This window comes from Microbacterium sp. GW821-FHT01D02 (assembly GCF_059422585.1).
Genome location: NZ_JBWKXB010000005.1, coordinates 1 through 57,300 on the forward strand (window position 1 = coordinate 1; position 57,300 = coordinate 57,300).

Annotated in this window: 50 protein-coding genes and 1 riboswitch (1 of these 51 only partly in view); of the genes, 33 read left to right on the forward strand and 17 right to left on the reverse strand. The window is 70.3% G+C overall.

What is annotated here, in order from left to right:
• Positions 1–226 precede the first annotated feature (226 nt).
• Positions 227–321, forward strand: a riboswitch (glycine riboswitch).
• A gap of 232 nt (positions 322–553) precedes the next feature.
• The 8 genes from gcvT to AC07VM_RS18205 all read left to right on the forward strand — a co-directional run bounded on the left by gcvT (position 554) and on the right by AC07VM_RS18205 (position 11,040).
• The gene (gcvT, locus tag AC07VM_RS18170; protein WP_494912622.1) at positions 554–1,678 is read left to right on the forward strand and encodes a glycine cleavage system aminomethyltransferase GcvT; all 1,125 of its coding nucleotides are present in this window, start codon (positions 554–556) and stop codon (positions 1,676–1,678) included.
• Entirely contained in the window at positions 1,675–2,052 is a 378-nt protein-coding gene (gene gcvH / locus AC07VM_RS18175; RefSeq protein ID WP_267417830.1) for a glycine cleavage system protein GcvH, read from the forward strand. The genes gcvT and gcvH overlap by 4 nt, the downstream gene beginning before the upstream one ends.
• A gap of 61 nt (positions 2,053–2,113) precedes the next feature.
• The gene (gene gcvP / locus AC07VM_RS18180) at positions 2,114–4,960 is read left to right on the forward strand and encodes an aminomethyl-transferring glycine dehydrogenase (protein ID WP_494912768.1); all 2,847 of its coding nucleotides are present in this window, start codon (positions 2,114–2,116) and stop codon (positions 4,958–4,960) included.
• Between the two features lie 220 nt (positions 4,961–5,180).
• Entirely contained in the window at positions 5,181–6,827 is a 1,647-nt protein-coding gene (locus tag AC07VM_RS18185; RefSeq protein ID WP_494912624.1) for a peptide ABC transporter substrate-binding protein, read from the forward strand.
• A gap of 95 nt (positions 6,828–6,922) precedes the next feature.
• On the forward strand, positions 6,923–7,852 hold the full coding sequence (locus tag AC07VM_RS18190; protein WP_267417833.1) for an ABC transporter permease: 930 nt from the start codon (positions 6,923–6,925) through the stop codon (positions 7,850–7,852).
• Complete coding sequence (locus AC07VM_RS18195) at positions 7,842–8,795, forward strand: ABC transporter permease (RefSeq protein WP_267417834.1); 954 nt, start codon at positions 7,842–7,844, stop codon at positions 8,793–8,795. The genes AC07VM_RS18190 and AC07VM_RS18195 overlap by 11 nt, the downstream gene beginning before the upstream one ends.
• Positions 8,792–10,474 (forward strand): dipeptide ABC transporter ATP-binding protein, encoded by a 1,683-nt coding sequence (locus AC07VM_RS18200; RefSeq protein ID WP_267417835.1) that lies wholly within the window; start codon positions 8,792–8,794, stop codon positions 10,472–10,474. The genes AC07VM_RS18195 and AC07VM_RS18200 overlap by 4 nt, the downstream gene beginning before the upstream one ends.
• A complete protein-coding gene (locus tag AC07VM_RS18205) occupies positions 10,471–11,040 on the forward strand; it encodes a PH domain-containing protein (RefSeq protein WP_494912625.1) in 570 nt (189 codons plus the stop codon). Before AC07VM_RS18200 ends, AC07VM_RS18205 begins: the two co-directional genes overlap by 4 nt.
• A 10-nt stretch (positions 11,041–11,050) precedes the next feature.
• On the opposite strand, the gene AC07VM_RS18210 is transcribed toward AC07VM_RS18205, so the two are convergent.
• Positions 11,051–11,857, reverse strand: a complete 807-nt coding sequence (locus AC07VM_RS18210) for a CPBP family intramembrane glutamic endopeptidase (RefSeq protein ID WP_494912626.1) — start codon at positions 11,855–11,857, stop codon at positions 11,051–11,053.
• Between the two features lie 101 nt (positions 11,858–11,958).
• Here AC07VM_RS18210 and typA point away from each other — a divergent pair, with 101 nt between their 5' ends.
• From typA to AC07VM_RS18230, 4 genes are all read left to right on the forward strand, one after another.
• Positions 11,959–13,872 (forward strand): translational GTPase TypA, encoded by a 1,914-nt coding sequence (typA, locus tag AC07VM_RS18215; RefSeq protein WP_267417839.1) that lies wholly within the window; start codon positions 11,959–11,961, stop codon positions 13,870–13,872.
• A 195-nt stretch (positions 13,873–14,067) separates the two neighbouring features.
• Positions 14,068–14,967 carry an aggregation-promoting factor C-terminal-like domain-containing protein gene (locus tag AC07VM_RS18220; protein ID WP_494912628.1) on the forward strand — a complete coding sequence of 300 codons (900 nt, stop codon included), beginning with the start codon at positions 14,068–14,070 and terminating at the stop codon, positions 14,965–14,967.
• 96 nt (positions 14,968–15,063) lie between these two features.
• Entirely contained in the window at positions 15,064–16,098 is a 1,035-nt protein-coding gene (gene glsA, locus AC07VM_RS18225) for a glutaminase A (protein ID WP_267417842.1), read from the forward strand.
• Positions 16,099–16,108: 10 nt separating this feature from the next.
• Positions 16,109–17,734 (forward strand): MFS transporter, encoded by a 1,626-nt coding sequence (locus AC07VM_RS18230; protein WP_267417844.1) that lies wholly within the window; start codon positions 16,109–16,111, stop codon positions 17,732–17,734.
• 3 nt (positions 17,735–17,737) lie between these two features.
• On the opposite strand, the gene AC07VM_RS18235 is transcribed toward AC07VM_RS18230, so the two are convergent.
• On the reverse strand, positions 17,738–18,286 hold the full coding sequence (locus tag AC07VM_RS18235; RefSeq protein ID WP_494912630.1) for a helix-turn-helix domain-containing protein: 549 nt from the start codon (positions 18,284–18,286) through the stop codon (positions 17,738–17,740).
• Positions 18,287–18,387: 101 nt separating this feature from the next.
• Between AC07VM_RS18235 and AC07VM_RS18240 the strand changes: the two genes are divergently transcribed.
• The 6 genes from AC07VM_RS18240 to AC07VM_RS18265 all read left to right on the forward strand — a co-directional run bounded on the left by AC07VM_RS18240 (position 18,388) and on the right by AC07VM_RS18265 (position 22,848).
• Positions 18,388–19,110, forward strand: a complete 723-nt coding sequence (locus AC07VM_RS18240; protein ID WP_494912632.1) for an AzlC family ABC transporter permease — start codon at positions 18,388–18,390, stop codon at positions 19,108–19,110.
• A complete protein-coding gene (locus tag AC07VM_RS18245) occupies positions 19,107–19,421 on the forward strand; it encodes an AzlD domain-containing protein (protein WP_267417848.1) in 315 nt (104 codons plus the stop codon). The genes AC07VM_RS18240 and AC07VM_RS18245 overlap by 4 nt, the downstream gene beginning before the upstream one ends.
• Positions 19,422–19,506: 85 nt before the next feature.
• Positions 19,507–19,917: a histidinol dehydrogenase gene (locus AC07VM_RS18250; RefSeq protein ID WP_494912634.1), complete on the forward strand. Its 411-nt coding sequence runs from the start codon at positions 19,507–19,509 to the stop codon at positions 19,915–19,917.
• A gap of 9 nt (positions 19,918–19,926) precedes the next feature.
• A complete protein-coding gene (fdxA, locus tag AC07VM_RS18255; protein ID WP_021199610.1) occupies positions 19,927–20,247 on the forward strand; it encodes a ferredoxin in 321 nt (106 codons plus the stop codon).
• A 9-nt stretch (positions 20,248–20,256) separates the two neighbouring features.
• Entirely contained in the window at positions 20,257–21,369 is a 1,113-nt protein-coding gene (dapC, locus tag AC07VM_RS18260) for a succinyldiaminopimelate transaminase (RefSeq protein WP_494912636.1), read from the forward strand.
• Positions 21,370–21,558: 189 nt separating this feature from the next.
• Positions 21,559–22,848, forward strand: coding sequence for a citrate synthase (locus AC07VM_RS18265; RefSeq protein ID WP_267417853.1), 1,290 nt, complete (start codon positions 21,559–21,561; stop codon positions 22,846–22,848).
• 22 nt (positions 22,849–22,870) lie between these two features.
• Here AC07VM_RS18265 and AC07VM_RS18270 read toward each other — a convergent pair whose 3' ends face one another.
• Complete coding sequence (locus AC07VM_RS18270) at positions 22,871–23,503, reverse strand: TetR/AcrR family transcriptional regulator (protein WP_494912638.1); 633 nt, start codon at positions 23,501–23,503, stop codon at positions 22,871–22,873.
• 72 nt (positions 23,504–23,575) lie between these two features.
• On the opposite strand from AC07VM_RS18270, the gene AC07VM_RS18275 reads away from it, so the two are divergent.
• On the forward strand, positions 23,576–25,027 hold the full coding sequence (locus AC07VM_RS18275) for an MFS transporter (protein WP_494912640.1): 1,452 nt from the start codon (positions 23,576–23,578) through the stop codon (positions 25,025–25,027).
• 102 nt (positions 25,028–25,129) lie between these two features.
• Here the strand turns inward: AC07VM_RS18275 and AC07VM_RS18280 are convergent, their stop codons facing one another.
• Positions 25,130–26,515: a DEAD/DEAH box helicase gene (locus AC07VM_RS18280; RefSeq protein WP_267417857.1), complete on the reverse strand. Its 1,386-nt coding sequence runs from the start codon at positions 26,513–26,515 to the stop codon at positions 25,130–25,132.
• A gap of 291 nt (positions 26,516–26,806) precedes the next feature.
• Complete coding sequence (dapD, locus tag AC07VM_RS18285) at positions 26,807–27,754, reverse strand: 2,3,4,5-tetrahydropyridine-2,6-dicarboxylate N-succinyltransferase (RefSeq protein WP_494912641.1); 948 nt, start codon at positions 27,752–27,754, stop codon at positions 26,807–26,809.
• Positions 27,755–27,819: 65 nt separating this feature from the next.
• Here dapD and dapE point away from each other — a divergent pair, with 65 nt between their 5' ends.
• From dapE to AC07VM_RS18300, 3 genes are all read left to right on the forward strand, one after another.
• On the forward strand, positions 27,820–28,893 hold the full coding sequence (gene dapE / locus AC07VM_RS18290) for a succinyl-diaminopimelate desuccinylase (RefSeq protein WP_494912642.1): 1,074 nt from the start codon (positions 27,820–27,822) through the stop codon (positions 28,891–28,893).
• Positions 28,875–30,092 (forward strand): hypothetical protein, encoded by a 1,218-nt coding sequence (locus AC07VM_RS18295; protein WP_494912643.1) that lies wholly within the window; start codon positions 28,875–28,877, stop codon positions 30,090–30,092. Before dapE ends, AC07VM_RS18295 begins: the two co-directional genes overlap by 19 nt.
• A gap of 94 nt (positions 30,093–30,186) precedes the next feature.
• The gene (locus AC07VM_RS18300) at positions 30,187–30,360 is read left to right on the forward strand and encodes a DUF3117 domain-containing protein (protein WP_017203323.1); all 174 of its coding nucleotides are present in this window, start codon (positions 30,187–30,189) and stop codon (positions 30,358–30,360) included.
• A gap of 74 nt (positions 30,361–30,434) precedes the next feature.
• Here the strand turns inward: AC07VM_RS18300 and AC07VM_RS18305 are convergent, their stop codons facing one another.
• Positions 30,435–31,073: an O-methyltransferase gene (locus AC07VM_RS18305; protein WP_267417864.1), complete on the reverse strand. Its 639-nt coding sequence runs from the start codon at positions 31,071–31,073 to the stop codon at positions 30,435–30,437.
• An 89-nt stretch (positions 31,074–31,162) separates the two neighbouring features.
• On the opposite strand from AC07VM_RS18305, the gene AC07VM_RS18310 reads away from it, so the two are divergent.
• Entirely contained in the window at positions 31,163–31,537 is a 375-nt protein-coding gene (locus tag AC07VM_RS18310; RefSeq protein WP_267417865.1) for a twin-arginine translocase TatA/TatE family subunit, read from the forward strand.
• A gap of 64 nt (positions 31,538–31,601) precedes the next feature.
• Here AC07VM_RS18310 and AC07VM_RS18315 read toward each other — a convergent pair whose 3' ends face one another.
• Genes AC07VM_RS18315 through AC07VM_RS18325 form a run of 3 tightly spaced genes read right to left on the reverse strand, consistent with a single transcriptional unit; the run spans position 31,602 to position 34,500 of the window.
• On the reverse strand, positions 31,602–32,723 hold the full coding sequence (locus tag AC07VM_RS18315; protein WP_494912644.1) for an Mrp/NBP35 family ATP-binding protein: 1,122 nt from the start codon (positions 32,721–32,723) through the stop codon (positions 31,602–31,604).
• Complete coding sequence (locus tag AC07VM_RS18320; protein WP_267417867.1) at positions 32,720–33,232, reverse strand: DUF1003 domain-containing protein; 513 nt, start codon at positions 33,230–33,232, stop codon at positions 32,720–32,722. The genes AC07VM_RS18315 and AC07VM_RS18320 overlap by 4 nt, the downstream gene beginning before the upstream one ends.
• Entirely contained in the window at positions 33,232–34,500 is a 1,269-nt protein-coding gene (locus tag AC07VM_RS18325) for a magnesium transporter MgtE N-terminal domain-containing protein (protein WP_267417868.1), read from the reverse strand. The genes AC07VM_RS18320 and AC07VM_RS18325 overlap by 1 nt, the downstream gene beginning before the upstream one ends.
• Positions 34,501–34,586: 86 nt before the next feature.
• Between AC07VM_RS18325 and AC07VM_RS18330 the strand changes: the two genes are divergently transcribed.
• From AC07VM_RS18330 to AC07VM_RS18340, 3 genes are read left to right on the forward strand one after another with little or no spacing between them, the layout of a single operon-like run.
• Positions 34,587–35,330: a YflT domain-containing protein gene (locus AC07VM_RS18330; RefSeq protein ID WP_494912646.1), complete on the forward strand. Its 744-nt coding sequence runs from the start codon at positions 34,587–34,589 to the stop codon at positions 35,328–35,330.
• On the forward strand, positions 35,327–36,103 hold the full coding sequence (locus AC07VM_RS18335; protein ID WP_494912647.1) for a DUF4870 domain-containing protein: 777 nt from the start codon (positions 35,327–35,329) through the stop codon (positions 36,101–36,103). Before AC07VM_RS18330 ends, AC07VM_RS18335 begins: the two co-directional genes overlap by 4 nt.
• Positions 36,100–36,750, forward strand: coding sequence for an alpha/beta hydrolase family protein (locus AC07VM_RS18340; RefSeq protein ID WP_494912648.1), 651 nt, complete (start codon positions 36,100–36,102; stop codon positions 36,748–36,750). The genes AC07VM_RS18335 and AC07VM_RS18340 overlap by 4 nt, the downstream gene beginning before the upstream one ends.
• 46 nt (positions 36,751–36,796) lie before the next feature.
• On the opposite strand, the gene AC07VM_RS18345 is transcribed toward AC07VM_RS18340, so the two are convergent.
• From AC07VM_RS18345 to AC07VM_RS18355, 3 genes are read right to left on the reverse strand one after another with little or no spacing between them, the layout of a single operon-like run.
• Positions 36,797–37,705 carry a phosphotransferase gene (locus tag AC07VM_RS18345; RefSeq protein WP_494912649.1) on the reverse strand — a complete coding sequence of 303 codons (909 nt, stop codon included), beginning with the start codon at positions 37,703–37,705 and terminating at the stop codon, positions 36,797–36,799.
• A 16-nt stretch (positions 37,706–37,721) separates the two neighbouring features.
• On the reverse strand, positions 37,722–39,143 hold the full coding sequence (locus AC07VM_RS18350) for an aminopeptidase P family protein (protein WP_494912650.1): 1,422 nt from the start codon (positions 39,141–39,143) through the stop codon (positions 37,722–37,724).
• 37 nt (positions 39,144–39,180) lie between these two features.
• Complete coding sequence (locus AC07VM_RS18355; protein WP_494912651.1) at positions 39,181–40,203, reverse strand: endonuclease/exonuclease/phosphatase family protein; 1,023 nt, start codon at positions 40,201–40,203, stop codon at positions 39,181–39,183.
• 98 nt (positions 40,204–40,301) lie between these two features.
• On the opposite strand from AC07VM_RS18355, the gene AC07VM_RS18360 reads away from it, so the two are divergent.
• Both AC07VM_RS18360 and AC07VM_RS18365 read left to right on the forward strand, forming a co-directional pair.
• Positions 40,302–41,174, forward strand: a complete 873-nt coding sequence (locus AC07VM_RS18360) for a PHP domain-containing protein (protein WP_494912652.1) — start codon at positions 40,302–40,304, stop codon at positions 41,172–41,174.
• A 63-nt stretch (positions 41,175–41,237) separates the two neighbouring features.
• A complete protein-coding gene (locus AC07VM_RS18365; RefSeq protein ID WP_494912653.1) occupies positions 41,238–42,155 on the forward strand; it encodes a DUF817 domain-containing protein in 918 nt (305 codons plus the stop codon).
• Between the two features lie 87 nt (positions 42,156–42,242).
• Here the strand turns inward: AC07VM_RS18365 and AC07VM_RS18370 are convergent, their stop codons facing one another.
• Entirely contained in the window at positions 42,243–43,763 is a 1,521-nt protein-coding gene (locus AC07VM_RS18370) for a DEAD/DEAH box helicase (protein ID WP_494912655.1), read from the reverse strand.
• A gap of 196 nt (positions 43,764–43,959) precedes the next feature.
• Here AC07VM_RS18370 and AC07VM_RS18375 point away from each other — a divergent pair, with 196 nt between their 5' ends.
• Positions 43,960–44,673, forward strand: a complete 714-nt coding sequence (locus tag AC07VM_RS18375; RefSeq protein WP_267417879.1) for a ferritin-like fold-containing protein — start codon at positions 43,960–43,962, stop codon at positions 44,671–44,673.
• A gap of 21 nt (positions 44,674–44,694) precedes the next feature.
• Here the strand turns inward: AC07VM_RS18375 and AC07VM_RS18380 are convergent, their stop codons facing one another.
• A complete protein-coding gene (locus tag AC07VM_RS18380; RefSeq protein ID WP_267417880.1) occupies positions 44,695–44,982 on the reverse strand; it encodes a hypothetical protein in 288 nt (95 codons plus the stop codon).
• 7 nt (positions 44,983–44,989) lie between these two features.
• Positions 44,990–45,214, reverse strand: a complete 225-nt coding sequence (locus AC07VM_RS18385; RefSeq protein WP_267417881.1) for a DUF3107 domain-containing protein — start codon at positions 45,212–45,214, stop codon at positions 44,990–44,992.
• A 160-nt stretch (positions 45,215–45,374) separates the two neighbouring features.
• Between AC07VM_RS18385 and AC07VM_RS18390 the strand changes: the two genes are divergently transcribed.
• Together AC07VM_RS18390 and AC07VM_RS18395 are read left to right on the forward strand one after the other, a co-directional pair.
• Positions 45,375–48,596, forward strand: coding sequence for an ATP-dependent helicase (locus AC07VM_RS18390; protein WP_494912657.1), 3,222 nt, complete (start codon positions 45,375–45,377; stop codon positions 48,594–48,596).
• The gene (locus AC07VM_RS18395; protein WP_494912659.1) at positions 48,593–52,105 is read left to right on the forward strand and encodes an ATP-dependent helicase; all 3,513 of its coding nucleotides are present in this window, start codon (positions 48,593–48,595) and stop codon (positions 52,103–52,105) included. Before AC07VM_RS18390 ends, AC07VM_RS18395 begins: the two co-directional genes overlap by 4 nt.
• Here the strand turns inward: AC07VM_RS18395 and AC07VM_RS18400 are convergent.
• Entirely contained in the window at positions 52,051–53,412 is a 1,362-nt protein-coding gene (locus AC07VM_RS18400) for a protein kinase family protein (protein WP_494912661.1), read from the reverse strand. The genes AC07VM_RS18395 and AC07VM_RS18400 overlap by 55 nt on opposite strands.
• Positions 53,413–53,476: 64 nt before the next feature.
• Here AC07VM_RS18400 and nudC point away from each other — a divergent pair, with 64 nt between their 5' ends.
• Both nudC and AC07VM_RS18410 read left to right on the forward strand, forming a co-directional pair.
• Positions 53,477–54,358, forward strand: coding sequence for an NAD(+) diphosphatase (gene nudC, locus AC07VM_RS18405; protein ID WP_494912662.1), 882 nt, complete (start codon positions 53,477–53,479; stop codon positions 54,356–54,358).
• A complete protein-coding gene (locus AC07VM_RS18410; RefSeq protein WP_494912663.1) occupies positions 54,355–56,076 on the forward strand; it encodes an ATP-dependent helicase in 1,722 nt (573 codons plus the stop codon). The genes nudC and AC07VM_RS18410 overlap by 4 nt, the downstream gene beginning before the upstream one ends.
• Positions 56,077–56,896: 820 nt before the next feature.
• Here the strand turns inward: AC07VM_RS18410 and AC07VM_RS18415 are convergent.
• Positions 56,897–57,300: the 3' portion of a zinc-dependent metalloprotease gene (locus AC07VM_RS18415; protein ID WP_494912664.1), read on the reverse strand. It continues 1,021 nt past the right edge of the window; the window shows 404 of its 1,425 coding nt (coding positions 1,022–1,425); its start codon lies off the right edge, out of view; it ends in the stop codon at positions 56,897–56,899.

Consider the following 57,300-nt stretch of genomic DNA (forward strand, 5'->3'; position numbering starts at 1 on the left):
TCGGCGCCGCCCCGGAGCCCGACAACCTCGGCCGCCTCCGCGACGAAGTCCGCAACGAACTCGGCCTCACCCACTGAGGGTCCGTCTCTTCGCTCCCGTCGTCCTTCCGGCCGTCCGCGCATCACCGCCGCGGCAGGAAGGACGACGGGAGCTTCGTCGTGCGGGGCAGGACTCGGGAGCAGGGAGGGCACCCGCTAGACTGAAGCCACAACTGAAGACAGGCCGAATGACCCACGCGGGAGAGCCCCGGCGAACGCAGCCGGGCACCGAAGGAGCAAGCCTCCCCGCCAATCTCTCAGGTACGCGTACCGCGCGGTTCCGGCCACTCTGAAAAGCGATTTCGAGCGAAGCAAGAAGTCGGGTTGGGCACGGTCGCTCCGGCGAACGGGTCGAAACCCGGTGAGACGAGTTCTGCGAGTCTCCACGTTCGTGATCCGCCGACGGTGAAAGCCCCGCCTCCGTGCACGGGCGAAGCTCTCAGGCCCATGACAGAGGGGGAGTTCCGAGGAGCGGCGATGCCGCCGTTCCACCCGCCACAGCCCGGGAGAACTCCATGTCCGACCCTCGCTACACCCCGCTGCGCGAACGCCATGAGGCGCTCGGCGCGTCGTTCACCGATTTCGGCGGCTGGCAGATGCCGGTGCGCTACACGTCCGACCTCGCCGAGCACCATGCCGTGCGTCAGAGCGCCGGTATCTTCGACATCTCGCACATGGCCGAGTTCACGGTCCGCGGTGAGGGCGCCGGTGCCTTCCTCGACTTCGCGCTGGCCGGTCGTCTCTCGGCCCTGGTGGTCGGCAAGGCGAAGTACTCGCTCCTGCTCGCCGAGTCCGGCGGAATCATCGACGACGTGATCGTCTACCGCCTGCAGGACGACGACTTCCTCATCATCTCCAACGCGGGCAACCGCGAGGCGGTCTCGGCCGCGCTGTCCGCACGCACCGACGGGTTCGACGTCGCCGTGCAGGACGTCTCCGACGACTACGCGCTCATCGCCGTGCAGGGGCCGCAGGCCGAGGCCATCCTCGCGGCGACCGACGCGATCACCGACGTGAGCGTCCCCTGGGTCGAGCAGAAGTACTACGCCTGGGCATCCGCGAACTACGAGGGCAGGCCGCTGCTCCTCGCTCGCACGGGCTACACCGGTGAAGACGGCTTCGAGCTGCTCGTCGCGGCCGACGACGCCGCCCGGCTCTGGGATGCACTGCTCGCCGCCGGCGACGCCCATGGCCTCGTGCCGGCCGGTCTCGCGGCCCGCGACACGCTTCGCCTCGAGGCGGGCATGCCGCTGTACGGCCATGAGCTGAGCCTCGACACCCGTCCGGCGCAGGCCGGGCTCGGGCGCGTCGTCGTGACGGCCAAGGAGCGCTTCGTCGGCAAGGAGGCTCTCGCCGCCGCGGAGGAGTCTGCCGCCGCCGCCGAAGCCCCGGTTCTGATCGGGCTGGTCGCCGAGGGCAAGCGCGCCGGACGCGCGGGATACGCCGTCGTCGATGAGGACGGCGAGCCCCTCGGTGAGATCACCAGCGGCGCCCTCAGCCCGACTCTCGGCCATCCGATCGCGATGGCCTACGTGCACCCTTCTTCCGCTGAGGAGGGAACCGCAGTATTCCTTGATGTGCGGGGGACCAGGATCCCCGCGACCGTGACCGCCCTGCCTTTCTACCGGAGGACCAAATGACCGATCTCGCCGCCCTCAGCTACACCGAAGAGCACGAGTGGATCGCCGCTGACGGCGACACCGTGACCATCGGCATCACCGACTACGCCGCAGAGAAGCTGGGCGACGTCGTGTTCGTCGAGCTCCCCGCCGTCGGCACCGAGGTCACCGCCGGCTCCGTCGTCGGCGAGATCGAGTCGACCAAGTCGGTCGGCGAGCTGTACGCCCCGGTCTCCGGCACCGTCGTCGCGATCAACGACGCCGCGGTCGACGACCCGTCGCTCGTGAACGCGGCGCCGTTCGAGGGCGGCTGGCTGCTCAAGGTCTCGGTCGCGGCAGGTGCGCTGGACGGACTTCTCGATCGCGACGCCTACGTCGCACTCACGGAGGGCTGATCCACCCGTGGTCACTTTCGCCGATCGTCACATCGGACCCACGGATGCCGCGCAGCACGCGATGCTCGGCGCCCTCGGTCTCGACACCACCGGAGCCGACGACGCGCTCAGCCCGATCGAGGCACTCATGCGTCAGGCGGTGCCGGCATCGATCTACACCGGCCCGTCGTCCGACGCGGCATCGTCGCGCATCCCCGCCGCGGCGAGCGAGACCGAGGCTCTCGCCGAGCTGCGGACCCTCGCCTCGCGCAACACGGTGAACCGCCCGATGATCGGCCTGGGGTACTACGGCACCATCACCCCGCAGGTGATCCAGCGCAACGTGCTGGAGAACCCCTCGTGGTACACGGCGTACACCCCGTACCAGCCGGAGATCTCCCAGGGGCGCCTGGAGGCGCTCATCAACTTCCAGACGATGGTCGCCGAGCTCACCGGGCTCACCACGGCCAACGCCTCCATGCTCGACGAGTCCACGGCCGTCGTCGAGGCGATGCTGCTGACCCGGCGCGCGTCGAAGTCGTCCTCGAACGTGTTCGCGATGGATGCGGATGCGCTTCCGCAGACCAAGGCGATGCTCGCGACCCGCGCGGAGGCCCTCGGCATCCAGGTCGTCTCCGTCGACTTCGCCGCGGGGGAGGAGCTTCCCGCCGACCTGTTCGGCGTCTTCGTCCAGTACCCCGGCGCATCCGGCCGTGTGTGGGATCCGTCCGCGGTCTTCGACGCCGTGCACCTCGCGGGCGGTCTCGCCGTGGCCGCGGCCGACCTCCTCGCCCTCACGCTGATCTCATCGCCCGGCTCCCTCGGCGCGGACGTGGCGGTGGGCACGACCCAGCGCTTCGGTGTGCCGATGGGCTTCGGCGGCCCGCACGCCGGTTACATGGCCGTCCGCTCGGGACTGGAGCGCCAGCTTCCCGGGCGCCTCGTCGGAGTCTCGGTGGACGCCGACGGCAAGCCCGCGTACCGGCTGTCGCTGCAGACGCGCGAGCAGCACATCCGTCGCGAGAAGGCCACCTCGAACATCTGCACCGCTCAGGTGCTGCTCGCGGTCATGGCGTCGATGTACGCGGTGTACCACGGCCCCGACGGGCTGCGCGAGATCGCGACCCAGACCACCGCGAAGGCCGCCCTGCTGCGCGACTGGCTGGTCGAGTCCGGCGCCGAGGTCGTGCACGCGGAGTTCTTCGACACCCTGCAGGTGCGCGTTCCCGGACGTGCGGCCGAGTACGCCGCACAGGCCCACGACGGCTACGGCATCCTGCTGCACGTCGCGGACGCCGACACGGTCGGCATCGCGGTCGACGAGACCACGACGCTCGGCGAGCTGCACCAGGTCGCGATGGTCTTCGGCGGCAAGAACGAGCGGGCGTTCGGACTCTTCGGCAACGAGAAGCTGCGGGCGCTCCCCGACGAGCTGCGGCGTCAGGATGAGTACCTCACGCACCCCGTGTTCCACGCCCACCGCAGCGAGACCGCCATGATGCGGTACCTGAAGAGCCTCTCCGACCGCGACTACGCGCTCGACCGCGGCATGATCCCGCTGGGCTCGTGCACGATGAAGCTCAACGCCGCCACCGAGATGGCAGCGATCACGTGGCCCGAGTTCGCGGGCATCCACCCGTTCGCTCCCGCGTCCGACGTGCAGGGCTACCTCGAGCTCATCGACCAGCTCGAGGGCTGGCTCGCCGAGGTCACGGGCTACGACGCCGTCTCGCTGCAGCCGAACGCCGGTTCGCAGGGCGAGCTGGCAGGTCTGCTCGCGATCCGGGGCTATCACCACGCGAACGGCGATCAGCACCGCACGGTGTGCCTCATCCCGTCGTCGGCGCACGGCACGAACGCGGCGTCGGCCGTGCTCGCCGGCATGAAGGTCGTCGTCGTGGCGACCGACGAGCTCGGCAACGTCGACCTCGACGACCTGCGTGCGAAGATCGCCCAGCACGCGGACGAGCTCTCGGCCCTGATGATCACCTACCCGTCGACGCACGGTGTGTACGAGGAGCAGGTCGTCGAGATCACCGCCGCCGTGCACGACGCGGGCGGGCAGGTCTACGTCGACGGTGCGAACCTCAACGCCCTGCTCGGCTATGCGCGCTTCGGGGACCTCGGCGGCGACGTCTCGCACCTGAACCTCCACAAGACGTTCGCGATCCCGCACGGTGGCGGTGGCCCCGGTATCGGTCCGGTGGCGGCCAAGTCCCACCTCGCACCGTTCCTGCCGTCGCACCCGCTCGCGCAGCGCGCCGAGCACTTCGGCGGCTTCACGTTCGAGGGCGGTGTCATCTCGGCGGCGCCGTACGGCTCCGCGGGCATCCTGCCGATCTCCTGGGCGTACGTGCGCATGATGGGTGCCGACGGTCTGCGCCGCGCCACCGCCGCGGCCGTGCTCTCCGCGAACTACATCGCCGAGCGCCTCGGCGGCCACTTCCCGGTGCTGTACACCGGCGAGAACGGCCGCGTGGCGCACGAGTGCATCCTCGACCTCCGCCCGCTCAAGGAGGCCACCGGCATCACGGTCGACGACGTCGCCAAGCGGCTCATCGACTACGGCTTCCACGCGCCGACCATGTCGTTCCCCGTCGCGGGAACCCTGATGGTCGAGCCGACCGAGTCCGAGGACCTCGACGAGATCGAGCGCTTCATCGAGGCGATGGTCATGATCAAGGCCGAGGCGGAGGCCGTGGCCGCCGGGCGCTGGCCCGCGGACGACAACCCCCTGGTGCACGCACCGCACACCGCGGTGTCGCTCATCGCGGGGGAGTGGAACCACGCCTACTCCCGCGAGGAGGCCGCGTACCCCGTGCGCGCGCTCGTGGCGGGCAAGTACTGGCCTCCGGTGCGCCGCATCGACCAGGCCTACGGCGACCGCAACCTCGTGTGCGCCTGCCCGCCGGTGGAGGCGTTCGCCTGACCTGCGTGCGCATCTGAGCGGACGGTGCTGCGCTTCTGTTGAGAGGCGTCGCACCGTCCCGCTTTCGGCGGTGTTTCGCGGGTGTTACGGATGGTCACCACTCAGTAACGGTTCGTTAGCTGAGGACGGCGGGGGGAGGCCCGGCGGGTTACTCTCAGGTATCCCTGCCTGCGCGATGGTGCGCGGGTGGAACCATGTTCAAGTCCACAGGAGGACAAAAGTGAAGCGCAACAAGATCGCCCTCGCGGGCGTCGCGCTGTTCGCGATCGGCGCCATGGCGCTCGCGGGCTGCGCAAGTGGTTCTGGTGACAACGATGCTGACAAGCCCACCGGAGACGCTTCGGCAATCATCACCGCGAACGGGTCGGAGCCGGAGAACCCGCTGATCCCGACCAACACCAACGAGGTCGGTGGCGGCAAGATCCTCGACTCGATCTTCGCCGGACTCGCGTACTACGACGGCAAGGGCGCACTCGTCAACGACATGGCCGACGAGATCACGGTCGACAGCCCCACGAAGCTGACGGTCAAGCTCAAGAAGGACCAGAAGTTCACCGACGGCACCGACGTGCTGGCCGACAACTTCATCAAGGCCTGGAACTACGGCGCGCTCCTCTCGAACAAGCAGCTCAACCAGTCCTGGTTCAGCGACATCGTCGGCTTCAGCGACACCGAAGACGCCGAGCTCACCGGTCTGAAGAAGGTCGACGACCTCACCTTCACGATCGAGCTCACGACTCCCGTGGCCACGGACTTCGCGACCCGCCTCGGTTACTCCGCTTACTACCCGCTGCCCGACGTCGCCTTCGACGACATGGCCGCGTTCGGTGAGAACCCGATCGGAAACGGGCCGTACAAGCTCGACGGCGACGGTGCATGGCAGCACGACATCAGCATCGCGCTGGTCAAGAACGACGACTACCAGGGCAGCCGTGAGGTCGTCAACGGTGGTCTGACCGTCACCTTCTACACGTCGCTCGACGCCGCGTACGCCGACCTCCTCTCGGGTGAGCTCGACGTCCTCGACGCGATCCCCGACACCTCGATCGCCACGTTCGAGGACGAGCTGGGCGACCGTGCCGTCAACCAGCCGGCCGCGATCTTCCAGTCGTTCACGATCGGCGAGCAGGTCGCGCACTTCTCCGGCGACGAGGGCAAGCTCCGTCGTGCGGCGCTGTCCATGGCGATCAACCGCGACGAGATCACCGACAAGATCTTCAACGGCACCCGTACGCCGGCCAGCGACTTCACCTCCCCGGTGATCGACGGCTGGAGCGACGACCTCGCCGGAGCCGACGTGCTCACCTACAACCCTGACGAGGCGAAGAAGCTGTGGGCCGAGGCCGACGCGATCTCGCCGTGGTCCGGAACCTTCCAGATCGCGTACAACTCGGACAGCGCGCACCAGGCATGGGTCGACGCCGTGTCGAACTCCATCAAGAACACCCTCGGCATCGAGGCATCCGGAGCTCCCTTCGTGGACTTCGCGACGCTGCGCGCCGCGGTGAACGAGCGTGGTGCCGACGGCAAGCGCACGATCCAGACGGCGAACCGTTCGGGATGGCAGGCCGACTACCCGGGTCTGTACAACTTCCTGTTCCCGCTGTACTCGACCGGTGCGTCCTCGAACGACGGCGACTACTCCAACGCCGACGTCGACAAGCTGCTGGCTGACGGTGCATCGGCGAGCGACCAGGCCGACGCGATCAAGGACTACCAGAAGGCTCAGGAGATCCTCCTCGAGGACCTCCCGGCCGTTCCGCTCTGGTACCAGAACGTGTCCGGTGGATTCGGCGAGTCGGTGGACAACGTCACCTTCGGCTGGAACTCCGTGCCGCTCTACTACGAGATCACCAAGACGAAGTAGTCCCCATGGGAGACTGAGCTGCGAGGCGGCGACGGATCACGTCGTCGCCTCGCAGCTGTGTCCCGTGGGAACGTCACCTCCATGAAAGGAGAGGGATGTTCTCGTACATCATCCGACGACTGCTGCAGCTGATCCCCGTGTTCTTCGGGGCCACTCTGCTGATCTACGCACTCGTCTTCCTCATGCCGGGCGACCCCATCGCGGCGTTGTTCGGCGACAAGCCACCTTCCCCGGCGCTGCTCGAAGCGATCCGCGCCCAGTACCACCTCGACCAGCCGTTCCTGGTGCAGTACTACTACTACATCCTCGGTGTGTTCCAGGGTGACATGGGTACGACGTTCTCGGGTCAGTCCGTGAACGAGGTGCTCGCCCGCACCCTTCCGGTCACCGGCCGCCTGGCGATCATGGCGATCGGCATCGAGTTCCTCCTCGCGATCGTCGTGGGCACGTTCTCGGCGCTGCGCAAGGGCAAGCTGTTCGACAACGGGTCGCTCGTCGTCTCGCTGGTTTTCCTGTCGATGCCCATCTTCGTGGTCGCGTTCCTGGCGCAGTACTTCCTCGCGATCAAACTCGGGTGGTTCCGTGCCACCGTCGGCGGTCAGAACGACTGGAACGATCTGTGGCTGCCGGCGATCGTGCTCGGCCTGAGCCTGTTCGCGACGAGTATGCGTCTGATGCGAGGGTCCGTGCTCGACACGCTGAACCAGGACTGGGTGCGCACGGCGTACAGCAAGGGGCTCTCGCGTGGTCGCGTGATCCCCGTGCACGTCCTGCGCAACTCCCTCATCCCCGTGATCACCAACTCCGCGACGAACTTCGGCGTGCTGCTGGTGGGGGCGACGGTGACGGAGTTCATCTTCAACATCCCCGGCGTGGGAAACACCCTGTTCCACGCGACGCTGAAGCACGAGGGGCCGACCATCGTGTCGTTCGTGACGGTGTTCGTGATCATCTACGTTCTCGTCAACCTGCTCGTGGACCTGCTCTACGGACTGCTCGACCCGAGGATTCGCTATGTCAGTTGAAAAACCAGATCACTTCGTCGCCCCGGTGACGCAGACGCCTCTCAAGACCGATGCGGTCGTCGTGTCGGGAAAGCCCGCCAGCCTCTGGCGTGACGGCTGGCACGACCTGCGCCGTCGGCCCATGTTCTGGATCTCCCTGGTGATCATCGCGATCGTCGTGCTCATGTCGGTCTGGCCCACGCTGTTCACCCAGACGCCGCCGAACAACGGATGCGAGCTCGCGAACTCGAACGGCGGCCCCGCACCGGGTCACCCGCTCGGCTTCACGTTCCAGGGCTGCGACATCTACTCCCGCATCGTCTGGGGTGCCCGCAGCTCGCTGAGCGTCGGACTCATCTCGACGATCATCGGATCGGGCATCGGCCTGGTCATGGGCGCCCTCGCCGGCTACTACGGCGGATGGGTCGACGCTGTGCTCTCGCGCATCGGCGACATCTTCTTCTCCATCCCCTACGTGCTCGCCGCCGTGGTCGTCATGACCGTGTACTCGGACTTCCGCAACGTCTTCACCCTCTCGCTCGCCATCGGCGGGTTCGCGTGGGCATCGACGGCACGCGTCGTCCGCGCCGAGATCCTGCGGGTGCGTCAGGCGGAGTTCGTGACCGCATCGAGCTCGCTCGGTCTCTCGCGTTTCCGCACGCTGCTCTCGCACGTGATCCCCAACGCGATCGCCCCGCTGCTCGTCCTCGCGACGCTCGCACTGGCCGGCGCGATCGTGGCCGAAGCGACTCTGACCTTCCTCGGAGTCGGGCTCGGCGGCGGCGCGAGCGGTGACGTGATGTCCTGGGGCAAGGACATCAGTGATGCGCAGACCTCTCTGCGCATCGCGCCCATGTCGCTCATCTATCCCTCGATCGCGCTCACCGTCACGGTGCTCGCGTTCATCATGCTGGGCGAGCTCATCCGAGACGCTCTCGACCCGAAGGCGAGGGCGCAGCGATGAGCGATCGCGCACAACGACCCACCGAGCCGATCCTGAGCGTGCGCGACCTGCGGGTCGCGTTCCGTGGCCAGGGCGGCGAGCGCGAGGTCCTGCACGGGGTGAGCTTCGACGTCCACGCCGGAGAGACCGTCGCGATCGTGGGGGAGTCGGGTTCCGGCAAGTCGACGACCGCTGCGGCGATCATCAACCTGCTGCCCGGCACCGGAAAGGTCACCGGCGGCAGCATCACCCTCGAGGGGCGTGAGCTCACGACGCTCGCCCGCCACGAGATCGAGGACGTCCGCGGAAAGGACATCGGCTTCGTCCCGCAGGACCCCATGGCCAGCCTCAACCCGGTCTGGTCGATCGGGTTCCAGGTGAAGGAGGCGGTCCGTGCGAACGGCCTCGCCTCGGGCCGTGGACACGTGCGGGACAGGGCCGTCGAGGTCCTGAAGCAGGCCGGCCTCGCCGACGCCGACCGGCGCCTGCACCAGTACCCGCACCAGTTCTCGGGCGGCATGCGTCAGCGAGCGCTCATCGGCATCGGCCTCGCGGCCGATCCGAAGCTGCTCATCGCCGACGAGCCGACCAGCGCGCTGGACGTGACGGTGCAGCGGGTCATCCTCGATCACATGGCCTCGCTCACGCGGGACCGTGGCACCGCGGTGCTCCTCATCACGCACGACCTGGGCCTCGCCGCCGAGCGTGCGGAGAAGATCATCGTGATGAACGGTGGCGACATCGTCGAGGCGGGGCCCAGCAGAGCGATCCTCGAGAATCCCCAGCATCCGTACACGAAGCGACTGGTCGGCGCCGCGCCGAGCATCGCCTCGCAGCGGATCCAGGCGATCGTCGAGGACCGGGGAGTCAAGACCGCCGAGGAACTGGCCGACACCGCACCGACCGTGCGCGTGGCGGGACTCACGAAGGACTATCGGATCCGCCAGGGGAACTTCCGCAGTGAGGCTTTCCGAGCGGTCGACGACGTGTCGTTCGAGATCCCGCGGGGCAAGACGCTCGCGCTGGTCGGCGAGTCGGGTTCCGGCAAGTCGACCGTCGCCAAGATGCTGCTCAAGCTCGAGGAGCCCACATCCGGGCTCATCGAGATCGACGGCAAGGACGTCTCGCACCTCTCGGCTGCTCAGGCGTTCGGACTGCGGCGGCGCATGCAGCCCGTGTTCCAGGACCCCTACGGGTCGATGGATCCGATGCGCAACATCGGCAACACGATCGCGGAGCCCCTGAACATCCACCGCATCGGCGACCAGACGTCGCGGCGCGAGCGGGTGCTCGAGCTCCTCGACCAGGTGTCGCTGCCCCGTGATCTCTCGACGCGGTATCCCAACGAACTGTCCGGTGGACAGCGGCAGCGTGTCGCCATCGCGCGCGCACTGGCGCTCAAGCCCGACATCGTGGTGCTCGACGAGGCGGTCTCGGCTCTGGACGTGCTGGTGCAGGATCAGATCCTCAAGCTGCTCGCCGAGCTGCAGTCGGAGCTCGATCTCACGTACCTGTTCATCACTCACGACCTCGCGGTCGTGCGCGTGTCCAGCGACTTCGTCTGCGTCATGGAGCACGGCAAGCTCGTCGAGCAGGGGACCGTCGACGAGATCTTCGCGAACCCGCAGCAGGAGTACACGGATCGCCTGCTCAAGGCGATCCCGGGTGTCACCATCCCCCTGGGCGGCGCCGGATCGTGACGGCAGCACCCACACCCGAGGGCGCACGGACTCTCCGTGCGCCCTCGGGCGTCATCACCATCGTCCTGACCGGCCTGCTGGCGCTGTTCCTCCTCGGAGACGCCGTTGTCCGCGGCGGCTGGGGGCAGATGCTGCTCCTCGCGCCGTGGGTGCTGCTCGGCCTCTGGTGCATCTACGAACTGAGCTTCGTCTCGTATGTACGCGTCGACGGCGAGGGAGCGGTGGTCCAGAACCTGCTGCGCCGCACGTCGTTCGGCTGGAGCCGGGTACGCGATATCGACATGCGGTGGCAGCTCGTCTTCTCCCTCGAGGACGGCACCGACATCAGCTGCTTCGGCGGCCCCGCCCATGCGCGTCAGCGTCGGAGCCGCATGCGTCAGGACGATGAGCAGAAGGCGCCGGCCGGTCTCGCGGATCTCACGGACATCCGCGATCGCTGGCAGAGCGCGGGCGCCGCGGCGACCGGGGAGATCCGTCGCTCGTGGGACGCGCGCGCGCTGATCGCTCTCGCCGTGATCATCGTCTGGGCGGCGATCTCCGTGCTGCTCGTCGCGAACGCGAGCTGAGCCGCTCGGCTCAGCCGGGCAGGCCGAACAGGTCGGGCCACATCGATGCCGCCCACGGGTAGCCGACGAACGCCGTGGCGTCGATCAGGAAGTGCGCCACGAGGAACGGCATCAGACGGCCGGAGCGCTGGTACAGCCAGCCGAACAGCAGCCCCATGGCGAGGTTCCCGAAGAACGCCGGATAGCCCTGGTAGAGGTGGTAGCTCGCCCGCAGGATCGATGTCGCGATGATGATCGACCACGGCCCCCAGCCCAGCTGCCGGAGTCGGGTGAAGAGGTAGCCGAGCAGGACGAACTCCTCCTGCAGCGCCGCGCGGGCCGCCGCCAGCAGCAGGACCGGCACCGTCCACCAGTACGCGTCGATCCCCGCGGGGTCGATGGCGACCGTCATCCCCAGCGCCCGTCCGCCGAGGTAGAGCGCGATGCCGGGTATGCCGATCGCCAGCACGAGGAGGACACCACGACCTGCGTCCCTCCCGACCCGCGTGCCGTCCAGGCCCAGACGTTCCAGGTGCGGGCGGCGCGACTGCCAGAGCAGGAAGCAGACCAGCAGCACCGGGACGATCGAGAATCCGATCGCGAGCACCTGATAGATCAGGTCGAAGATCTCCCGGTCGCTGCGCGAGGGGTTGAGCTTCGCCACCTGGTCGGCGATCGGGACCGAGTCGGTGAGGCGGTAGACGAGCTGCACGATCGCGTACACCGCGGACTGTCCGAGTCCGAGTGCCAGGACGATCGCGATCTCCCACCACAGTCGCGCGCGGGAGGGGGTGGGGGAGAGGTCGGGAGGGTCTCCCTGAGCCTGCGATCGGGTCACGATCTCGATGCTACGACCTGTATTCAGGAACGCGCCCTGAGCTTGCGTTATCCTGGAACGTCGGCTTCCCGACGAAACCCCACACTCTTTAGGACACCTGTATGGCGCACGCCCTCCGTTCTGACCTCCGCAACGTCGCAATCGTCGCCCACGTCGACCACGGCAAGACGACTCTCGTCGACGCCATGCTGCGTCAGACGGGCTCCTTCGGCGAACACGCCCACGTCGATGAGCGCGCCATGGACTCGAACGACCTGGAACGTGAGAAGGGCATCACGATCCTCGCCAAGAACACGGCGATCACCTACAAGGGCAAGCACGCCCAGGGCAAGGAGATCACGATCAACGTGATCGACACCCCGGGTCACGCCGACTTCGGTGGCGAGGTCGAGCGCGGCCTGTCCATGGTCGACGGTGTCGTGCTGCTCGTCGACGCGAGCGAGGGCCCGCTGCCGCAGACCCGCTTCGTGCTGCGCAAGGCGCTCGAGGCCAAGCTCCCCGTCATCCTCCTGGTCAACAAGACCGACCGTCCCGACGCCCGCATCGCGGAGGTCGAGGAAGAGGCGCACGACCTGCTGCTGGGTCTCGCCTCCGACCTGGTCGACGATGTGCCCGACCTCGACGTCGACGCGCTCCTCGATGTGCCGGTGGTCTATGCCTCCGGCCGTGCCGGTGCGGCATCGCAGAACCGTCCCGCCGACGGCTCGCTGCCGGACAACGACGACCTCGAGCCGCTGTTCGAGGCGATCCTCGAGCACGTTCCCGCTCCGGAGTACGACGACGAGCACCCGCTGCAGGCCTGGGTCACGAACCTCGACTCCAGCCCGTTCCTCGGCCGTCTCGCACTCCTGCGCGTCTTCAACGGCACGCTGAAGAAGGGCCAGACCGTGGCCTGGGTCCGTGCTGACGGCACGCACCAGAACGCGCGCATCACCGAGCTGCTGAAGACGCGTGCGCTCGAGCGCTACCCCGCCGACTCCGCCGGCCCCGGCGACATCGTCGCCATCGCCGGCTTCGAGAACATCACGATCGGCGAGACCATCGCCGACCCCGAGGATGTGCGTCCGCTGCCGGCCATCACGGTCGACGACCCCGCCATCTCGATGACGATCGGTACCAACACCTCGCCGCTCATGGGCAAGGTCAAGGGTCACAAGCTCACCGCTCGCATGGTCAAGGACCGTCTCGACAAGGAGCTGATCGGAAACGTCTCGCTCAAGGTCGTCGACATCGGACGTCCGGACGCCTGGGAGGTCCAGGGCCGTGGAGAGCTGGCCCTCGCGATCCTCGTCGAGAACATGCGCCGTGAGGGCTTCGAGCTCACCGTCGGCAAGCCGCAGGTGGTCACGAAGAAGATCGACGGCAAGACCTACGAGCCGTTCGAGCACCTCACGATCGACACGCCGGAAGAGCACCTCGGCGCGATCACCCAGCTGCTCGCGAACCGCAAGGGTCGCATGGAGAACATGACGAACCACGGCACCGGCTGGGTGCGCATGGAGTTCATCGTCCCGTCGCGCGGCCTCATCGGCTTCCGCAGCGAGTTCCTCACCACCACGCGTGGCACCGGCATCGCGAACGCGATCTCGCACGGCTACGAGCCGTGGGCCGGTTCCATCACCACGCGCCAGAACGGCTCGATCGTCGCCGACCGTCAGGGTGTCGTCACCCCGTTCGCGATGATCGCCCTGCAGGAGCGCATGTCCTTCTTCGTGCAGCCCACGCAGGAGGTCTACGAGGGCATGGTCATCGGCGAGAACTCTCGCGCCGACGACATGGACGTGAACATCACCAAGGAGAAGAAGCTCACCAACATGCGTGCGGCGAGCTCCGACACCTTCGAGTCGATGACGCCTCCGCGCCAGCTGACGCTGGAGGAGAGCCTCGAGTTCGCCCGTGACGACGAATGCGTCGAGGTGACCCCCGAGGTCGTCCGCATCCGCAAGGTGAACCTCGACGCGAACACCCGCGCGCGGGAGACCGCTCGCCTGAAGCGTCAGGACGCGAACGTCTGAGACCACTCTCGGAGACGCTCCGAGTGAGAGGGCCTCGTGCCGCCGAAAGGCGTGCACGAGGCCCTCTTCTCATGTAAATCCCAGGTGAGGGATGGTTTTTGCTCAGGTTCACCATGCAGAGTGGTTCACTTGCGCCTGGGACGAGCTCCCGATGAGTCTCCTGCAAGGGCGTACGACCACCCGAAAGTCGAACCCATGCTTCAGAAAACCCGTGCGCTTCGGCGCGCCTCCGCGGCGGCATCCGCCCGCACCGCGACCCACCGCCCGATGACCGTCCTCGGCATCACCGCGGCCACCCTCGTCGGCATCACGCTGAGCGTGGGCCTCGCCTCCAGCCCCGCCATCGGCGACATGACCCCCGATGCCTCTGCAGTGGCGCGGCCCCTCGTCGGCGCCGAACCGTTCTCGAAGATCAGCGACGACGCCGCGGCGACCCTGGTGGAAGCCCGGAGCGCCGTCTCGGCGGCCGAGACGGTGACGGCAGATGTCGTCGCCTCCGGGCTCGAGGTGGGGGTCGACACCTCCATCGACACGTCCGACCTCGAGGACGACATCGACCGGCTCGGCGAGAGCGACGTGATGCCGGTGCTGCTGGTCGGGATCCTCGCGAAGGAGGCCGATTCGGAGATCACCCGGGTCGTCGCCGACACCCAGGAGGTGCAGACGGCGCTCACCGCGGCCCAGGAGAAGAAGGCCGCGGAGGACGCGGCCCGCCTCGCCGCCGAGAAGGCTGCGGCGAAGGCAGCCGCGGAGAAGAAGGCGGCGGCGGCTCTGGCGGCTGCCAACACCGTCGACGGAGCGAAGGCCTCCGCGCGGCAGCTGATGTCGAGCCGGTACGGCTGGGGCGGGGACCAGTTCTCGTGCCTGGAATCGCTGTGGACCAAGGAGTCGGGCTGGAACTACCAGGCCTACAACGCGGACGGCGGCGCGACGGGGATCCCGCAGGCGCTCCCGGGCAGCAAGATGGCCGCGGCCGGGTCCGACTGGCAGACGAACGCCGCGACGCAGGTCGCGTGGGGGCTGGGCTACATCTCCTCGACGTACGGCACGCCGTGCAGCGCCTGGTCGCACTCGCAGGCCATGAACTGGTACTGATCGGACGCGTGCCTCCGAGGAATTCCTCGCCCTGGGCGGCGCCGAGCGCTACGGTGACTCTGACGGCTGGGGGCGTCCCGGATCCGAGGAGGAAATGTGCTCGACCCCGTGGCGTGGCGCGATGTGCCGCAGGAGGTGTCCACCGGCACGCTGCCGGGGTGGGACCGTGTCGAGGAGATCGTCCGCGAGGCGCACGCCCGCTATTCGGAGGAGCGCGGCGGCCGGGTGGCCGACTACATCCCGGTGCTCGCCGAGGCCGACCCTGAGCTCTTCGGACTGGCCGTCATCGAGGTCGGTGGCGGGCTGCACGACGCGGGGGACGCGCTGCATCCCTTCTCGATCCAGTCGATCTCGAAGATGTTCGTCTACGCGCTGGCGATCCAGGAGCACGGCCATGAGCGCGTGCGGGACGTCGTCGGGGTGAACAACACCGGACTTCCGTTCAACTCCGTGATGGCCCTGGAACTCAACGACGGCCATCCGATGAACCCGATGGTGAACGCGGGCGCCATCGCCACGACCGCGCTGATGCCGGGTGCCACCTCGGTCGAGCAGTGGGAACGCGTCCGCGAGGGCCTGTCAGCGTTCGCGGGCCGCCCGCTGAGCCTCGACGGCGTGGTGTACGCGTCCGAGGCGGAGACCAACGACCGCAACCGCGCGCTCGGACGCCTGCTCCGCAGCTACGGCCGGCTGGAAGGCGACCCGGACGAGATCGTCGACGTCTACACGCGTCAGTGCGCGCTCAGCGTCACGGCGCATGATCTCGCCGTGATGGGGGCGACGCTCGCCGACGGGGGAGTGAACCCCGTCACCGGCGTCCGCGTGGTCTCGGAAGAGGTGTGCCGGGACACGCTCGCGGTCGTCGCCTCGACCGGTCTGTATGAACGCTCCGGTGACTGGCTGTTCGAGATCGGGCTGCCGGCGAAGTCCGGCGTCGCCGGGGGCATCGTCGCGATCGCCCCGGGCAAGGGCGCGGCCGCCGGTTTCTCCCCGCGTCTGGATGAGGCGGGGAACTCCGTCCGCTCCCAGATGGCGATCGGCTATCTGTCGCGGGTGCTGGGGCTGAACCTGTTCGCCTCGGCCCCGGCGTCGCGTCGTCACTCCGAGACCGTCCCCCCGTCCGCCGTGTAGGAGCGCAACCATGACCCAGACGTCGCAGACCCCGACCAAGACCTCCTGGCTGCCGATGGTCAGCCTGTTCCTCGCACAGGTCCTGATGTCGTTCAACGTCGCCGCGCTGCCGATCTCCCTCGGGGGCATGGTGAGCGACTTCGGTGTACCGCCGACGGTCGCCAGCACGACCATCGTCATGTACGGCCTCGCTGTGGCCGCGCTCGTGATGACGGGCGCCAAACTCGGTCAGCGGATCGGCTGGGTCGTCATCTTCCGGATCGTGATCGCGCTGTTCGCGGGGTCGTCCGTGATGATGCTCTTCGCGCCCACCGTCGGCTGGGCCATCGCGGGGCAGGCGGTCGCGGGGGCGGCGGCGGCGATCATCGTCCCGTCGATCGTCGCGCTCATCGCCGAGAACTATCGTGGCCCGCAGCAGGCGACCGCGATCGGCGCCATCGGCTCGGCGCGAGCGATCTCCGGCGTCAGCGCGTTCCTCATCGGCGGTACCCTCGGCACCCTGGTCGGCTGGCGGCCGATGTTCATCATCGTCCTGGGGATCGCCGTCATCGTCTTCGCCCTGAGCTTCACCCTGCGGGGCGACCGCGGGGACGCCTCGATCCGCATCGACCTCGTCGCGTCGCTGCTCATCGGCGCCGCGATCGTGCTGCTGACACTGGGGTTCAACAACCTGAACGCCTGGGGTGCTGTGGCCGCGGCCCCGGACGCCCCGTTCACCGTGCTGGGGCTGTCGCCGGCGCCGGTCTTCATCGTCGTCGGCCTGGTGCTCGGACAGGGGTTCTTCCTCTGGACCAGGAAGCGGATGGCGGAGGGGAAGGTGCCGCTGATCGATCTGAGCGTGCTCGGCTCCTCGCGCGAGCGTGCGGCGGTGTACGCGATGTTCATCGTCGTCGCCCTGGAAGCGTGCGTGAACTTCACGATCCCGCTCTACATCCAGATCGTGCAGGGGCGAACGCCCTTCGACACGTCCATCGCGATGATGCCGTTCAACCTCACGGTCTTCGTCACGGCCACCCTCGTGGTGCGACTGTACAAGCGCTTCCCGCCGCGCACGATCGGGGTCGTCGGATTCATCCTCACCACGGTGGCGTTGGTGTGGCTGTCGGTCGTCGTGACCAACAACTGGGAGACGATCCCGACCATCGCCGGACTCATCGTGTTCGGCATCGGGCAGGGCGCCCTGGTGACGCTGGTGTTCAACGTGCTGGTGACCGCGGCCCCGGCCGAGCTCGCCGGTGACGTCGGTTCGCTCCGGGGGACGACCCAGAACCTCGCCTCCGCCGTCGGCACCGCCCTCGCGGGTGCGCTGCTGGTCTCCCTGCTCGGTCTGAGCGTCGGACGGGCGGTCGTGGAGCACCCGGAGCTGCCGCCGTCCCTCGTCGCCCAGGTCGACATGGACAGCCTCAACTTCATCAGCAACGACGATCTGCGCGCCGCCCTCGAGAACACGGATGCGACGCCCGAGCAGGTGGACGCGGCGGTGGTCGTGAACGAGGAGGCACGGCTGGGCACGCTCAAGCTCGGTCTGCTCCTGCTCGCCGGCATCAGCGCACTGGCGATCCTCCCGGCCTCGCGGCTGCCGCAGTACCGTCCGCACGAGATCCCCGACCCGTCGCCCGCGGCGGGACCGGAGTGACGCTCAGCGCAGCTCGGAGATGAGCACGGCGCTCGTGCCGGGCGCCGTCGCCTCGAAGATGTGCGGGGCGTCGCCGGCGTACGTGAGATAGTCGCCCGGATTCAGCAGCACCGGGTCGCCGGCAGGTCCGATCCGTGCCTCCCCGGCGATCAGGATCACGTGCTCGATGGTGCCGGGGTGATGCGGGTCGGAGCGACGGGCGTCGCCGGGCTCGGCCTGGATCAGGTAGACGTCCCGGCGCGCGCCGGGCGGGCTGGCCGACAGCAGCGTGGCGCTGTACGCCGCGGCGGAGGAGGGCACGCCGGCGAGGTCGTCGGCCCGGATGAGCGTGGGGGCGTTCGCCTGCTGGTCCACGAGCACGGCGAAGGGCACGCCGAGCGCGACCCCCAGCGCCCACAGCGTCTCGACGCTGGGGTTCCCGGAGCCGCTCTCGAGTTGCGACACGGTCGCCTTCGAGATGCCGGCTCGTCGCGCGAGCTCGGAGACCGACAGGCTCGCGGCCTCCCGCTCCCGGCGCAGGGTGCGGGCGATACGTGTGCGGAGTTCCTCCATGTGTTCATCATGTCAAACGTTCGTTCGCTTGACTATCCGCCACGAGCTGTTCAGAATGATGGACATGCGTTCATTGAGTCGAACAGTGTGCCGGCGGCGTGATGACCGCGGAGCGTGAGGTCTGGCGCGAGGCGCTCGGCGTCGTGCTCGCGACCAGCGCCTACGGCGTCTCTTTCGGTGCGCTGGCCGTGGCTGCCGACCTCGACGTCTGGCAGACCTGCGTCCTCAGCCTCCTGATGTTCACCGGGGGATCGCAGTTCGCCTTCGTGGGCGTGTTCACGGCCGGTGGCCTCGCCGCCCTGCCTTCGGCGATCGCCTCGGCCGTGCTGCTCGGCGTGCGCAACGTGGCCTACGGCATGCGCATGTCGCCGATCGTGGGCGGCGGACCGGCGCGCAAGGCCGCGGCGGCGCACTTCACGATCGACGAGTCCACGGCGGTGGCGATCTCGCAGAGCGATCCCCGGTTGCGGCAGGTCGGATTCTGGGTGACCGGCATCGGCATCTTCGTCGGCTGGAACATCACCACGCTCGTCGGGGCCCTCGTCGGCGATGTGCTCGGCGACCCCAAGACCTGGGGGCTGGACGCGGCTGCGGCCGCGGCCTTCCTCGCCCTGCTCTGGCCGCGTCTGAAGCAGCGGCAGGCGGTCGCGGTGGGCGTGGCTGCTGCGGTGGTGGCCGCTGCCTTCACCCCGTTCCTCATGCCGGGGCTCCCGGTGCTCGTCGCGGCCGTCGTCGCGATCGCGGTCGGATGGTTCGACTGGCTGGGGCGTCGCCCCTCGTCGCCCGATGACGGGACGCCTCCCGGTTCGGAGGTGCCCGCATGAGCCTGTGGAGCGCGATCCTCCTCGCCGCGCTGATCTGTCTGGCGCTGAAGGCTGCCGGTTATCTGGTGCCTCCCAAGGTGCTCGAGGCGCCGCGCACCGCCCGCATCTCCGACCTGCTGACCGTGGCCCTCCTGGCGGCGCTCGTCGCCGTGCAGACGCTCGGCGACGGTCAGGCGATCACGGTGGATGCCCGCGTGCCCGCCTTGCTGGTCGCGGGAGGGCTGCTGTGGCTGCGGCAGTCGTTCCTGGTGGTCGTGGTCGCCGCGGCGCTCGTGGCGGCCCTGCTGCGCCTCTTCGGTCTCGCATCCTGACCGCTCTCGTCAGGCTGCTCTCGTCAGGCTGCTCTCGTCGGGCTGCTCTCGTCGGGCTGCCAGGACGCGCGGGTAAGATCGACGGGTGCGCGTGAACCGGGTGTCCAGGGTGCTGTCGTGGGTCGCTGCCGCCCTGGTGGGCGGCGTCTACGGCGTCGCGGGCACGATCGCGCACAGTGTGATGTGGGGCCCGATCCCGATCGGCATCATCGTCGCGGCGATCGCCTGCGCCGCGATCCTCATCGCTGTGCGCGCACTCACGCACGACAGGGGAGCGGCGGTGGCGGCGGGTCTCGGCATGATCGGGATGCTCGTGCTGATCTCCGGCGTCGGTCCCGGCGGATCCATCGTCGTGCCGGACTCGCTCAGCGGCCAGATCTGGACCTACCTGGTGGCCGGAATCGTGCTGCTCGTCATCGCATGGCCGTCGTTCGCGCGGACACCGGTGCGCACCGAGGCGCCTGCCGCGCAGGAACCCGAGCCCCGCGAGTCGTAGACTGGAGGGGTGACGTATGTGATCGCCCTCCCGTGCGTCGATGTCAAGGATCGCGCCTGCATCGACGAGTGCCCCGTTGACTGCATCTACGAGGGTGAACGGTCGTTGTACATCCACCCGGACGAGTGCGTCGACTGCGGCGCCTGCGAGCCGGTGTGCCCGGTCGAGGCCATCTACTACGAGGACGACCTGCCCGACGAGTGGCAGGACTACTACAAGGCCAACGTCGAGTTCTTCGACGAGATCGGCTCCCCCGGAGGCGCGGCCAAGGTCGGCGTCTACGCGTTCGACCACCCGATCATCGCCGCGCTCCCGCCGCAGGGCGAGTAGGCGCGTTCCGTGAGCGTCCACGACCTCGCCGACTACCCGTGGGATGCCGTCGTCCCGTTCCGTGAGCGCGCCGCGCAGCACCCCGAGGGTCTGGTGGACCTCTCGGTCGGCTCGCCCGTCGATCCGACGCCCGAGATCATCCGTCGTGCCCTCGCCGAGGCCACCGACGCGCACGCCTACCCGCAGACGGTCGGCACGCCGACGCTGCGCGAGGCGATCGTCGACTGGTACGCACGGCGCCGGGGGGGGACCGACCTCCGGGTCGACAACGTGCTCCCCACGATCGGCTCGAAGGAGCTCGTCGCCCTGCTGCCGACACTGCTCGGGCTGGGGGAGGGCGACATCGTCGTGCACCCGCGCGTGGCGTATCCGACCTACGAGGTGGGTGCCCGTGTCGTCGGAGCGACGCCCGTGCCCGCAGACGACCCGGCCGAGTGGCCGGAGGGCGCGAAGCTCATCTGGATCAACACCCCGGGCAACCCGGACGGACGCACCTGGACCGTCGACGAGCTGGCCGCGGCCGTGCGCCGCGCGCGCGAGCTCGGCGCCGTGCTCGCGAGCGATGAGTGCTACGCCGAGCTGGGCTGGGACGGCGTCTGGGCGGAGGAGCCGATCCCGTCGATCCTCGACCCGCGGGTGACCGACGGCAGCCGCGCGAACCTGCTCAGCGTCTACTCGCTGAGCAAGCAGTCGAATCTCGCCGGGTATCGGGCGGCCTTCGTGGCCGGCTGTGCGCGCATCGTGGGGGAACTGCTCACCGCACGCAAGCACCTCGGTCTGATGCCGCCCGCGCCGGTGCAGCACGCGATGGCGGTCGCGCTCGGAGACGATGAGCACGTCGCCGCGCAGAAGGCCCTGTATCGCACCCGTCGCGACGCGCTGCGACCCGCCCTGGAGGCCGCCGGCTTCCGCATCGACGGCTCCGAGGCCGGGCTGTACCTGTGGGCGACCGAGGGGCGCGACGCCTGGGAGTCGATGGGACGGCTCGCCGACCTCGGCATCCTCGCGGGGCCCGGGCCCTTCTACGGAGCCGACTCCGGGCAGCACGTCCGCCTGGCGCTCACCGCCCCGACCGAGCGTGTTCTCGAGGCCGCTCGCCGACTCTCTGGTGGGATCCTGTAGGTTCCCTCCTTGCAGACGGCATCCGTTTGGCGGATGTCACAGTAGGCCTGTGTGCCTACTAGGCTGTAAAGGCGATTCGGTCGTGACCCGACCTGGTGCCTCAGCGCCGAGAGATCGCCAGTTCCGACTTGATCAAGATCTTGTCCGACACACCGCGACGCGCGGGGCGGACACCAGGAGGAGGTCCGCGTGAGCGCAGCGGCAGACCAGACGGCGAAGCTGACGATCGGCGAGACGACCGCCGAATTCCCGGTGCTGCGCGGCACGGCAGGGCATGACAGCATCGACTTCTCGACGCTGACCCGGCAGACCGGGTACACGGGGCTCGACTACGGCTTCGTCAACACCGCCTCCACGAAGTCCGAGATCACCTTCATCGACGGTGACAAGGGCATCCTGCGCTATCGCGGATATCCGATCGAGCAGCTGGCGGGATCGACCAGCTACCTCGAGGTGGCCTGGCTCCTCATCTACGGCGAGCTGCCCTCCGCCTCCGAGCTCGCGGAGTTCGACGAGAAGATCCGTCGTCACACGCTGCTCCACGAAGACCTCAAGCGCTTCTTCTCGGCGCTGCCGCACACGGCGCACCCGATGTCGGTGCTGTCCTCGGCCGTCGCCGCGCTCTCCACCTACTACGAGGGCCAGACCGACCCGCACAACCCCGAGCACGTCGAGCTGAACATGGTGCGCATGCTCGCCAAGCTCCCGGTGATCGCGGCCTACGCGCACAAGAAGAGCGTCGGCCAGGCGTTCCTCTACCCGGACAACTCGCTGAGCTTCGTCGACAACTTCCTCAAGCTGAACTTCGGTGTGCACAGCGAGGAGTACGAGGTCAACCCGGTGATGTCGAAGGCTCTCGAGCTGCTCCTCATCCTGCACGAAGACCACGAGCAGAACGCCTCCACCTCGACCGTCCGCCTCGTGGGCTCCACGGGAGCGAACCAGTTCGCCTCGGTGTCCGCCGGCATCCAGGCGCTCTCCGGCCCGCTGCACGGTGGGGCGAACGAGGCCGTGCTGACGATGCTGGGTCAGATCCGCGACTCGGGCCAGAGCGTCTCGCGCTTCGTCGAGCGGGTGAAGAACAAAGAAGAGGGCGTGAAGCTGATGGGCTTCGGGCACCGGGTCTACAAGAACTACGACCCGCGCGCCAAGCTCGTCAAGGATGCGGCCGACGAGGTGCTCTCCTCGCTGGGCGTCACCGACCCGCTGCTCGACCTCGCCAAGGAGCTCGAGGAGCTGGCGCTGGCCGACGACTACTTCCGTGAGCGTCGCCTGTACCCGAACGTCGACTTCTACACCGGCGTGATCTACAAGGCGATGGGCTTCCCGACCCGCATGTTCACCGTGCTGTTCGCGATCGGTCGTCTTCCGGGCTGGCTCGCGCAGTGGCGTGAGCTGCAGCTCGACCCGCAGACCAAGATCGGCCGCCCGCAGCAGCTGTACACCGGATCGCCCGAGCGCTCGTTCCCGACCCGCTAGGGGAGGGGCGGCGACGCGTGCCTCACGCGGTCGCCGCGTCTGCCGTCTGCTCGCCGACCACGTCGAGCACCAGCTGCAGCTTGGTCTGGAAGGTGCATTCCAGCAGTTCCGTCGTCGCTTCGTCGGCGCCGTAGTGCTCCGGCAGGCGCAGTCCGAGCAGCGTGTTGAGGAGCATCCCCTCGGCGAGGAACGTGCGCACCTCCTCCGGTGCGAAGCCGGCGTCGTCCCGCAGCATGCGGTAGATCTTGAGGAAGTCCGCGCGGGCCCGTTCGCCGATGACGGCATCGTGCCCCATGCTGAACGCCTGCATGAGCGAGAGCAGGATCCCGCGGTCCTCGACCAGGTTCACGTACGCGGAGCCGAGCCTTCTGCCCAGCTCGCGGTCGGGTGAGCCGGACGTGCTCTTCCACTCCGCGATCACCGCGGAGAAGGTGTCGAGCAGCTTGCCGCTCGCACGGGCCAGGACCTCGACGAACAGCGTCTCCTTGGTCCCGAACATCCGCACCACGTAGGGCTGGCTGATGCCCGCCGCCTTGGCGATCTGATCGGTGGTGGCGCCGAAGTAGCCGCGCTCGCCGAACACCAGGCTCGCCGCGGCGAGGATCTGCTCCCGACGCTCGGCTGCCGGGATGCGTTCGCTCTGCTTCTCGTTCACGCTTGACAGGTTATCAGTTGATTACTACTCTTCGAGAGGTCAGTAATCATTCAATAACAACAAGGGGCTCTCATGACCCGAACCACCCGACGTCTTCCCGTCTGGTTGACGATCGTCGCGGCGTCGCTGCCGATGTTCATGGCGACGCTCGACAACCTCGTCGTCACCGGCGCGCTCCCGGTCATCTCCCGCGAACTCGATGCGTCCATCGAGGAGCTGCAGTGGGTCATCAACGCGTACACCCTCAGCTTCGCCACCTTCATGCTGCTCGCGGTGGGGCTGGGGGACCGTTTCGGTCGTCGCACCGTCTTCCTGGCCGGCATCGCCGTGTTCACTCTCGCGTCCGCGGGTGCTGCGCTCGCGACCGAGCCCTCGATCCTCATCCTCGCCCGGGCGATCCAGGGCCTCGGCGCGGCGGCGCTCATGCCCCTGTCGCTGACCCTCCTCGTCGGCAGCGTCTCGGAGCGTCTGCGACCGGCCGCGATCGGCATCTGGGGAGGCGTGGCCGGACTCGGCGTCGCCACCGGGCCGCTCATCGGAGGCGCGGTGATCGAGGGCTGGAACTGGCAGACGATCTTCTGGCTCAATGTCCCGGTCGGCATCCTCGCCGTGCCGCTCGTCCTGCTCGCGCTGCCCAACAGCTTCGGCGCCCGTGTTCGCGCGGACCTGGTCGGCCTCCTGCTGGCCGGCCCCGGCGTGCTGGGCGTCGTCTACGGGATCGTCCGCGGCAACGACGCGGGGTGGGACAGCCTCGAGGTGGTCGGGGCATTGGCGGCGGGTGCTCTGCTGCTGGTGGGCTTCGTCATCTGGGAGGGCCGCACCGCGCATCCGCTGCTGCCGCTGCGCCTGTTCCGCGATCGCAGCTTCACGGTGGCGAACCTCGTGGGTGTGACCTTCAGCTTCGGGATCTTCGGTGCGGTCTTCATCCTGATCCAGTTCCTCCAGGTGGTGCAGGGGCACACGCCGCTCGAGGCCGGGATCATGACCATGCCGTGGACCTTGGCGCCCATGGTCGTCGCGCCGCTCACGGGGCTGCTGTCGCCGCGCACGGGCACGCGCCTCCCGATCCTCCTGGGCCTGACGATGCTCGCCATCGCGCTCGGGTGGATCGCGCTCACGCTCTCGGCGACGCTCGAGTACTCGGGCATGTGGCCGCCCTTCCTGCTGGCCGGGATCGGCATGGGGCTCGTGTTCGCACCGAGTTCCACGGCCGTGCTCGTCAACATGCGGCCGGACGATCATGCCAAGGCGTCCGGCACCAACTCGACGCTGCGCGAGATCGGGGTCGCGCTCGGCATCGCGGTGCTGACGGCGGTGTTCGTCGGTGCAGGCGGCACCCTCACCCCGAGCGGCTACGTCGACGCGGCCGTCCCCGCGATCTGGGTCGGCGCGGGTGTGCTCGCCCTGGCCGCCGTGATCTCCGTCGCGCTCCCCTCGGGCATCCGCCGTCTGCGCCCTGCTGCGGGCGAGGACACCGGTGCGGATGACTCGTCGGAGCGGGTGGAGAAGCCCGTGTCCGTCTGACGCGACTCCCGCTCCGGACACACGAAAGCGCCCCTGGTCATGCGAGCTGCATGACCAGGGGCGCTGTGTCGAGAGGAGCCGGGTATGCCCGGGGCTGCGAGGTCAGCGACCCTGTGAGCTGCGGCCGCCACCCTGGCGCTGGCCGCTCTGCGTGGAGTAGCCACCGCCCTGGCCGGCTCCGGAGCCACCGGAGCGGGGACGGCGACGACGACGCGACGGCGGGTTGGCCGCCCCGTTCTTCTCGCCACCGGCGGGGCGCTGCTTCGAGGACTGACGCTGCTGCTGCTGCGGAGCCTGCACGGGAGCGGGGCGCACGTGCGGTGCGCGCTCCGGAACCAGAGCGGTCACGGCAGCCGTGGTCACATCTTCCAGCGGGGCCGTGATGGCGGCCTTGCGGAGGAGATCCTTGACGTCGCGACGCTGCTCGGGGAGCACGACGGTCACGACGGTTCCGGCGGCACCGGCACGCGCCGTGCGGCCCGAGCGGTGCAGGTACGCCTTGTGCTCGACCGGCGGGTCGACGTGGACGACGAGGTCGACGTTGTCGACGTGCACGCCGCGGGCGGCGACGTCGGTCGCGACCAGCACGCGGACTCCACCGTCTTCGGGAGCGGCGGAGAAGGCGCCGAGGTTGCGCTCGCGAGCGTTCTGCGAGAGGTTGCCGTGCAGATCGACGGCCGGGATGCCCGCGGCGGTGAGCTGCTTCGCGAGCTTCTTCGCCTGGTGCTTGGTGCGGGTGAAGAGGATGCGACGGCCGGTGCCCGAGGCGAGCTCGCGCACGAGGGCGGTCTTGTTGTCGGTGGAGTCGACGACGAGCACGCGGTGCGTCATCTCGCCGACCGGCACGCTCTCCTCGTCGACCTCGTGGCTGACCGCGTTCGAGAGGAAGCGGCGCGCGAGGGTGTCGATGCCGCGGTCCAGCGTGGCGCTGAACAGCAGGCGCTGGCCACCCGCGGGGGTCGCCGTGAGGATGCGCGTGACACCAGGGAGGAAGCCAAGGTCGGCCATGTGGTCGGCCTCGTCCAGCACGGTGACCTCGATCGCGCTGAGGCGGACGACCTGCTGCTTCATCAGGTCTTCGAGTCGACCGGGGCAGGCGACGACGATGTCGACGCCGCCGCGCAGCGCCTGCTCCTGCGGACGCTGGCTGACGCCGCCGAAGACGGTGGTGACGCGGAGGCCGGCGGCCTCGGCGAGTGGTGCGATGGTCGCGGCGATCTGCGTCGCGAGCTCACGGGTGGGAGCGAGGACGAGTCCGCGCGGAAGGCCGGCGCGACGCTGGCCGCCGGACGCGGCGAGGCGCGCGACGAGCGGCAGGGCGAAGGCGATGGTCTTGCCGCTTCCGGTGCGTCCGCGACCGAGGAGGTCGCGACCCGCGAGGGAATCGGGAAGGGTGTCGCGCTGGATGGCGAACGCCTCGGTCTTGCCGGAATCGGCGAGAACGGCGGCGAGCTCAGCGGGAACGCCGAGTTCGAGGAAAGTAGACATGCAGAAACTCCGTCAGCGCACGAGTGAACGGCGCGAGATAGGGGGTGAGGTGGGCGACGGCGCAGGAATTGCGCATCGGTTCGCCGTTCGAAAGGCCAGCTATAGCTGGTGATGGGAGCAGTTCGCTCGCTTCGGTCCTCGGAGACCCCGTGACGACGACGATGTTGCGGGACCGGCGGTGCAGCAACGGTGTCAGTCTACCAGTGCACGCATGCCGTCGGCTGCATGCCCCCTGCGTGCGCGGGTCGCGGGCACCGCGGAACGCCGTGCCGAGCGCCGCTCACACCGTGGTCAGGCGTGCAGCGCCTCGTTCAGCGTCACGCCCACGCCGGCTCGGCGCACGGCTTCGACGGCACCGCTCAGCGAGTTCCGGCGGAAGAGCAGTCCGTCCTGGCCGGACAGCTCCGCGCCCTTCACGGTCCGGCGTCCGCCGTCGGCCGTCACCGGGCCGTCGGCGAGCACGATCTTGGTGCCGGCCGTCACGTAGAGACCCGCCTCGACGATGCAGTCGTCGCCGAGGGAGATGCCGATGCCGGCGTTCGCTCCGAGCAGGGTGCGCGCGCCGATCGACACGCGGTGCGTGCCGCCACCGGAGAGCGTGCCCATGATGGAGGAGCCGCCGCCGATGTCGCTGCCGTCGCCGACGACGACGCCCTGCGAGATGCGTCCCTCGACCATCGAGGCGCCGAGCGTGCCGGCGTTGAAGTTCACGAAGCCCTCGTGCATGACGGTCGTGCCGGGGGAGAGGTGGGCCCCCAGACGGACGCGCGAGGCATCCGCGATCCGCACGCCGGCGGGCTGCACGTAGTCGGTCAGCCGCGGGAACTTGTCGAGGCCCTGCACCTGGATGCCGGCGCGCTGGAGCTGGGGGCGCAGCCGCGCCGCGTCGTCGGGGAGGACAGGCCCGGCGTTCGTCCAGGCGACGTTCGGGAGGTGTCCGAAGATGCCGTCGAGGTTGAGCTCGTTGGGGCGCACGACGAGGTGCGAGAGCGCGTGCAGCCGGAGGTACGCGTCGGCGGTGGAGGCCGGGGCGTCGTCCAGGTCGATCTGCAGCTGCACGACCTCGGTGCGCACGTTGCGTCGCTCATCGAGCCCGGCGAGGGCTTCCAGCTCCGCCACGGCGGCCGCGTCGGCGCTGCCCGATCCGGACCGGACCTCGGGGTACCAGGCATCGAGGACCGTGCCGTCTCCGGCGATCGTGGTCAGTCCGATGGCCCATACCGTGCGCGCGTCGCTCATGCTTCCACGCTAGCGCGCCCGACGCCGGTCGACGTCACGCATGACGGGGTAAGTAGGCTTGACCCATGGTGCTCGATCTGACCGCGTCCTCCGTCGACCTCACCCGTGCGATCTGCGACATCCCGAGCGTGTCGGGTGACGAGAAGACGCTGGCCGATGCGATCGAGGAGGCGATCACCCCGCTCGCCCATCTCGAGGTCTTCCGTCATGGCAACACCATCGTCGCCCGCACGGATCGCGGCCGGGCGCAGCGCGTCGCCATCGCCGGACACATCGACACCGTGCCGATCAACGAGAACCTCCCCACCCGCGACATCGAGATCGACGGCGTCCCGTACCTGTGGGGCCGGGGAACGGTCGACATGAAGGCGGGCACCGCCGTGCAGCTCAAGCTCGCCGCCGAGCTCACCGATCCCGCGATCGACATCACCTGGATGTGGTACGACAACGAGGAGATCGAGGCGTCGAAGAACGGCCTCGGGCTGCTGGCCGCTGTGCGTCCCGATCTGTTCCAGGCCGACTTCGCGATCCTGGGCGAGCCGTCCAACGGCGAGGTCGAGGGCGGATGCAACGGCACGCTGCGGGCGATCGTCCGCACGACCGGCGTCCGTGCGCACAGCGCCCGTGCGTGGATCGGCGAGAACGCGATCCACCGTGCGGCGCCGATCCTCACCCGCCTCGCGGAATACCGCGCCAAGGAGGTCCTCGTCGAGGGACTGCTGTACCGCGAGAGCCTCAGCGCCGTGCGCATCGCCGGTGGCGTCGCGGGGAACGTCATCCCGGATGCGTGCGAGGTCGAGGTGAACTACCGGTTCGCTCCGAGCAAGTCCGCCGCCGACGCCGAGGCCCACCTCCGCAGCGTCCTGGCCGGTTTCGACATCGAGATCACGGATGCCGCCGAGGGCGCTCGTCCCGGACTGGACGCCGAGATCGCCACGCAGTTCGTGGCGGCCGTCGGCGCGGAACCCCGTCCGAAGTACGGGTGGACCGACGTCGCGCGCTTCTCCGCGCTCGGGATCCCGGCGGTGAACTACGGCCCCGGCGACCCGCACCTCGCTCATCACGACGAGGAGCGCGTGCCGCTCGCGCAGATCGACGCCGTGGAGCGGGGCCTGCGCGCATGGCTCACCTCGCACTGAGCGCAGCCCGCCGATGGGCGCAGGCGCCGATCGCCCTGCGCATCGCCGTCATCTACCTCGTCGCACGGGGGATCACGACGGTCTTCCTCCTCCTCGCGGCCTCCCTGTCGACCTCGTTCTCGCGCTTCGGCGCCGGCGCGGGACTCCTCGACTTCGTCCTGGGGTGGGATGCGCAGTGGTACTGGCTCGTCGCCGAGAACGGGTACCCGACCGAGCTTCCGCTGACCGACTCGGGCGAGGTCGCCGAGAACGCATGGGCCTTCATGCCGGTGTTCGCATACGCGGCGAAGGCCCTCGGCTTCCTCCTCGGATCCTGGGGCGCCGGGGCGTTCCTGCTCTCGCTCGTCGCCGGTTATCTGGCGTGCCTGGCGCTGCATCGACTGCTTCGCGACCGCATCGGAGGCTCGGCGGCGATCTGGGCCGTCGTGTTCTTCGCATCGGGCCCTCTCGCCGCCATGTTCCAGGTGGGCTACGCGGAGACCCTCTTCCTGCTGCTGCTGTTCCTCGCCCTCGACGCGACCACCAGACGCCGTTATGCCTGGCTCTACCTCCTGATCCCGGTGATGGCGTTCACCCGCCCGGGGATCCTCGCGTTCGCCCTCTACCTCGGGCTGCACGGTGTGCTGCGGTGGCGGCGCCGCAGGGAGGACCCGCTCGCCGGGCGCGAGATCGCGCACATCCTCATCCTGGGCGCGCTCGCCTGCGTGGCGGGCTTCGCGTGGCAGGTGATCGCCGGCGTCGTCACGGGTGATCCCGGTGCATACCTCGCGACCGAACTCGCCTGGCGCCGTCATTGGATCGTCGGCGGCGTGGACGGATTCGTGCCCTTCGAAGGCTGGGTGCAGGCCGCGCAGTTCTGGTTCGGGTTCTGGGGCATGCCGCCGTGGTGGGGCCTGATCGCGCTGGTGCTGCTGGTCGCCGCCGCCGGGGTGGCGCTGCTGCGCGCCCCGCAGGTGCGCGCGCTCGGTGCCGATCTGCGCCTGTGGAGCGCGAGCTACCTGCTGTATCTGCTCGCCGTGTTCTTCCCGCAGTCGAGCACGTTCCGCCTGCTGCTGCCGCTCAGCCCGCTGTGGGGAGCGGTCGCGGTGCCTCGATCGCGGTGGTGGCGGTTCGGCGTCCTGGTCTTCAGTCTGCTCGGTCAGTGGCTCTGGATCTACCACGTGTATGCGCTCGGAAGCACCTTCTGGCAGGTGCCGTGATCGCGAAGCCCGAGCCAATTGTTGCTCCGTGACCTCCAGGCCCCGGTGACACCCGATAAACTCATTCCATACCACCGGAGGAAAGGGAGCCACGATGGCAGCGATGAAGCCGAGGACCGGAGACGGGCCAATGGAGGCCGTGAAAGAAGGACGACTCATCATCGTGCGCGTTCCGCTCGAAGGCGGCGGCCGCCTGGTCGTCTCCGTGAACGACGCCGAGGCCAAGGAGCTTCACGACGTGCTTGCCGCCGTCGTGGCACCGGCCTGATCGATCTGAGATCCGCTTCGGCGGATCCGAAGGGCGGTGGATCTGCGGATCCACCGCCCTTCGTCGTCTTCGGATCAGCTGCGCTCGGCGAGACTGATCAGCTGCAGCAGGCCTTCACCCGCGGGGGAGACGGTCGCCAGCACGGCCGACGACTCCTGCGTCTCCTGCACGAGCGAGCGGTATCCCGAGGTGACGTCGTCGCGCTGCACGGGATCCGCGACGCGGCCACCGGCCAGGACGCGGGGGACGAGGACCATGCCGCCGGTGCGTGCGAGACGGAGTCCGTGCTCGACGTACTCGATCACGTTCTCGGGGTCGGCGTCGACCAGCACGATGTCATAGGAGGCCTCGTTCATGCGGGGGAGCACGTCGATCGCGCGCCCCGTGATGAACCGGACCTTGGTGGAGGGGACCTTCGCGTCGGAGAACGCCTGCCGTGCGGCGGCGAGGTGCTCGGGCTCGTTGTCGATCGAGGTGAGCACCGCCTGGGGCGCACCGCGCAGCAGCCACAGGCCGGAGACGCCCGCGCCGGTGCCGATCTCGACGATCGACCGTGCTGCGGTCGCGGCCGCCAGCACGGCGATCTGCGATCCGACGACGGCGCTGATCGGCATCGCGCCGAGCTCGACGGCATGCGCGCGAGCGCGGATGATGGAGTCCGGTTCCACGATGGACTCGCGAAGGAAACGCGCGTTCGCGTCGTGCTCGCTCATGGCCTGTCTCTCCCTGCCTGACGGTGGTTCTCTCCAGGGTATTGGCTCGGTGTGTGCGTGGAGCGCAGGCGCGGCGGTAGCCTGTACAGATGACGTTCGGGCTCACCTTCGAGAAGATGCTGCTGATCGGCCTCATCGCCGTGCTGATCATCGGTCCCGAGCGTCTCCCGAAGGCGGCGGAGAGCTTCTCCCGCATGGTCCGCAAGGCGGGCGAGTATCTGCGCTCCACCAAGTCGCGGATGCGCGAGGAGATGGGCCCCGAGCTCGACGACGTCGACTGGCGCAAGCTCGATCCGCGACAGTACGACCCGCGCCGGATCATCCGCGACGCGCTGCTGGAGGAGCCGCAGCCGGCCACGCCCGTGCAGGCACGCGAGACGATCGCCGAGCCCGTCGCTCCCCGAGTCCTGCCCCAGTCGTTCAGCGCGACGAACCGACCCCCCTTCGATCCCGAAGCAACGTGACGCCGGGTCGGCTCGCACACCGCGACGCCGTGGCTCGTCGTCGAGGACGTTCCGCTCGACGCGGTCAGCCGATCGACATGGGCAGAGAGCGCCCGGAGAGGCCGCGGCCCTGTCGGGCGAGAGCTGCCGCCACGGCGCGGATCGTCATGGCCGCGGCATCCGTCGACTCGCCGGAGACGATCGGGACACCGGCGTCCCCGCCCTGGCGGAGCGCCGGACTCAGGGGGATCGATGCCAGCAGCGGCACCGCGGGTCCCGACTCCGAGAGCGCTTCGGCGACGGCCGCGCCCCCGCCGGAGCCGAACAGGTCGATCACGGTGCCGTCCGGGAGCGTGTAGGCCGCCATGTTCTCGATGACGCCGATCACCCGCTGTCCGGTCTGACGCGCCACGAGTCCACTGCGGATCGCGACATCCGCCGCCGCCGTCTGCGGGGTCGTCACCACCAGGACTTCGGCGTGGGGGAGGAGCTGTCCGATCGAGATCGCGATGTCGCCGGTCCCCGGCGGCATGTCGATCAGCAGCACGTCGAGGTCTCCGAAGAAGACGTCGGTGAGGAACTGCGAGACCGTGCGGTGCAGCATGGGCCCGCGCCACGCCACGACGGACTCCCCGTCGCGGAGGAACATCCCGATCGAGATCGTCTTGACCCCGTGGGCCACCGGCGGCAGCATGAGGTCGTCGATGCGGGTGGGCTGCGTGCCCGCCGGGATGCCGAGCAGGCCCGGGATCGAGAAGCCGTGCACGTCCGCGTCGACGAGTCCGACCGACAGCCCCTGATCCGCGAGCGCGACCGCGAGGTTGGCGGTGACCGTCGATTTGCCCACGCCGCCCTTGCCGCTGGAGACGAGGATCACGCGGGTCAGGGAGTCGGGGCCGAACGGCATCTGCCGTGCCGTCCGTCCGTCGCGGAGCTTCTCGGTGAGAGCCTTGCGCTCGGCGGGGGTCATCACGCCGACCTCGACCTCGACGTCCGCGATGCCGGCGACGGACGACGCGGCCTGCCGCACGTCCGACTCGATGCGCGCGGCGGCCGGACAGCCGACGATGGTCAGCACGATGCCGACGCGCGCGCGGTCGCCCTCGACGGAGATATCGCGGACCATGTCGAGCTCGCCGATGGGGCGGCGCAGCTCCGGGTCCGTCACCGCGGAGACCGCCGCGCGGACGCGGTCGACCTCGGTCACGATGCCGCGCCCGCCGAAGGCCGGTCTCCGCCTTCTTCGAGCTCGGCGAGCAGGGACTTGAGCTCCTGTCGCAGCACGTCGCGCGTCACCGCCTGCGAGTTGCGCTCCTCGAGGGCCATGCGCAGCGCCACGATCTCGCGGGCCAGGTACTCGGTGTCGGCGAGGTTGCGCTCGGCGCGCTGGCGGTCCTGCTCGATCTGGACGCGGTCGCGGTCGTCCTGGCGGTTCTGCGCGAGCAGGATCAGCGGGGCGGCGTACGACGCCTGCAGGGACAGCATGAGCGTCAGCGCCGTGAAGCCGAGGGCCGCGTCGTCGAAACGCAGATCGTGCGGCATCAGGGTGTTCCAGAGGATCCAGACCACGCAGAACAGGCTGAGGATGACGAGGAACGCGGGGGTGCCCATCGCGCGGGCGACCCACTCCGTGAACCGGCCGAAGCGGTCGCGCGAGGTCGTGCGAGGGCGGGTCGTGCTGCGCCCGGGGGCATCGAGGCGCGTGGCGCGGGGCATCAGCGCACCTCCTTCGCCGGAGACGGCGTGTCATCGCCGTCGTGCGAGCGCCAGTCGTCGGGGAGCAGATAGTCGAGCACGTCGTCGATGCTGATCGCGCCGACGAGGCGGTGCGCCGCGTCGATCACCGGGAGCGAGACGAGGTCGTAGCTCGCCAGCATGCGCGCCACCTCGGCGGCGGAGGCCGTGACGGGCACGGGCTCCAGGCTGTCGTCGAGGATCGCGCCGAGACGCTCGTGCGGCGGATAGCGCAGCATCCGCTGGAAGTGCACGAGGCCGAGCAGGCGTCCGGTCGGCGTCTCGAACGGGGGAAGGGTCACGAACACCGCCGCGGCCAGTGCCGGGTGCAGCTCGTGCCGACGGATCAGGGCGAGGGCCTCGGCGACGGTGGCGTCGGCGGAGAGGATGATCGGCTCCGGGGTCATCAGACCGCCGGCAGTGTCCGGGCCGTACCGCAGCAGCATCCGGACGTCCTCGGCCTCCTCCGGCTCCATCAGCTCCAGGAGCTGCTCCAGACGGTCGGGGTCGAGCTGCGCGAGCAGGTCGGCCGCATCGTCCGGTTCCATCTGGTCGAGGATGTCGGCGGCGCGCTCGTCGCCCAGGCGATCGAGGATGTGCACCTGCTCGTCCTCGGGCATCTCCTCCAGCGCGTCGGCGAGACGGTCGTCGGACAGCTCCTCCGCGACCTCGATCATGCGCTGCTGCGGGAGGTCGAGAAGCGTGTTGGCGAGGTCGGCGGCGTGCAGCTCGGAATACGAGGCGACGAGCTGCTCGGCCGACTGGGACTCGCCCGGTGCACGCTGCTCGGTGACCTCGCTCCAGGCCGCGAACGTGGTCGGTCCCTTCGCGAACGGGGAGGCGCTGGTCTTCGGGCGGCGCAGGAAGAGCTGGCTGATCGCCCACTCGCCGAGGCGGTTCGGCTCGATCGCGACGTCTTCGATCACGGCGGTGCCGCTGCCGTCGACGAAGCTCACACGTCGCCCGAGCATCTCGGCGAGCACGCGCACCTCGCCGGCGCGCGGGGAGAAGCGGCGCACGTTGATGAGTCCGGTCGTGATGACCTGGCCGGAGCGGATCGAGGTGACCCGGCCGATCGAGAGGAACACCTGTCGTCGTCCGGGGATCTCCACCACCAGACCGATCACGCGCGGGGCCGCGGTACTTCGGTACACGACGACGACGTCTCGGACCTTGCCGAGCCGGTCGCCCACGGGGTCGAAGACGGCGCACCCGGCCAGGCGCGCGGCGAATACCCGTTGTGTGCTCACGCTTCCCAGCGTAGTCGGCGTGCCCGGCCCGCGCCGGTCCGGTCGCGCCTCGGTCCTCCGAGCGGCAGGCGTGGAAGAATAGCCGGATGAGCATGCTGAACCGCCCCGCGTCCGGCACGGAGACAGGCGAGATCGTCGCCTCGATGCGCGACTACGAGAGCGCGCAGAAGACGGTGTCCAAGCTGATCGCCGGGGAGGTGCCGGCGCGCGACATCGCCATCGTCGGTCAGAGCGTGCGCACGGTCGAGCGGGTGACCGGAAAGCTGGGCTACGCGGCCGCGGCGCGATCCGGTGCCATCAACGGTGTGCTGATCGGCCTGTTCCTGTCGGCGATCCTCGTGCTCGGCAACCCGGAGGTGCCGATCCAGCTGTTCGTCGGCTTCGTCTTCATCGGCGTCGCGGTCGGCATGCTCCTGAGTCTCGTCACCTACGCCATCGTGCGCCGCCGCCGCGACTTCGCGAGCGTCACGCAGTTCGCCGCGGACCACTACGAGGTCACGGTGCAGGCGGCGTCGCTCTCCAAGGCGCGCCAGGTGCTCGGCGCGACGAAGGTCGCTCCGGTGCGTCCGCCGGTGAATCTCGACGAGCCGCCGCGGTACGGCGAGCGGATCACGCCCGGGGCCGCCGCCCCCGCGCCCGCACCTGCTCCCGAGGAGCCGGTGATCCCGCCGCGCCCCGCCGACCCGGAGCCGCAGCCGGAGGGAGACGCTGTGCCCGATGCCGGCCCCACCCCGGCGGCCGACGTGGCGGAGTCGCCTTCGCCGGAGTCCCCGGCCGTCGAGCCGGATGTCGCCCCGGGCGCCGCGACCCCTGAGGGAGAGCAGCGATGACGGAATCCGAGTCCCACGACCCGGGACAGTTCGTCCCGCCGCCCCCGCCCGCGCCGCCCGTCGCGCAGAATCAGCCGGCGCAACCCCCGACGTACCCGCAGCAGCAGCCCGCATACCCGGTGCAGCAGCCCGCATATCCCGTCGCCCCCGTCGCCCCGCCGCAGGGCTACGCCGCTCCGCCGCAGGGTTACGCCGCTCCGCCGCAGGGCTACGCCGCTCCGCCGCAGGGTTACGCCGCTCCGCCGCAGGGCTACGCCGCTCCGCCGCAGGGCTACGCCGCTCCGCCGCAGGGCTATCCCGCCGCCGTGCCCCCGGGGTACCCGGCACAGGCGTACCCCGCACCCGGCTACCCGGTGCCCGCCCACCCGCAGGCCGCACCGGCACGCGGACTGCTCCCGTGGGTGCTCGGCTTCCTGATCCTCATCCCGATCCCATTCCTCGGCGGACTCGTCTCGGGGATCGCGATGGCCGCGAGCGGCGGATCCTCCCGACGAGCGGGTGGAGCCGCGGCGGAGAACGCGCGCTCGGCGCTGAACTGGGGCCTGACCTACCTGATGGTCTCGACGCTCCTCATCATCCTGCATGTCGTTCTGCTCATCGGGCTGACCGTGCAGCAGCCGGCGACGGGGTTCTACCCCCTGGGCATCCCGATCACGCTCTACTTCGCCGTCTCGCTCCTCCACCTGGTGCTGGTGATCGTGGGCACCGTGCGGGTGTCGTCCGGCGGCGTGATGCGCGTCCCCTTCGCGATCCCGTTCTCCCGCGCCCGATGACCACGATCCCGGTCGAGCTCCCCACCGGACCGACCACGGTCTCGGCCGACTGGTCGGCGGGTGACGCGGGGGCGACCGTGATCGTCGCCCATGGAGCGGGCACGGGGAAGGACCACCCGTTCCTCACCGGCCTCACGGAGGCGCTCGCCGCGCACGGGCTCTCGACCTTGCGCTTCAACTTCCCGTACGTCGAGCAGGGGAGAAGGATGCCGGGCCCGGCGACGCACGCGATCGCGACCTGGCGTGCGGTGGTGGCGTTCGCGCGAGAGCAGGACCCGACCGCGACGGTGTGGGCCGCGGGCAAGTCGTACGGCGGGCGGATGGCGTCGATGGCGGTCGCGGACGGCCTCGTCGTCGACGGTCTCGCCTACCTCGGGTACCCGCTGCATCCGCCGGGACGGCCCGAGAAGCCGCGCGTCGAGCATCTCCCGGCCATCTCCGTGCCGCAGCTCTTCGTGGAGGGCGGCAACGACCCGTTCATCCAGCCGGTGTCGCAGTTCGAAGCCGCCGTCGCGACCTGCCAGGACGCCCGCGTCGTCTGGGTCGAGGGCGGCGGTCACACCTTCGAGGTGAAGGGCCGCAAGCGACCTGCGGCCGAGATCGGTGCGTCGCTCGCGCCGATCATCGCGGAGTTCGTCGGGCGCTGAGTCCGCGGCGTCGAGTCCGTGCCGTCGAGTCCGTGCCGTCAGCTCGTCACCCGATCCGTGCGGACAGCTCCGGATCCGTCAGCAACCGTTGCAGGGTGGAGAGTCCGAGCGCGCTCATGTCCGGATTCGACTCCTCGTAGTACCAGCCGAGCCCGATCGCCTGGACGAACGCCCACGCGGCGCCGCGCCGCCACTCGAGGTCGCCGGAACCGAGGCTGTTGCGCAGCACCCGTCGCACCGGCGAATCGAAGAGGTGCCAGGCGCAGACGAGGTCGAGAGCCCGATCGGCCGCACCGAACGCGCCGCCGTCGAGGATCCCCGTGAGCCGGGTCTCGCCGTCACGGCCGGCGACGAGCAGGTTGTAGGGGATCAGGTCGCGGTGGCTCATGGCGAGCGGTCCCTCCGGAGGAAGCATCCGCAGCGATGCCCACAGCCGCGACGCCGACGGCACGTCCAGCAGATGGCCACTCTTCGCCAGGCACGTCCCCACCCACTCGTCGTGCTCGGTGAGATCGCCGCCCCGCCCCTGCCCGTCGAACACCCGATCGCCGGGATCGAGCGCCCGCAGCGCGAGGATCACGGTGGCCAGGTCCTGCGCGAGCGATGCGGACCCGGCATAGGCCTCGGGGCGCGCGGTGTCGCCGGGAATCCAGGTCTGGAGCGACCACGCGGACGGATACGCCTCGGTCCCGGTCCCGACGCCGCGAGGACGTGGTGTCGGGACCGGACAGACCGCCGCGAACGCCGTCATGGCCTCGGCCTCATGCTCCAGATCCGCGTGTTCGGCGGGAAGGAGAGGGAACCGGGCGACGAGGTCATCGCCGACCCTGATGATCGTGTTCACGGTTCCGGCCGTGCGGACCCGGGTCAGGGCCGTCGTTCCGAGCTCGGGGAAAGACTCCTCGATCAGCGCGCGGGCCAGGGCGTCGTCGACCGCGAGCTCGGCGTCGTGCACCTCGGAACCGTCGTCGTCAGCCCTGCAGCTGGGCGATCCACGCCTCGACCTCGTCAGCCGTGCGCGGGATGTCGGCCGACAGGTTCACGGGGCCGTCCTCGTTCATCAGGATGTCGTCCTCGATGCGCACGCCGATGCCGCGCAGTTCGGCGGGCACCGTGAGGTCGTCGATCTGGAAGTAGAGTCCGGGCTCGATCGTGAACACCATGCCCGGGGCCAGGATGCCGTCGTAGTACATCTCCCGACGGGCCTGGGCGCAGTCGTGCACGTCGATGCCGAGGTGGTGCGAGGTGCCGTGCACCATGTAGCGGCGGTGCTGGCCGCCCTTGTCGGCGTCGAGTGCCTCGTCCGCCGTCACCGGCAGCAGGCCCCACTCGGCCGTACGCTCGGCGATGACCTTCATGGCGGCCGCGTGCACATCGCGGAACCGGACGCCCACGCGTGCCGCGGCGAAGGCTGCATCCGCCGCCTCGCGGACCGTCTCGTACACACGACGCTGCACCTCGGTGAAGGTGCCGGAGACGGGCAGGGTGCGGGTGATGTCGGCGGTGTACAGGCTGTCGGCCTCGACGCCGGCATCCACGAGGATCAGGTCGCCCGGGACCACCGTGCCGTCGTTGCGCGTCCAGTGCAGGTAGCAGGCGTGCGGACCGGAGGCGGCGATCGTGTCGTAGCCCTCGCCGTTGCCGTCCTCGCGGGCGCGACGGTGGAAGACGCCCTCCACCACGCGCTCGCCCCGGGCGTGGGCGGTCGCTGCGGGGAGCTCGCGGATGATGTCGTCGAAGCCGTCGGCCGTGATCTCGACGGCGCGGCGCATCTCGGCGATCTCGAACTCGTCCTTGATGAGGCGCAGCTCCGAGACGAAGCGGGTGAGCGCCTCATCCTCGTCGAGCACCAGCTCGCCCTCCACGGCCTCGAGCTCGTGCAGGTGGTCGGTCGCGATGTCGAGGTCGGCTGCGACGCCGGCGAGGGACGGGCGCGGGCCGATCCAGAACTCGCCGATCGTGGCGTCGGCGTAGAACTCCGTCGTCGTGCGGTCGGCGCGCTCACGGAAGAAGAGGGTGATGTCGTGTCCGGCGTCCGTCGGCGCGAAGACGAGGACCGAGTCGGGCTCGGCGTCCGATGCCCACCCGGTGAGGTGCGCGAAGGCGGAGTGCGCGCGGAACACGTAGTCGGTGTCGTTGCTGCGCTGCTTCAGCGAGCCGGCCGGGATGACGAGCCGCTTGCCCGGGAACGCCGCAGAGACCGCCGCGCGGCGGACGGCCGCGTACGACGCCTGGGCGCGGGGCGCCGGCTGCGTCTCGGGACGCTCGGCCCAGCCGGTCGAGATGGTGTCGAGGAAGCCCTGGGGGAAGGGCTGCTTGCGGTTCGTGGTGCTGTTCTCCGCGGATGCTTCGACGGGGGCTTCTGCGATCGTGTCGCGCTCTGCGGTGCTCATCCCTCCAGTCTGTCACCTGCCGGGCGAGGACGGGAGCTCAGCCGGCGGGTTCGAGCTGCACGACCAGCGCGCGGTGGTCGCTGCCGCCCGCGTCGTCGAGGACGACCGAGCCCGTGGGCCTCCAGTTCGCGGACGCCATCACGTGGTCGATCGGGGCACCGGCCAGGGCGGGGAGCGAACTCGGCCAGGTGCCGGTCAGACCGTTGCCGGTGCGGGACGCGACGTCACGGCAGTAGCCGATGTCCCCGCCGTCCACGCCGAGAGGGGCCATGTGGTCGATGGTCGCGTTGGAGTCACCGGCGAGGATGAAGTCGCCCTGCGGGCACTGATCGGCGATCCACTGCAGGTCGCTCTGCCACTGCTGCATCTCCTCCATGCGCGGCGCGACCGCGTGCACGGCGACGACCGTGGGACCGGACCCGTCGATCGGCATGAGCACCACGCTCGGCACCGAGCCCGTGTTGTTCGACCCGTCCTTGGACGACTCGATCACCGCGTACTCGCCGAGATCGGGCGCGACCAGCACGGTGGTCTGCCACGACTGCGGACCGTCCTGCACATCGGGACGGAACTGCACGTGATGCACCCACATCGGGTGGCCCTGCTCGCGGAGCATGATCGCGATGCGCTCGCCGACGGCCTCGGTCGTCTCCGGGAGCGCGACGATGTCCGCTCCCTGGTCGAGGATCTGCTGCGCGATCTGCTCGGCCGACACGGCCTCGCCCGCGGTGTTCCAGGTGAGGACGCGGATGCTGCTGTCGGTCTTCGCCGGCAAAGCCGTCGTGCCGAAACCGCGGGTGGCGCCGATCAGCCCGGTGGCGGCCGCGCCCAACAGCGCGACGATCAGCACCGAGGCCGCGAAGCCGCGCAGCGGGCGGGCGAACAGCAGCAGGAGCGCGAGGAACGCGACGATCAGGAATCCGCCGAGGACCAGGCCCCGCGCCGCCACGAGCTGCGCGAACGGATACGTCTGCTCGAGGTGGAAGAACTGCGGCCACACCACGATCGCCGTCGCGATCGCGAGCAGGACGGTGAAGAGGATCCCCAGTAGTCGAAACATCCCTTCAAGCCTAGAAGGACCGCCTGTGAAGTCCCTCCCCGACACCGTGCTCCGTGCGTCTCGCGTCCGGTGAGGGCGTCGCTCGGTACGCTCGGAGGATGGCCCTTCCGTCCGCCGGGTTCGCCGGTCCCGCCGACCTGCACCTGCACTCCAACCATTCCGATGGCACGGAGTCCCCTGCGGAGGTGGTCGCGCAGGCCCACGCGGCCGGTGTCCGCACGATGGCCCTCACCGATCACGACCGCTCCACCGGCTGGGGCGAGGCGGGAGATGCCGCCGTCGCGCTCGGGATGACGTTCATCCCCGGCATGGAGCTGTCGGCGAAGCACGAGTGGCGCAGCGTGCACGTGCTCGGCTATCTCTTCGATCCCGCGGACGATGCCCTGCGCGCCGAGACGGACCGCATCCGCGGGGACCGGATCGGACGTGCCGAGCGGATCGTGCGCAACATCGGACGGGACTACGACCTGCACTGGGACGACGTGGTCGCGCAGACGACGCTCGACGCGACCGTGGGCAGGCCGCACATCGCCGACGCCCTCGTCGCGCGCGGCATCGTGCGCGATCGCACCGAGGCGTTCGACGGCATCCTGCACCCGCGCGAGGGCTACTACGAGCCGCACTACGCGCCCGATCCGCTGACCGCCGTCCGCCTGATCACCGAGGCCGGGGGAGTGGCGATCATCGCCCACCCCGTCACCGCGGGTCGCGACCGCATGATGCCCGTGCCGTTCATCGAGAAGCTGATCGCGGCCGGCCTCGGCGGCTTCGAGATCGACCACCGCGAGAACACCGAGGCGGGCAAGCGGATGCTGCACGAGATCGCCGCGAAGCACGACCTCATCGTCACCGGGTCGAGCGACTACCACGGCACGGGCAAGCCGAACCGTCCGGGGGAGAACACCACCTCCGACGAGATGGTGGCCCGCCTCATAGCACGCGGCAGCGGCACTGCCCCGCGCCACCCCTGATCCTCGGCAGACTGTCGGGCATCTCCCTGCCGACTGTCGAACGGGACCGATACCGTCCGAGGCATGCAGCGAGCGACTTCCCTGGAGCGCCGCGTCGATGCGATCGCTCACCGCGTCCTCCTCGGCGCCCCGGCGAACGGCATCCGCGCCGGCCTGATCGAGTTCGCGGTGTTCGTCCTCAAACAGGCGTGGGCGTGCATCTTCGGTGCGGCGCTGCTGCTCGCGATCGTCGCCGCCCGGCTCTGGTACCCCGATGACGCGGTGGTCGCCCGCAACGACGCGCTCACCATCGCCGCGGTCCTCATCCAGGTCGCGATGCTCGTGTTCCGGCTGGAGAGCGGGCGCGAGCTGTGGGTCATCGTCCTGTTCCACCTCACCGGCACCGTCATGGAGCTCTTCAAGACGGACGTCGGTTCCTGGGCGTATGCCGCGGACGGCATCCTGCGCATCGGCGGGGTCCCGCTCTTCACGGGGTTCATGTATGCGGCGGTCGGCTCGTACATGGTGCGCGTCTACCGACTGTTCGACCTGGGCTTCACGAGGTACCCGCGCCGCTGGATGACGGCGATCCTGGCGGTGGCCATCTACCTCAACTTCTTCGCGCACCACTGGTGGTGGGACGCCCGCTGGGTGCTGCTCGCCGGTGTCGTGCTCCTGTGGCTGCCCACCGTCATGCACGCGCGGGTGTGGCGCCGCACGATCAGGCTGCCGCTGCTCGTGGTGTTCGCCGGGGTCGCGGTGTTCATCTACTTCGCCGAGAACATCGGCACCTGGGCGGGGGCGTGGGCCTATCCCGATCAGGTCGGGGGATGGCAACCGGTCTCGCTCAGCAAGCTCAGCTCCTGGTTCCTGCTGATGATCATCTCGGTCGTGCTCGTCGCCTGGGTCTACCCGCCCCAGGTGCCGGCGTCCGTGCGGGGTGAGGGCCGTGTCACGGTCGCGCGGGACGGCGCCGGGACGAAACCGACCGACGTCCGGTGAAGCGCGTCCGGCATCGAGTGCCGGACACGCGAAAGGGCGCATGCGGCCGGAAGATGATCCGGCGACATGCGCCCTTCGAAGCGGTGGTCAGGCTCCGGCGACCGGAGCGGCACCCGCACCCGAACCGCCGCGACGGCGACGGCGACGGCGGGCCGGAGCCGGCTTGCCGTCGTGGTGCTCCTTGCCGGCACCGTCGTGCGTGCCCGCGCCCTCGGCGCCGCGATCGGCGGCGGGAGCGGACTGGCCCTCACCGGAGCCCGCGTCGGCAGCGCCCTCGGCGAAGGTCGACCCGACCGGGGTGGTGCTGTTGCGGCGACGGCGGCGACGACGGGTCCCGCCCTCGTCGGTGCCCTCGGCTGCGGCATCCGCGGCCCGCTCGGGGCGACGCGTGCGCTCGGTCCTCACGGACTCGGTCTTCGGCGCCGTCACGAGGCGGCCCTTCGTGCCCTGGGGGATGTCGAGGTCCTCGTACAGGTGCGGGCTCGAGGAGTAGGTCTCGACCGGCTCGGGCTGGCCGAACTCGAGAGCGCGGTTGATGAGGGCCCACTTGTGCAGGTCCTCCCAGTCGACGAAGGTGACCGCGATGCCGGTCTTGCCCGCGCGGCCGGTACGACCGGCGCGGTGCAGGTACGTCTTGTCCTCGTCGGGGATCGTGTGGTTGATCACGTGGGTCACGTCGTCGACGTCGATGCCGCGCGCGGCGACGTCGGTCGCCACGAGCACGTCGCGCTTGCCGGCCTTGAAGGCGGCCATGGAGCGCTCGCGCTGATCCTGGCCCATGTCACCGTGCACGCCGCCCACGTTGAAGCCGCGGTCGCCGAGCTCGTCGACGAGACGCTGCGCCGCGCGCTTGGTGCGCGTGAAGATCACGGTCTTGCCGCGGCCCTCGGCCTGCAGGATGCGGGCGATGACCTCGTCCTTGTCCATCGAGTGCGCGCGGTAGACGAGGTGCTTGATGTTCGCCTGCGTGAGGCCCTCGTCGGGGTCGTTCGCGCGGATGTGGATCGGGTTCGTCATGAAACGACGGGCCAGCGCGACGATCGGGCCGGGCATGGTCGCCGAGAACAGCTGCGTGTGACGGACCGCGGGGACCTTCTGGAAGATCTTCTCGATGTCGGCGAGGAAGCCGAGGTCGAGCATCTTGTCGGCCTCGTCGAGCACGACCTCGGTCGCGTTCGAGAGGTCGAGCAGACGCTGGCCTGCGAGGTCGATCAGACGGCCCGGGGTTCCGACGACGATCTGCGCGCCGGCCTTGAGCTGGTCGATCTGGCCCTCGTACGCCTTGCCGCCGTAGATGGCGACGACGCTGGTGGAGCGGTTGCTGGTGAGCAGGTCGATGTCTTCGTACACCTGCACCGCGAGCTCGCGGGTCGGCACCACGATGAGCGCCTTGACGCCGTGCTCCGGGTCCTTGCCGAGACGCTGGACGACGGGGATGCCGAACCCGAAGGTCTTTCCCGTTCCGGTCTTCGCCTGGCCGATGATGTCCTGCCCCGGAAGGCCGAGGGGGATGGTCTGCTCCTGGATCGGGAACGCATCCACGATGCCCTTGGCCGCGAGTGCGTCGACGATGTCCTGATCGATGCCGAGATCGGCGAAAGTTGTCACTTTATTCAGATTGCCTGTCCGGCGACCCTGGGGGATCGCCACGTAAACGGATCCACGCCGTCTCTTGTGCCACAGGCGCGGGGCCCCGCTCCGACGGCGGGGACACGCCCAGCCTACCCGAGGGGTGGTACCGACCCGGAAGGACAGCCGCGCACGAGTATTGTGAACGACGTGGTGGACTCGGGAGGACGACCTCGTGGTTAAGTGGTTCTGGCAGCGCGATGACGCGCCTCGGCGCACCCTCGCTCTGCGCAGCAGGGGAGACCAGGGCGATGCGACGCGTGTCGACTTCGCCGAGCTGGCCCCGGAGCTCGATCGCTTCCTCGGTCAGGCCGCCTATCTGCAGCTCGGGTACTTCGAGACCCTGACGCGACTGATCCGGGCGACGCCCGAGCTCTCCGAGAAGGAGGCCCTGTCGCGTGCGGCCGGCGCGGCGCTGACGAAGCATCGGGGCATCGTCGACCTCATCGCCGAGCGCGGCGACGACCCGACGCAGGTGATGCTCCCGTTCCGGGAGAACCTCGACGCGTTCCGGCGCAAGACCATCGGCGCGCGGCCCCGGGAGACCCTGCTGGCCGTCTACATCACGGCCGGGATGCTCGACGACTTCTACCTCGCCCTCGCCTCCAGCTACGGGGACACCGGTCGCCGCGTGGCCGAGATCCTCCGCGAGGACGACGCCCGGCACGAGATCGTGGCGATCATCCAGGAGACGATCGAGAGCGACGAGGAGTGGCGCTCGCTGCTGTCCATGTGGGCGCGCCGACTCGTCGGCGACACCATCCTCGTCTGCCGCTCCGCGCTGCGTCCGGAGCTGCTGGCCGTCGAGGAGGAGCGCATCGAGCCGGTGTACACCGAGCTCATGGGTGCGCACGCGCGACGCATGGACGCGATGGGACTCGCGTCCTAGAACCTGACTCCGGGTGGCCGGTCAGATGCCGAGCGCGGCCCGGGCGGTGGCGTCGGAGCGCTTGCGCAGTCCGGTGAGGGCCATCGTCGCCAGTGCCGCGACCACCGCGGCGCCGAGCACGCTCGCGAGCCACAGCCAGATGCTGTCCTCGCCGACACCCGCCCACTGCAGCCCGGTGTAGGCGAGGGCCGAGACGGCCGTCGCGATCGCCGGAGTGAGCGCCACGCCGCGGAGCTCGCGGTCGCGGATCAGGAAGTGCGCGGCGATGCCCAGTGCGCACGCGCCGATGAGTGCGAGGAGGATGTACATCGTCTGATCAGGCGACGAAGCCGACGCGACGCGATTCCTCGGTGCCCAGCTCGATGTAGGCGAGGTTCGCGGTCGGGACGATGTAGGAGTTGCCCTTCACATCGGCGAAGTTCACGTGCGTCGCGTTCTGCTCCAGTGCCGTGGAGACCTGGGTGCGGACCTCGTCCGCGGTCGCGCCGGTGTCGAAGCTCAGTTCGCGGCCGGTGTTGATGATGCCGATGCGGATTTCCACGCGTGCTCCTTGAAGTTCGGGGACTGCGCCAACTCTACCCCGCGCGCGCCGGGCGGGATCGGCCGTCGGAGCCGGTTTCGCCGTGAGCGCACAGCGCCGTCGCCGGTGCGTCGCGCGCGGACGGGCGAGGATGTCCCCGCGTCCGGATAGCGTGGAGCACATGACACCGGATGCCGCTCAGCGAGCTGTGATCGCCGCCGAGCCGACCGCCTCCGGCGTCATCATCGGCGCACCGGGCACCGGCAAGACGCGCACGCTCGTCGACCGTGTGGTGCACCTGCTCGACGTCGAGCGGATGCGACCGGAGCAGGTGCTCGCGCTCACGCCGAGCCGCCAGGCCGCGACCGCGCTGCGCGACCGGATCGGCGTGCGGATCGGACAGGCCACACCGGGCCCCCTGGCACGCTCACTGGGCTCCTTCGCGTTCCAGGTGGTCCGCGGGGCGATGGTGCGCGAGGGCGCCGAGCCGCCCGCACTGCTCACCGGTGCCGATCAGGACCGCATCATCGCGGATCTGCTCGCCGGCGACGCGGAGGACGGACGCATCCCCTGGCCCGAGGCACTGAGCGCCTCGGTGCGCGCGTCAAAGGGCTTCCGCTCGGAGCTGCGGGCTTTCCTCGCGGAGTGCACCGAGATCGGCGTGCATCCGGACGAACTCCGCGACTCCGGCAACGAGGTGTGGGCCGCGACCGCGGAGTTCCTCGTCGAGTACCGCGCCGTGCTGGACGCGCTGCGTGCGGCGCACCGCGACGCCGCCGACCTCCTGAGCGAGGCGAGCACGATCCTGCAGGCGGCGGATGCGGCGACGCTCGGTCCGCTCGCGCCGCTGCGCGTGGTGCTGATCGACGATGCGCAGGAGCTCACGCGCGGAGGGATCGCGGTGGTCCGGGCGCTGCGCAGCCGCGGTATCGCGGTGCTGGCGTTCGGCGATCCCGACATCTCGTCCGGCTCGTTCCGCGGGGCGAGTCCCGAGCTGTTCGCGCAGCTGGCCGGTGCGCTGGGCGAGGTGCACGTGCTCGACGGCGCGCACCGTCAGCGGCCGGCGCTCACCGCTCTCACGCGCACCGTGACGCAGGCGATCGGCGTATCCGGCCGTGTCGAACATCGTCGGGCGCCCGTGCCCGTGACGGCGGACGAGGTCGACGCCCGGGTCTCCAGGTTCGTCGCGCCCTCGCCCTACGAAGAGCTCGACCGGATCGCCGGCGTGATGCGGGACTGGCACCTGTCCGGCGGCGTGCGCTGGGATCGGATGGCGGTCATCGCGCACGACACGCGTCAGGTGACCACGCTCGAGACCGAGCTCGCCGCCCGCGAGATCCCGACCCGCGCGGCCGGCGTGCAGCGCCCCCTCGGCAGCGAGGGCATCGTCCGCGAAATCGTCGGCATCGTGCGCCTGGCGCTGACCCCGGTCGAGGAGCGCACCTCGGAGGCGCTGGAGGAGGCTCTGCGCACGCCGTTCGGCGGCATGGACGCGATCGGCCTGCGAAGGCTGCGCGCCCGACTGCGCCACGTCGAGCTCGAACAGGGCGGCTCGACCCCGGCGCGCGAGCTGCTGCGCCAGGCCATGGCGAACCCCGCGCACCTCACGCTGATCGACGCCCCGGAGTCCCGCACGGCCGAGCGCTTCGCCGAGACGATCGAGGCGGTCGCGCTCGCCGCGGGGTCGGGCGAGACGATCCACGACCTGCTGTGGCGCGTCTGGGATCAGGCGCGCGCCGTCGACGGTCGACGACTGCAGGTCGCCTGGCGCGAGATCTCGCAGCTGTCGACCGGTGCAGAGACCGCGCGCTCGCTCGATGCCCTGGTGGCGCTGTTCGACGCCGCCAAGCGCTTCGTCGAGCGCACCCCGAACGAGAGGCCGGAGACGTTCGTGCGGGACATCCTCGACAGCGAGGTCCCGGAGGACTCGCTGTCGACGCCGGAACGCCCGGGGAAGGTCACGCTGCTGACCCCGGCCACCGCGTTGGGGACGGAGTTCGACGCCGTCGTCGTCGCCGGGGTGCAGGACGGCGTCTGGCCGAACGTCCGGCTGCGCGGGGGGCTGCTGCAGACCTGGCGTCTGGCCGATGCGATCCAGGCCGCGCGCACCGGCGTGAGCATCGAGCCGCCGGGCGTGCTCGACCGTCGTCGCGCGGCTCTGCACGACGAGCTGCGCCTGTTCGTGCGCGCCGTGTCCCGCGCCCGCGAGCGCCTGCTGATCACGGCCGTGGACGACGACGACCTGACGCCCAGCCCGTTCTTCGGCTTCCTGCCCGCGCCGGAACCGCCGGAGCGCCACGCGTCCGCCGAGCACCCCCTCACCCTGCGCGGGCTCGTGGCCCGGCATCGGCGCACGCTCACCACGGCCATGTCGGAGTCGACGCGCCGGGCCGCGGCGGAACAGCTCGCCGTCCTCGGGCGCGAGGGCGTGCCGGGTGCGGACTCTGCCGAGTGGTACGGGGTGACGCCCGCGTCGACGGACGCTCCGCTGCGCGATCTCGCCGTCGCGGGCGCACGGGTCTCGCCGTCGAAGATGGAGTCGTACGAGGAGTGCGGGCTCAACTGGGTCGTGTCCTCCCTCGGCGGCGACACCGTGATGCCGCCCACGGCCGGGATCGGCACGATCGTGCACGAGGCGATGGAGCGCGTCCCGGACGGAGACCTGGAGCGGATGCGGGCGATCGTCGCCGAGCACTGGCCCGAGCTCGACTTCGAGACCGAATGGATCGGCCGGAAGGAGCGACGGCGCGCAGACCTGCTGGTCGGCCGTCTGCACAGCTACCTCGGCGATGTGCGCCGCGAGGGAGGGCGGGTGATCGGGAGCGAGGTGGAGTTCCGGTTCGCCGTCGACGTCGCGCCCGAGGACGCCGCCGACGCTGCGCTCGCCGTGCACCCGGTGGGGGAGGACCGGGCGAATCAGGCCGTGATCCACGGGTATATCGACCGCGTCGAGGCCTATCCGCCGAACGCGGGCGAGCACCCGCACGCGCGGGGCCGCGGGTGGGAGCCCATGTCCGGAGGGGCGGAGGGGCCGACGGTCGTCGTCGACCTGAAGACCGGGAAGAACGACCCCGAGTCGGACTCCGGGGTGCTCGAGCACGCGCAGCTCGCGGCGTATCAGGTTGCCGTCCAGCAGGGGCTCGTGGAGGGCGCGCCGCCGACATCGCTGGCGGGCGCCCGCCTCGTGATCGTCTCCAAGACCCTCGCCAAGAGCGACTACCGCATCGCCCACCAGCACACGCTCGACGACGACTCGCGGACGGCGTTCCTGCGGCGCGTGTCGGATGCGGCGCGCGGCATGTCCGCGTCGAGCTTCACCGCGCAGGTCGAGTCCCACTGCGCCGACACGCAGCGCCGGGTGCATCCCTGCCGCATCCATACGGTGCCGGCGGTGAGCTCGTGACCGGCTGGAGCGGCGGCGAGGGCATCTCGGCGACCGACATCGCCGCGGCGCTCGGGCAGCCGTCACCGACGCCCGCCCAGCAGCGGGTGATCGAGGCGCCGCCGGAGCCCGCGCTCGTCGTGGCCGGCGCGGGGAGCGGCAAGACCGAGACGATGTCCGGGCGAGTCGTGTGGCTCGCCGCCAACGGACACGTGCGACGCGACGAGATCCTGGGGCTCACCTTCACGCGGAAGGCCGCCGGCGAACTCGCGGAGCGGATCAGCCATCGACTGGCCGTCATCGACGAGTACGGGCGACGGGGTCTGCTCCCGCACTTGGCCGAGATCGTGGCGACGGGCTCTCTCCGTCGGGTCGAGGAGGCCGCGGCGGGGCGGCAGCGCGAACTCGTGCGCACGCATGTGCTCGATGAGCTCGCCGCGCAGTACGGGACCGGATGGGACCCTGCGGCACCGCGGGCGGCCGAGGACCTGATGATCCGACCGCGTGTGTCGACCTACAACGCCTTCGCCGACGGCATCGTGCGCGAGCACGCGGCGCGGATCGGTCGGGACCCGGACGTGGCGATGCTCAGCCAGGCCGCGTCCTGGATGCTCGCGCGAGAGGTCGTGCTCCGCAGCGACCTGCCCGAGCTGGAGAACATCGACTTCGCGCTCGGCACCGTCATCGACGCCGTGCAGCACCTGGCCGGGGACGCCCTGGATCACCGTGTCGACCTCGAGTCGGCGGAGCGCATCGCGCGTGAGCAGGCTCTCGCGTTCGAGCCGTATCGCGGCAACGGCGACGTCGAGAAGGCGGCGGTGAACCTGCTGAGCCTGCCGACGCTCGCGAGCCTCGTCCGCGACTACATCGCCGAGAAGGCCCGGCGCGGGGTGCTCGACTTCGCCGACCAGGTGGGCGGCGCCTACGACATCGTCGAGTCCGCCCCCGATGTGCGCGCCGAGCTCCGCGAACAGCACCGCGTCGTGCTGCTGGACGAGTACCAGGACACGTCGGTCATCCAGACGCGCTTCCTCGCGGAGCTGTTCCGCGACTCCGCGGTCATGGCCGTCGGCGATCCGCACCAGTCGATCTACGGCTGGCGGGGTGCCAGCGCCGACAACCTCTACGCCTTCTCGAGGACGTTCTCGAGCTCGGGTGCCGCGGAGACCTACAGCCTCATGACGAGCTGGCGGAACGACCGCGGCATCCTCGGCATCGCCAACCGGGTGCTCGAACCGCTCCAGCGGCCCGGACTCGACGTGCCGCCCCTGGAGCCCCGTCCCGGCGCGGGCGAGGGCACCGTGACCGTGAAGTACCCGTTCACGGTCGACGAGGAGGCCGCGGCGGTGGCGGACTGGTTCGCCGAACGTCGCGCGGCGCATGACGCCCGCGGCTCCGGGCCCGGGTCCGGAGCGAGCCCGCACACCGGAGCGATCCTGTTCCGCTCGAAGCGGCACATGCAGACATTCGCGGCAGCGCTCGCCGCGCGCGGCATCCCGCATCGCATCCTCGGACTCGGCGGGCTCCTCGCGACACCGGAGGTGGTCGATGTCGTCTCCACGCTCCGCGTCGTGCACGATCCCACCGCGGGATCGGCGCTCATCCGGCTGCTCACCGGGCCGCGCTTCGGCGTCGGTGTGGCCGACATGGCGGCGCTCTACGACCTGGGGCGGACCCTCTCCGAACGCGACACCGCGATGGCGCCGCTCCCCGAGGAGGTGCGGGCCCGGCTGCGCTCCTCGCGCGGTGCCGACGAGGCGGTGTCGATCATCGACGCGGTCGACGTGGTGCGCGCGGTCCGCGACGACTACCGACTGCTCGAGCCGATCACGCCCGACGGCCGCGCACGGATCCGCGCGGCGGGGGAGATGCTGGAGCGGCTCCGGAGGGCCTCCTCGCAGCCGATCCCGGAGCTGATCCGCCTCATCGAGCTCGAGCTCCGTCTCGACATCGAGCTCGCGGCCAACGAGACCCGCGGCCCCGCACGCATCGCCGCCACGCAGCTGCGCGCGTTCGCCGACGAGGTCCGCGCGTTCCTCGCCGCCGACGAGCGGGGCAGCATCGGCAGTCTGCTGGCGTGGCTCGACAAGGCCGAGAGCACCGACGAGCTGATGCCGCGGCCCGAGCCCCCGGAGGCGGGGGTCGTGCAGCTGCTCACCATCCACGGCTCGAAGGGGCTGGAGTGGGACGCGGTCGCGGTGGTGCGGCTCGTGGTCGACGAACTCCCCAGTCGCGTCTCCGACACGTCGGGCTGGTTCGGATTCGGCGTGGTGCCCTTCGCCCTGCGTGGTGACCGCGACGCCCTGCCCCGATTCGAGTGGGACCCGGTCGAGGCGATGGGCGAAGAGGCCGACCCCGGCAAGCGCCAGAAGCTCGCGCAGGCGTCGCTGTCCGGCGGTGCCACGAAGGCGAATCCGCAGGGGGGCGCGCTCAAGCGCTTCAAGGATGCCTACCGCGCCTACCAGCAGCAGGAGGAGCGCCGTCTCGCCTACGTCGCGGTCACCCGGGCGAAGTCCGACCTGCTCCTCAGCGGCGCGCACTGGGCGGGCCAGAAGGCCCCGCGCACACCCAGCCCGTACCTGGTCGAGGCCATCGAGGTGCAGGGGCTGGATCCGATCGAGACCGTCGACCCGGACGACAACCCGTACGACGGCCCCGGCTCGACCCTGAGCTGGCCGCTGGACCCGCTGGGTGCCCGACGGGGCGTGGTCTCCGCGGCGGCGGCACTCGTCGACGACGCTGCGCGGGACGGGACCGCCGAGCCGTCGATCGAGCTCACCCGCCTGTTGGCCGAGCGAGCCGCCCGTCTGCGTGGAACCGACGCCGAGGCGCCGACACGCGTGCCGGCGTCGAGGTTCAAGGACTACGTGACCGACTTCACCGGCACCCTGTCGTCGATCGTCAGACCGATGCCGGAGCGGCCCTATCGGCAGACGCGTCTCGGCACCCTCTTCCACGCGTGGGTGGAGCAGCGATCCGAACTCGTCGGGGTCGGCAGCCGGGTGGACGAGGCGCTCTGGGAGATCGATGAGGACGAGCTCCCCGTCGCTCCCGAGTCCGGTGGTGTGGAACCGTCCGACGGTCCGGGTTCCTCTGCGGATGCCGCCGACCTCGCCGAGTTGCAGGAGACCTTCGAGCGCAGCGAATGGGGCGGGCTGAAGCCCATCGCGGTCGAGATCGAGATCGACTTCGCCCTCGGCGCCGGGATGCGCGAGCCCGCCGAGGAGGGCCGATCCCACATCGTCATCTGCAAGCTCGACGCCGTGTACCGGCGCGCCGACCGCGGTGACCGCATCGAGATCGTCGACTGGAAGACCGGCAGGGCTCCGCGCACCGCGAAGGAGCGCGAGGAGCGCATGCTGCAGCTCGCGCTGTACCGTCTCGCGTATCACCGTCGCTTCGACGTGCCGCTGGACGACATCGACGTGGCGCTGTACTACGTGGCGGACGACCTGATCATCCGCGGCGATCGCGTCTACTCGGAGGAGGAGCTCTTCCAGCGCTGGAGTGCCGCCCGGGCCGCGCGCTGAGCCTCGTCCGAGTCCTCGTCGCCGTACTCGGCGTCCGCACGCGGCGGGAGGGGATGCGAGTCCTCGCGGACACCTGCGGCGCCGCTGGTGCCCGCGAACAGGCTCGCGACACCGGAGAGGTCCTCGGTCTCGATGTTCAGCATCTCCGCGCGGTGGGCCCTGTCGTCGTCCTGCTGGTCCGTGCTCGCACCGGGCAGGGGCTCGTGCGCCGCGGTCTCGGCGTCGGCATCGGGAGTCTCGGCGGGCTCGGCCCACAGCTCCTCGGGGTTGTAGGCGTCGGTGTGCATCGAGGTGTCGACGTCGGCGACCGTGTCCTTGGGGACGCGGTCCAGCGCGTCGAGGGCGGAGTCGACGCCGGCGCCGCGGGCGTCGATGATGCGCAGGTCGTCGCTGTGCAGTCCGTCCGCGAGCGCGGTCAGCAGCGCGGCGGCATCATCCACGATGTCGGGCCGGTGCATCGCGTCGCCGTGCACCAGCCAGCGGGCGAACTCCAGCTCGGCGAGCAGGCGGGCGCGCACCTCCAGGCCGGAGTCCGGAGCACGGTCGACGGAGCGGGCATACGCGGCATGCACGTCCTCCGCGGCATCCGGCGCCGCGGACAGCCAGGAGAGATCGAGCGCGGGGTCACCCACCGAGAGCGCATGCCAGCCGACGACGCCCACGACCTCGGGGCCGCGCTCGGGGTCGTCCTCGAACAGGAACGAGGTCGCCTGCACGCCGCCCAGGATCACGGTGGACTCGAACCGCCAGAGGTCGTCATCGGCCACCGCATCGCGCCACCGGACCGTGAGACGAGCGGGCACCCGGCCGGTGGCCGCGGCGGTGTCGACCAGGCGCTCCAGCTCCGCACGGGTCTCCTCGGCGGAGCGGGTGGCGAGGCCGGCCCCGCGGACGACAGAAGTGGGCAGACCGTGCACGGCCGCGATCGAGGCGCCCATGGACTCCGCTGCGCCACGCCCGGCGGGCACCATCGCGGCCTCGATCTGGAATCCGGGGAGCAGCTCGGTGACGAGCGCACGGCCCTCGCCGAGTCGGGTCTCGCCGATGTAGGCGGGGGCGCGGAAGGGCAGCATGGCGCGGGCGCCGTCGGTCAGCGCACGCAGCGCGATCGCCTCGGCGGCGAGCTCGCGCGCGGTCTCGTCGTCGTCCGCCACGCGGATCGCGAGCTCACGGCCGTCGGCGAGCGAGGCGATCGCCGAGTCGAATCGTCCGTCGCCGTCCGCGCTCAGACCGCGGGCACCCGTGACCTCCGCCCCGGGCAGTGCGGCGGTCACTGCCGCGGCTAGAGTGAAAGGAGAGCGTCCCATGCCCCCAGGGTAGGTCGGCTCAGGGGCGGTCCCGCCTCCGCCACGCCCGTGAAAGAGGGAGTCGATGACCATTCAGCGCCCGTCCCTCGACCGCGCCGCCGAACTCCGCGAGGAGCCCGACGTGCTCGATCGCCTCCGCGCCGACCCGGCCACCCGTGTGATCGTCGTCCGGGAAGGACGCGTCCGGGTCGTCGATTCGGCCCTGCTGCGCGTCCCGCCGACCGCCGTGGTCGAGGCGACCTGGGCGCTGCTGGGGCGCGATGAGGACGGCACGGTGCTGCTGCTCGCCGCGGCGCCCCCGGAGACGGACGCGCTCGATGCGGCCCCGGACGAGATCTGGCTGGGGCTGCGTGATCTGGGCGGCCGCATCGACGGTCGGGAGTCGGAGCTGCTGATCGGAGCGATCGCCCTCGCCGGCTGGCTCCGCGACGCGCCGTTCTGCCCGACCTGCGGCGGGGGGACGGAACTGCGCCAGGGCGGATGGTCGCGGCGCTGCCTGGTCTGCGGACGCGACCACTTCCCCCGGACCGATCCGGCGGTCATCGTCGCGGTCGAGAGCCGGGACGGCGAACGCCTGCTGCTCGGGGCGAATGCGAACTGGGGCGGGCGGATGTACTCCTGCTTTGCCGGCTTCACCGAGGCGGGGGAGTCGCTCGAGGCGACCGTGCACCGCGAGATCGAGGAGGAATCCGGCGTGCGGCTCTCCGCCCTGCGCTACATCTCCTCGCAGGCCTGGCCGTTCCCGCGGTCCCTCATGGTCGGCTTCCGTGCGGTCGTGGACGACGAGGCGGCCGCGCTCGCCGACGGCGAGGAGATCATCGACGTGCGCTGGTTCACCCGCGCCGAGATCGGCTCCGCCCTCGCCGGCACCGGCCCGGTGGGGCTGCCGGGCCCGGCATCGATCGCACGCGCCCTCATCGTCGACTGGTACGAGGATCGCGAGTGAGCGCACTCGATGCCCTCGACGAGCGGCAGCGGGCGGCGGCATCCGTGCTCCGAGGGCCGGTCGCCGTGCTCGCCGGCGCGGGGACCGGGAAGACGCGGGTCATCACGCACCGCATCGCGCACGGGGTCGACACCGGCGCCTACTCGCCGTCGCGCGTGATGGCCGTCACCTTCACGGCCAAGGCCGCGGGGGAGCTGCGCGGACGCCTGCGCGCGCTCGGCGTCGAGGGCGTCGCCGCCCGCACGTTCCACGCCACCGCGCTCGCCCAGCTGAACTTCTTCTGGCCGACGCTGGCCGGGTCGCCGGCCCCCGGGCTCATCGACAACAAGGTGCGGATGCTCGGTCAGGCGGCCGACGCGATGCGGCTCCGGCCGAGCACGGCCACCCTCCGCGACATCGCCTCCGAGATCGAGTGGCGCAAGGTCTCGATGCTGTCGATCGAGCAGTACGCCGCCCTCGACCGTCCCGTCAGCGGCCTCGACGCGGGACAGCGTGTCGAGCTGATGCGCGGGTACGAGGAGTTGAAGGACGATCGCCGCCAGCTCGACTTCGAGGACGTGCTGCTGGCCTGCGCCGGGATGCTGGAGGCGGAGCCGCGGGTCGCCGCCTCCGTGCACGAGCAGTACCGCCACTTCACGGTCGACGAGTTCCAAGACGTCTCCCCGCTGCAGAACCGGCTGCTGGAGCTGTGGCTGGGCGACCGGCACGACATCTGCGTGGTCGGCGACGCCAGCCAGACCATCTACTCCTTCGCGGGAGCCGAGCAGCGCTTCCTGCTCGAGTTCGAGCGACGCCACCCCGACGCCACGGTCGTGCGCCTGGAGACGAACTACCGCTCCCAGCCGCCGATCCTGACGGTCGCGAACGCCCTGATGCACGGCCGCCCCGGCGCGCTCGAGCTCGTGCCGGCGCGGGAGCAGTTCACCGCGGAGGCGCCGACCGTCACCGCGTACGACACCGAGGGCGAGGAGGCTGCCGGGATCGCTGCCGCGATCTCCGCGCAGATCGCCGCGGGCGCATCCCCGTCGGAGATCGCGGTGCTCTATCGCGCCCATGCCCAGTCGGCCGTGCTGCAGCAGGCGCTCGCCGCGGAGGGCATCGCGACCTCGGTGCTCGGCGGGACCCGCTTCTTCGCGATGCCGGAGGTGCGTCAGGCGATCCTCGCGCTGCGTGCCGCCGCCGTGGCTCCGACCGAGCAGGGCTTCCTGCCCGGCGTGCAGCGCGTGCTGCGCGAACTCGGTCTCACGGATGAGCCTCCCGCCGCCGGTGGAGCCCAGCGTGGCGGCTGGGAAGCCCGTCGCGCCCTCCTGCGGCTCGCGGAGGAGGCCGGACCCGACGCGGACCTGCGCAGCTTCAGCGATGCGCTCATGGCGCGGGCGAAGGACCAGCACGAGCCCACGATGCGCACCGTGACCCTGTCGACCCTGCACGCGGCCAAGGGACTCGAGTGGCCCCATGTGCACCTCGCCGGATGGGCGGAGGGCTCGCTGCCGATCTCCTATGCCACGACGTTCGAGGCGGTCGACGAGGAGCGGCGCCTGGCCTACGTGGGCGTCACGCGCGCCGCGCGAACCCTGGCGCTGTCGTGGTCGAGATCCGCGGGTCGGGGGGAGCGGGCGCCGTCGCGGTTCCTCGCAGAGATGGGGACCACGGGCCGCGGCACCGGCATCCTTCGTGAAACGACACCGAACGCCACACGCGCGAACCGTCCGCGCTGACGCGCACCACCCGTTCGTCGGTGGCCCCGTCGTCCGCGAGGAGGAGGGCGGCGAGTCGTCCCGCCTCCGCGACCTGCGCGGCGCGGAGGGGACCCGGGTCGCGTCCGATCATCTGCGTGTGCAGCAGCGGCCAGGCGGGGTCGGCATCCGTGGCGTGCGCGTCCCGACAGGCGAGGCACGCCGATGCGCCGGGGAGCACGAGCGGGCCGATCGTCACACGCCCCGGCTCGAAGGCGACGGGGAGGTGCGGGATGTCTTCGCGCAGATAGCGTGCGAACTGCAATGCGGCGGCAGCCCCGCGCACGAGCACGACGGCGACGGCCGGATCGCGACCGTGCTCGACCAGAGGGACGCCCTCGTCGGCGAGGGCCTCCCTCATGCGGTACTCGCTGCGTCCGTCGGTGAACCCGATGGCCTCGACCCACGCCGGCCGTGACGGCGGCGGGTCGTCGAGCAGCAGCGGATCCAACCGGGCGAGCAGCGTCCGCGCAGCCTCCCGCGGAGCCCCCGCCGCGTGCGCGATCACGTCGAAGGACCCGCGACGGAAACCGGAGCGCAGGCGGCTCAGCAAGGGTTCGACCCATGCGGCATCGGTCTCGACACGGGGTCCGTCGTCGTCGCCCAGCTGCAGCGTGTGTTCATCCCGCCACAGCAGCGGTGCGCGGGGATTCAGACGCGTGAGGATCGGCGGTGTGAGCGGCATCCCCCCGATTCTGGAGGGGATGCCGTCACCGCGGGTGCCTCATCCGCCGTTCCGTGGACAACTCCGACGGGTTCGGCGGACGGGGGAGGAGGAGTGCCGTCTCCGCCCCTCGATCGTTCAGACGGGGCGATCGCCCTCCGGGGCCGCATCGCCGTCGTCCTCGCTCGTGTCTTCCTGGTTCGGCTCCACCGCGCCGTCGCCGGGCTTCTCGGAGGAGAAGTCGTCCCCGTCGAGCAGTCGTGCGAGCGCCTCGTCGAACTCGTCGGCGACCGGCTGCTCACCGCGCTCGACGGCCTGGAGCCGGGCCACGAGCGCGCTCGGGTCGTCGATGTCCTCGGCGGTCGGCATGAGGTCGGGGTAGTCCCACAGCGAGTCGCGGGAGCTGATGCCGACGGCATCCGTCACGGCCTGCCACATCGCCGAGGCCTCGCGCATGCGTCGCGGACGCAGCTTCAGCCCGACCAGCGCGCCGAGCGCGTCCTCGGCCGGACCTCCCACGGCGCGCCGGCGTCGGGCGGCCT

Excerpts from the sequence above, each read along its gene's own strand:
- AC07VM_RS18400 (WP_494912661.1), bottom strand. The coding sequence starts at position 53,412 with ATGGGACGCTCTCCTTTCACTCTAGCCGCGGCAGTGACCGCCGCACTG.
- AC07VM_RS18390 (WP_494912657.1), top strand. The coding sequence starts at position 45,375 with ATGACACCGGATGCCGCTCAGCGAGCTGTGATCGCCGCCGAGCCGACC.
- gcvH (WP_267417830.1), top strand. The coding sequence starts at position 1,675 with ATGACCGATCTCGCCGCCCTCAGCTACACCGAAGAGCACGAGTGGATC.
- AC07VM_RS18295 (WP_494912643.1), top strand. The coding sequence starts at position 28,875 with ATGGCTCACCTCGCACTGAGCGCAGCCCGCCGATGGGCGCAGGCGCCG.
- nudC (WP_494912662.1), top strand. The coding sequence starts at position 53,477 with ATGACCATTCAGCGCCCGTCCCTCGACCGCGCCGCCGAACTCCGCGAG.
- dapE (WP_494912642.1), top strand. The coding sequence starts at position 27,820 with ATGGTGCTCGATCTGACCGCGTCCTCCGTCGACCTCACCCGTGCGATC.
- AC07VM_RS18300 (WP_017203323.1), top strand. The coding sequence starts at position 30,187 with ATGGCAGCGATGAAGCCGAGGACCGGAGACGGGCCAATGGAGGCCGTG.
- AC07VM_RS18305 (WP_267417864.1), bottom strand. The coding sequence starts at position 31,073 with ATGAGCGAGCACGACGCGAACGCGCGTTTCCTTCGCGAGTCCATCGTG.
- AC07VM_RS18190 (WP_267417833.1), top strand. The coding sequence starts at position 6,923 with ATGTTCTCGTACATCATCCGACGACTGCTGCAGCTGATCCCCGTGTTC.
- AC07VM_RS18355 (WP_494912651.1), bottom strand. The coding sequence starts at position 40,203 with ATGTTTCGACTACTGGGGATCCTCTTCACCGTCCTGCTCGCGATCGCG.
- AC07VM_RS18335 (WP_494912647.1), top strand. The coding sequence starts at position 35,327 with ATGACGGAATCCGAGTCCCACGACCCGGGACAGTTCGTCCCGCCGCCC.
- AC07VM_RS18340 (WP_494912648.1), top strand. The coding sequence starts at position 36,100 with ATGACCACGATCCCGGTCGAGCTCCCCACCGGACCGACCACGGTCTCG.
- AC07VM_RS18380 (WP_267417880.1), bottom strand. The coding sequence starts at position 44,982 with ATGTACATCCTCCTCGCACTCATCGGCGCGTGCGCACTGGGCATCGCC.
- AC07VM_RS18245 (WP_267417848.1), top strand. The coding sequence starts at position 19,107 with ATGAGCCTGTGGAGCGCGATCCTCCTCGCCGCGCTGATCTGTCTGGCG.
- AC07VM_RS18195 (WP_267417834.1), top strand. The coding sequence starts at position 7,842 with ATGTCAGTTGAAAAACCAGATCACTTCGTCGCCCCGGTGACGCAGACG.
- AC07VM_RS18320 (WP_267417867.1), bottom strand. The coding sequence starts at position 33,232 with ATGCCCCGCGCCACGCGCCTCGATGCCCCCGGGCGCAGCACGACCCGC.
- gcvT (WP_494912622.1), top strand. The coding sequence starts at position 554 with ATGTCCGACCCTCGCTACACCCCGCTGCGCGAACGCCATGAGGCGCTC.
- AC07VM_RS18350 (WP_494912650.1), bottom strand. The coding sequence starts at position 39,143 with ATGAGCACCGCAGAGCGCGACACGATCGCAGAAGCCCCCGTCGAAGCA.
- AC07VM_RS18365 (WP_494912653.1), top strand. The coding sequence starts at position 41,238 with ATGCAGCGAGCGACTTCCCTGGAGCGCCGCGTCGATGCGATCGCTCAC.
- AC07VM_RS18310 (WP_267417865.1), top strand. The coding sequence starts at position 31,163 with ATGACGTTCGGGCTCACCTTCGAGAAGATGCTGCTGATCGGCCTCATC.
- AC07VM_RS18220 (WP_494912628.1), top strand. The coding sequence starts at position 14,068 with ATGCTTCAGAAAACCCGTGCGCTTCGGCGCGCCTCCGCGGCGGCATCC.
- AC07VM_RS18200 (WP_267417835.1), top strand. The coding sequence starts at position 8,792 with ATGAGCGATCGCGCACAACGACCCACCGAGCCGATCCTGAGCGTGCGC.
- gcvP (WP_494912768.1), top strand. The coding sequence starts at position 2,114 with ATGCTCGGCGCCCTCGGTCTCGACACCACCGGAGCCGACGACGCGCTC.
- AC07VM_RS18360 (WP_494912652.1), top strand. The coding sequence starts at position 40,302 with ATGGCCCTTCCGTCCGCCGGGTTCGCCGGTCCCGCCGACCTGCACCTG.
- AC07VM_RS18275 (WP_494912640.1), top strand. The coding sequence starts at position 23,576 with ATGACCCGAACCACCCGACGTCTTCCCGTCTGGTTGACGATCGTCGCG.
- AC07VM_RS18230 (WP_267417844.1), top strand. The coding sequence starts at position 16,109 with ATGACCCAGACGTCGCAGACCCCGACCAAGACCTCCTGGCTGCCGATG.
- dapD (WP_494912641.1), bottom strand. The coding sequence starts at position 27,754 with ATGAGCGACGCGCGCACGGTATGGGCCATCGGACTGACCACGATCGCC.
- typA (WP_267417839.1), top strand. The coding sequence starts at position 11,959 with ATGGCGCACGCCCTCCGTTCTGACCTCCGCAACGTCGCAATCGTCGCC.
- AC07VM_RS18235 (WP_494912630.1), bottom strand. The coding sequence starts at position 18,286 with ATGGAGGAACTCCGCACACGTATCGCCCGCACCCTGCGCCGGGAGCGG.
- AC07VM_RS18240 (WP_494912632.1), top strand. The coding sequence starts at position 18,388 with ATGACCGCGGAGCGTGAGGTCTGGCGCGAGGCGCTCGGCGTCGTGCTC.
- AC07VM_RS18280 (WP_267417857.1), bottom strand. The coding sequence starts at position 26,515 with ATGTCTACTTTCCTCGAACTCGGCGTTCCCGCTGAGCTCGCCGCCGTT.
- AC07VM_RS18330 (WP_494912646.1), top strand. The coding sequence starts at position 34,587 with ATGAGCATGCTGAACCGCCCCGCGTCCGGCACGGAGACAGGCGAGATC.